Here is a 57,671-nt window from a genome sequence, read left to right on the forward strand (position 1 = left end):
CTTCTTTACCAGCATCCTTAATTAACTTCGTTGCTTTTCTTGCCTCTGTTACCCCTTCTTGTATGGATTTGTGAATGTCTTTGTATGTATCAGGTACTTTTATGTGTTCCATATTGTCTAAAATTTTATCTATCTCGTTTGATGTTTTTAAAACAGCTTTTGCTTTTTCTTTGTCCTTTAAGGATTCTCCTAAGTTTAGTAACAGTTCATCCTTCTTAAATTGGAACTCTACCACTTGCTCACATATGTAGTACGGATACTGTTGTTCAGAAATTACTGTTTTCGTTATTGCTTTACTAGTTTGCTCAGTCTTATGAGTAGAATCTTTATCTCCTACCTCGCATCCGACTAACAGCATAAACGGAACTGCTAACGTTACTAGTTTCTTTGCTCTCATTATGTATTCTCCTTGTAGAAAGTATTGTAAGTAATTAACATATCAAACTATAACATACATTACATTATGGTTCACTTCCATTACGCTTTTAAAATATAAAATACGAATACACCCCATAAGCCGCAAATAAGATTAATAGAATAGAAATGCCGAGTACCGTATATATAATCCATTTTAAATTTGAGTTCATATAATCCTCCCACCTCTCGACAATTCCAGTATATAACAAAAAAGCATTGGATACCCAATGCTTTTTACACTTACGCAAATAAAGAAGTATTCGCATATAAAGCTGGTGAACCACCTGAATGTACGAATAAAATATTGTCTTCCTTATTAAATTTATCTTTTCTAATTAAGTCGATTAATCCCGCTACTGCCTTACCTGTATACACTGGATCAAGTAAAATACCTTCTGTTTTCGCAAGTAACTGAACTGCCTCTACCATTTCCGGCGTTGGTAACGCATAGCCTGGTCCTACATATTCATCAAAGCACGTAACAGCGTCGCGCGAGATAAAGTTTGGAATACCAACATGTGCTGAAGTTTCATCTACAAGTTTTGCTACTTTCTCTTCTTGCTCAGCTTTTCCTCTACTTACGTTAATCCCGATTACAGGAATATGGCTTTGTGTTCCAGAAAAACCAGTAACTAAACCAGCATGCATACCGCCGCTACCACTTACACAAACAACTGAACTGAAATCAATTCCTTGCTCAAATGATTGCGCCATAATTTCTTGCGCACAAGCAACGTATCCCATAGCACCCGTAGGGTTTGATCCACCAACTGGAATTACATATGGTGTATTACCTTTTTCACTTACTTCTTGTGCTACTTTATGCATTTCTTCCATAAGATCTGCTCCGTTCGGTACAACAATGACATTTTCAGCACCTAATAAGTGATATAAGAAATAGTTTCCGTTAAAGTCTCTCTTCTCTTCTGGCTCAAGCCCTTCCTCTAATACAAGGATACATTTCATTTTTTCTTTTACCGCAGCTGCCAGTGTCAGGCGGCAATGATTTGACTGAATACCACCAGCTGTAATTAACGTATCTGCACCATTTTCCTGTGCATCTGCAACTAAAAATTCTAATTTTCTCGTCTTATTGCCACCAGCTGTTAAACCAAGTAAATCATCTCGTTTAAAATAAATAGTCGGGCCACCAAGTGCTTCAGAAAAGTTGTTTAACTTTTCAATTGGTGTATATGATTCTGTATATTTTTTTCTCGGGAATTTAGCTAAATTCATTGTAACGCTCCTTTTGTACTTCTTTCACAATATATGTAACGTTACTATTATTACACGTAAAAATGGTGAAGTCATCTTTCTCGGTTAAAAATGTATTAGAATTTCATTTTGATAAGTAAAACCGTATTAATGATTTTAACTTAATTACGGTACATGAAATTTATATCAACGATTTTTTAAATATATCGTTCATTCCTTTCAATATATCAACGATTTTTCAAATATATCTATCGTAACTTGCAATATATCAACGATTTTCTTAATATATCGATCTATCGACAAAAAACGACAGACAGGCAACCCCTTTCTCATCAACAAAAAAAGAGCCTACACATTCAAATGCAGACTCCCTCCAATCACTTATTTACCGAAAAACGAAGTAACTGTGTTAATCCCGGCTCTAAATTCATTTCACCTTTATGGCGTACGTATACGACTTTATCCCCATCAAATTTCGGAGGGTTTGCTTTACTATACGTATGCCACTCATTCGTTCCTTCTATAGAATACTCCATATATTCAGTTGCACCGACAATTATATTTTCACTATCATCTGCCGTTACATTTGGTGCCATCTGCGCAATTTTTGAATCACTAATTAATAACTTCTTTATATCCTTATCACGTTTGTAATCGTAAGCTGTCACAATTACATCGTTACCATATGCTTTCACTTGTAACCCTTGTTTAAATGAATAGCCATCTGGAGCAGTTTTCTCTCCTCCATTTGGTCCTGCTGACATCCAGCCCGTTTCAATCCCGCCCGTATTTACAACAGTAAATCCTTTTTTATCTCCGCCTGCAATTTTCTTTTTACCAGCCCAGTCCGGTAAGTTTAAATCCCAATGCGTATGACTCGTAAAGAAAACGACCTGCGGATAGTCTTTTAATATATCGTACAATTTATCCACGTTTAAATAATCTTGTAAATATGGTGATTGTCTTGATCCAGATACTGTATCAGGTAAAACGTGATGAGAGAAAATAAAGATTGGTTTATTTTTATCTTTTTGACTATACTCTTCTAAATTTTGTTTTAACCAACCTAATTGCTCATCACTCATATATACTTCATCCCACATTTTTGAATCGTGGTATTTCATATATTTTTCAGTTCCTAAAAATAAAAGTGGATAGCCATCTAATTCTTTTTTATGATATACCTTTTCTTGTCCACTAAATTTCAGATAGCGGTTAAATAAAGTTTCCTCAGTTACACCATTTGGCCATGTACTTTGAGAGAGTTTCCCATCTGCTGTCCATTTACCAGCATAAAACTCATGATTCCCAACAGTAGACCATACATTTTCTGGATGCTTATTTTTATTTAACACACGCTTTACATCATCATATTGTGACTGTTGTCCAGTCGGCGTTATATCCCCATTCATAATAAGCGCTCTAGAAAGTGGCGTTACTTTATTCATATCTTTTAATACGTGATCAAAATCTCCTAAATCACCTTGAATGTCACTAATAACATTAAAAGTTGTAGCTGATTTTCGAACTTGCTCTTTCCCTTCCGCATGTGCTGAAAATGTCGGTAATAATGCCGCCATAACTGCTAACGAAGCAACTGTCTTTTTCATACAAATTCTCCCCCTAATAATAGAATGTACAAACTGACATATTCTGCTTTCTCTTAGGTGCTTGTCCAATTCACATTATAAGGGGAGATTGTAAAGATTAATGGAATAAAAAATTAAGTGTTTTTTAAGAGATTTTGTCTTTTCTACACACTCCACAATTAGCAATTCGCGCCAATCTAGCTTTCTAGTCTTTAACATTACATAAATGTAAATGAATATGATGAATCTCTTAGTTTAATATGTTGTCTTTTTAATCTTTGTTATATAACCGCCACAAAATATGCTATCTTTTCAAGTTCTCTTTCTTTAATAAACGTTACTCCTCTTTTAATTAGCCTTAAAATTGTAAAGTGGCTTAATAATATGTTTAATATCAATTGTTTCTTTTGTATTCTCAATAATTTCATCCATTGGCTTATATACCATTGGTGCTTCATCTAAAGTACTTTCTGCAACAGATGTAGTCCAAACCTCTGTCATTGTATTTTGAAAATCCTCTAAGTTAAGTACTTCTTTCGCCTTCTTGCGACTCATAATACGCCCTGCTCCATGAGGGCCAGAAAAGTTCCAATCTGGATTTCCTTTACCAAATGCAATGATTGAACCATCTCTCATATTGATTGGAATGATTACTCGTTCATCTTTCTGAGCTGAAATAGCACCTTTTCTTAGAATCATATTGTCCATATCGATGTAGTTATGGATTGTAGTGAATTGATCTGTTACTTTCCAATCCATTGTAGTGACGATTTCATCAATCATTGCTTTACGATTTAACTCCGCATATTTTTGTGCAATTTTCATATCATTCATGTAATCTTTAAATCCTTGTCCTTCTAAATAAGCTAATTCTTTACGAATCACCGGTTTCTTAATTTCACGTAAAGCTTCATGTATTTCTTGTTGTCTGCCTTCTTTCGTTAAACGCTCAATAATTTCTTCTTTAATAGATTTAACGTTTATAAGTTGCTCGTAAGCAAAGTTTTGATAATACTCTGCTACTTGTTTCCCTAAATTACGCGAACCACTATGAATAACAATGTATACATTTCCTTCATCATCCTCATTCAGTTCGACAAAATGATTGCCCCCGCCAAGTGTACCAATACTTTTTTGAGCACGTTGCAATGTAAACGGGGCTCTTACACTATCAAAATCAATCATTTTTGAAAATCTATGTTCCTTATCTCGAATACGAAAACCACTTGGGACAAATTTACGTATCGTTTCGTCTAAGTAATCGAAGTTGATTTCCTCTTTTTTCTTATTAATTATAACAACCTCCATGCCACAACCAATATCGTACTTACCTCCCAGTTTCCTGAAAGTGTGGACTATACCTTCTCTACAGTCATCGAGATATGCAGTCTCTACTGTAGGCTCACCGTATTAATTATTCCTCTTCAACTCAAAATGGATGAGGAATAATTCTGTACCTTAGTCTGCTAACATGGTGCAAGTCTCTGAACCATTCGATTATGTCACCATAACCACTGGCTGCTGATTGCCCTCGTCTTTTATCGTTAGGGTTTCCAGTCAATTGAGTGAGTAGTTTAAAGTCTGAGCCGATTAGTTAACCCCGACTAAATTAGGAACAATCTTATCTTGAACTGTCATTGTTGTCCCAATCGTACAACCTGCGCCCGCATGTGTATCTGGCATAATACGGATCTTGCTATCCTTTACGAATTCTTGGTTACAAAGATCAATAATTTGACCTGCTGCCATTTTTTCTACATTCGTAGTATATACTTTCGCTTCATTGTATTTTCCTCGTAATTTCAACATCTTCTATTTCCCCTTTCCTTTAGTTTCTACAAAACATTAATTTATATATATTTATAATTATATTTTCCACCACTACAGCTCATTTCCTTTTTTATAAAAAAAGACACAGAGATTCCTCCCCATGCCTACTAATTTCCTACCTTTTCACCGCATGCACATAATGCACTGTCTCAAAAGCTTTCAAATAATCGTTTCGTCCTTCAAAATATAATTTATTTATGTCTTCTGGCGATAAATGTTCATAAATGAGTAAGCCCGCCTTCTCTAACAGTGCTTCCATTTCGGCATAAGAAAAACATGATTTCATCGGTTCTCCGCCTACCGCAGCCATTTTTACCATATTTTCAACTCGATTGGACAGTCCCTTTTCCGTAAACAAGTTTTCATCGGGATAATCGAAAACGATAGAACTTCCTGCCGGAACCACCTCAAATAAACATTCTATTAAACTAGAAAGTTCCTCTTTCGTTAAATAGTACGTTACACCTAATAGACTAAAGAACGTCTTTTTATTTTCAAATCCTTCATTGCGTAACTGTTCATAGGAAAATCCTTTCGTAAAATCCATTGAAACAAAATGAAGGTTATTTGGAACTTCAATTTCTACTTCTTTTATTCTTTCCTTCTTAAACGCCTGCGTAGAAGGATGATCCACTTCAAATATTTCTATTTTATTCTCTAACTCTCGGTTTCTAAAACTGAACGTATCTAAGCCTGCACCGAGTATGACGTATTGTTTCGCTCCTAATGTAATTTCATGTAGTAATACTCTTTCACAATATGCGGCACGTGCTAAAGGTGTTGGTGATAACTGAACTTGTGTAATCCATTTTAATATTTCTTTTGGATTGTCTTGAAACTGCTCTGCAATTTCTTTATTGAAAAAGTGAATCCCTTGAACCATGTTCGTTTCAATATTGTTACGTTCTTTTTGTGAAATGAAATCTTTAGCTACATAATCATTAAAGATTTTAGGACTATCAAATTCACTATGATACGCCCTTCCGAATGCTGATACTAACGACGTTACACTTGCTTCACCTTGTTTCACGCACATACACTCTCCTTCATTTTCACAACAAAAATAGGGTTCCCCTGGCCAGGAGAACCCTATTATACACCTTATTTTCGTATTGGTAAATTATAGCATAAATAAGTTTTTTTGTCAAGTTTTCAGCCTACTAACGCTCCAATAATTTGTGTAATCTCTAGCAGGAAGATTTCGATCTACACCGAATATTCCAGTTCATAACAATACAAATGGAGGGCGTCATGAAAAGATTAGTCATCATTACAGTTGGAAAAACACACAGTGGAAAAACTACATTTGCAAGAGCATTAGAAAAAGAGTTACCCCACTCTTTCGTTATGGATCAAGATAATCAAGCTGAATTTATTAACACGCATTACGAAAAATTACAGCCGGCTAAAGGCCCTAATACATTTAAGCACGGTCTTTCAAAATTCATTGTTGATTATGCGAAAGAACATTCAAATTTACACCTTATTATTAGTAACTCCAATCGCAGTAAAAATGGAAGGTTATATTTACTAAACGAATTATTTCCACAGAATGAATATGTACGCATACTCGTTCATTTTGACATTCCAGATGATGTACTTTACGAAAGAGTGGCTCGAAGCACGCGAAGTACGAATATTTTTAGAGGTGGATATTCTAGTTTCAAAGAAGTATTTGATCGACAACAAACTGAATCACTTCACGATGATGTGGTAGATCCTATAGAAAATGAGGCTGATTATTTGTTTGTTATTCGCAATAATAAAGATGTAAGCTTTACTATAGAAGAAATTGTTCATCTAGCTAAAGGTTTATCCCCTACCCCAAATAAGAGATTATAAAAATTACATAATCATAGATTATTATGCAAATCCTTCCTCTAAGCGCCTAACATAGTATATAATAATAAGATAATCTACTTCTATATGCTCATTTTTACACAAAACAGTTCATGCATATGAAAGAAAAGAGGTACAAAAATATGAAAACAAAACAAACAATTGCTGCGTCTACACTAGCTTTAGCAATGATTGCTGGCGCGAACTCTGCTCATGCGGAAGTAAATGATGCTACTCCTCAGCAAAGTACGGGAGATCGACTAGCTGAAATTAAGCAACATAAACAAGAGTTAGATGCAAAATTGCAGCAACACAAAGAAAACGTGGATCAAACATTAAATGAACTTAACAAGGTTAAGGAAAATGTTGATACGAAGGTGAATGAACTACATGAACGTAAACAAGTTGCTGATGAAAAAATTAACGAAGTTAAACAGCATAAACAAGAACTAGATGCAAAACTGCAGCAAGACAAACAAATCGCCGAAGATAAAATCGCTGAAATTAAAGAGCATAAAAAACAAGTAGAAGATAAAGTTGCTGAAGTAAAAGAACATAAGCAAAATATCGATAACAAAGTGAATGAGATTAAAGAACATAAACAAACTGTCGATGAAAAAGTGAATGAAATGAAGCAACATAAAGAGAACATTGATCAAAAGGTTAATGAACTTAAGGAAGTTAAAAAACAAGTAGATGAAAAATTAGCTGAGTTAAAGAAAGCGAAACAAACTGCTGAGGACAAACTCGCTGAACTAAAAGAAAACAAGCCGAATACCGGTAACACGTTAGAGGAACTTAAGAAAATTAAAGGCAATTTAGACAGTCTTTCCGCTAACTTAGAATTAGCTAAACAAGATGTAAAAAACAAACTAGCTGTTTTACAAGAAGCTAGACAAGATTTAATTAATAAAATTAACGAAATTAAACAATCGAAACAAACTGTTTCAGATGATTTATCAAAGAAAAAACAAGACTTAGATATTAAAATCAACGACTTTAAGCATACTGAGAAAAAAATTGACGACAAATTAGCTGAGTTACATACAACGAAGCAAAATGTTGATAACAAGATTAATGAAGTATCACAGCCTAAACAAATGCAAGCAGATAATGGTACTAAAAACAATAACGCTAAAGAACTTCCTAACGCTGGTAGCGAGCAATCAAACAATATGGCTCTAGGAATGCTATCTGTATTAGGCGGTGTTTTATTACTTACTCGTAATAAAATTAAAACGTTATTCTCTAAATAAGTCCATAAAAAAAGGAAAACCGCACATACATGTACGGTTTTCCTTTTTTTATATTAACTGTCCATCTCGAAGCGTCAATATACGATCACATACATCAAGCATTCTTTCATCATGTGTAATCATAATTGCTGCTTTTTGGCTCTCTTTCACTTCGCGTTTCATCATTTCAACAACTTCACGTGCGCGTTTTGAGTCTAAGCTTGCCGTTGGCTCATCCGCTAATATTAAATCTGGGTTGTTCATGAACGCACGAGCGATTGCTACCCTTTGTTTTTCCCCGCCAGATAGTTGATTTGGATAATGATTCTTTCTTTCTCCTAATCCAAATGCCGCTAATAAATGATCTGCACGCTTTTCGGATTCTTGTTTACTTTCTTTTTTTAGCTTTGCAATGTAAAGTAACTGTTCTTTCACATTTAAATATGGAACAAGGTTTGCAAACTGGAAAATGAAGCCGATTTTTTTCAAACGAATGTCTGTCATTTCCTTTTCTGATAACTGTGTAATATTTTGCTCACGAATGTAAATATCCCCTTTTGACGGTGATAATAATGCACCCGCGATTGATAATAACGTACTTTTCCCTGATCCAGAAGGACCGACGATTCCGATAAATTCTCCGGCTTTCACATCAAGCGATATCGGATGAAGGGCTGTTACTTCCGTATTCCCTTCTCCGTACACTTTACTTACTTTGTCTAATTTTAATAATGAAGTCATTACATCCCGCCTCCAATTGCTTCTAATGCATCAACTTTTAATACTTGGTATAACGAAATAAGTGTTCCTAAAATACTAATTACGATAAAGATTGCTGCATATTGCGCAATCATCGGTGTTGTTAATAAGAACGGCATACCTGCTGGTAAAATTTGTTCTAACCCTTGTACAAGAACGATACTGATTACCATCGCAACGACTGATAAGAATAACGCCTGCACGACTAAGCTATTTGCTAAATACGAGTTCTTTGTACCGATTGCTTTTAATACACCTAATTGCTGTGTTTTTTGCAGTGTAATAACGTAGTAGAATACACCGATTAGTAATGCAGCGATAACAAGTAAGAACGCAATGATCATCGTTAATGTTCCTTGTTCTTCTTTAAATCCTGGAATACTTTGTAGCACTTCTTTTTTGTCAATTACGTGTGCATTTTTAATCTCTTTATCTGTGTTAAGTGCAATTGCACTATAATCTTTTTGGTTTGGTTGTGAAATAGCACCCCATACGTCTTCATTTACATAAACGACTGGTGTATGGCTAAACATTTGATCTTTCGTAAATCCAACGATTGTAAATTCTTTCTTTGAAACAGGATCAATAATTGTATCTCCAATATCAATTCCTTTTTCTTTAATTGATTCGTCAGCAACCATCTCGTTGTTTGCTGTACCTAATTTCTCCCCTTTTACAATTTTCGGTTCTAAAAATGAATCCCGTTCACTTGAGAAAATAGCGATATCAACCTTTTTCGAACTATCTTTCTTTTCATATGTTGAAACTTTCACACGAAACGGAACGGCTTCTTTCTCGCCTACTTGATTTACTACGTTATCTACATCGTCTTTCTTAATTTGTGAACGAAGTAATTTATTTTCCGCATCATCTGCTAAAACGAACTTATTTGCCTCCATATTTTGAATCGATGAAGCATTATCATATGATAGTCCATTTGCTAATCCTGAAATAACAAGAACTAAAAATGATAATAACACCATAATCAGTCCGATTAATCCGTATCGTAATTTTGATTGTTTCAATTCACGCAGAGCTAAAAACATTTCGCTCGCTCCTTCCTCTTTCTTTCTATGCACTTATCATAAAAAAGAAATATGAACGGAATATGAACAGAAGATTACAGAGGGGAAGATTTAATTTTCAGAAAGTATTGAAAATAACTAAAATCCTTGATACAATTCAGTCAAATAATCTTGACCGAGTAATTCCATTTAAGGAGTTGATCATTTTGAAGCCCATGTTAACACTCACTACTTATAGCCAACTAAAAGCAATAAGCGATCCACTACGTGTCGAAATGATGATGCGTCTATGCGAACGTCCTTATACAGGACAATTACTATCTGAGAAATTCGGCATTCCAAGGGCGAAAATTCATTATCATTTAAAAGAATTAGAAAAGAATGGTTTTATAGAGATTGTTTATACAGAAGAAAAGAATGGCATCATTCAAAAGTTCTATCAATCTGTCGCTAGAGGCTTCACCCCTGCTGCAGACCTATTACCTCATTTAGAAATGTTAAGCGAATCAGGTCGCCAAATCTTTTTACAAATGGCAGAAACAACGAAAAACCATATTCTCGCTGCTCCTGAAGAAGCTTTTATATTACGAAAAGAAAGCGAAGACCCGGCTGAGTGGAATTACGTTTCATCTTGCTGGGAGTTTGATGCTACGCCGGAACAATTTCAAGTGTGGGTAAAAAAGTTTCATGAATTGATGGCTGAATTAAATGATATCGCAAAAGATGCGGATAAAGATCCAAATAGTAAATCTTATTACATTTCTACTACTGCACTACAAATCGACGAACGAGCAATGCAGCGATTTGTGAAAAAAGAAGAAAAATCGTAATACGATTTTTTTTACACTAACGGTCAAATTTATTTTACCGAATAAATTTATTATAAAGGAGTAGATTAAATGGACATATTGAAAAACCGGAATTTCCTCTTATTATTTTTAGGGAGAATTTTTACAAACATAGGAGATAGTTTGTATTATGTAGCCGCGATGTGGCTCGTATATAAGCTAAGTGGTAATCCTTTTTATTCTGGATTGGCTGGTTTTCTTACATTATTACCCTCTGCACTTCAATTTCTTACTGGTCCATTCGTTGATAGATGGTCCATTAAAAACACCCTCGTCATTACACAAGTTCTGCAATGCATTCTTATTTTAATCATTCCTATTACACACTACTTCGATCTATTAACAGTCCAACTACTACTCATCATTATGCCAATCGTAGCCTTTATCGAACAATTCGCCTATCCCGCACAATCGAAAGCTTTACCACTTCTACTGCATAAAACACAATTATTAAAAGGAAACTCACTCTTCTCATTTGCGTATCAAGGTATTGACTTAATTTGTACGACGATTTCTGGCATATTAGTAGCACTACTTGGCGCCATTACTTTATATGTGATCGACTCTTTCACATTCGCGATTACTGCCCTTTTGTTCTTTTCATTGAAAATGCCAAAGCAAACCGAAACGGGCACATCACTTTCAACAAAACAATATTTCTCAGATTTAAAAGAAGGTTTTTCAATTGTCTTCCGTTCCTTAATGGGCGCATTCTTAATCGGTTCAGTTGTTGCTAATTTCTCAATCGGTATGACGATGGCGATACTCCCTTCTTTCGCTGATTCTTTAGGAGGCGTGAAATCATATGGCTTCTTCTTAGCTGCTATATCAGCAGGTAGTCTCATCGGTGCATTATTCAGTTCATGGGTTGGCAAACGTAATGTTGGCCGCACTTCTATTATTAGCTTTGCGACTGGCGCTATCTTTTGGTTTCTCTCTACGATTGTACCGTTTCAATGGCTGTCTATTTTTTTATTCGGCCTAGCTTGGATCCCAATTGGTGCCACGAACATATTATTTGCGACAATTAGTCAAATTGTAATTCCAAATCAATATATCGGACGCATCAATTCAGTCATGCGAAGTATGGGCACAATTGCTATGCCATTCGGTTCTTTAATTGGCGGATACACCGCAAATGTATTTAGTAGACAACTCATTTTTGCGCTCGCTAGCATCGGGATTTTCTTTATCTCTCTCGTATGGCTGCTTCATCCGAAATTACGGGCTTTGCCGAAAGCTGATGAGATTACAGCGGATACTTTTGGGGTTCGGTTTAAGGAAGAGCGTGGGAAAGGTGCGGCTTTATAGCAAACCAAACATAACCCCGTTCTAAATTGGGGACGGGGTTAAAAATATAGTTATTTCATTTTGGATGTAAAATAATTCACTAAAAATATAACAATAAAGTCGTTTGAATATCTAAATTTTATTCAACAATAGCACCAACTTATAACGGCAGTTAACGCTTTGATGGCCAAGCACCCTGCATTTTCCTTAATTGAATAATTTGTCCTGTATGATAAGCATCATGAAGCATGATATCCAGTAATTTCCCCTCTAGTGAATTTTGCTCAAGCTCTCTTTCGGAAATTGCACTTAATGCCTGTCTTAAATTACACTGAGCATTTTCAGAACGTTCAACGACTTTCTTCCATTCCATATCATCATTAGATTGCTTAGTAAGATAAAATGTGTCATTTCCGTCAAGATTATGTGTCCATTCACGGCCTTCCAAGTTTGCAGCAAGCCTCTCTTTGTAATAAATGAGATGATTAACGTTCTCCCAAATGGTATTCGTTTCCTCACCAGATGGTTTCCACATAGCCTGTTCGGCTGTAAGTCCTTCAATAGCATGTTTAAACGGTGCATACCAACTCTCTTTATCGAATGTTGAATCTAGTACGTTTAATAACACGTCAATTCGTTTCAAAGTAATTTCCTCCCTAAATAGTTACAGTTTCAATAAAATCCTTATAACTATGTAGAAATTCTACATTTCCAAACAAACTTCCTCCTGATTTCACTCCACAAACTCGTCCGAGTATGTAATGAAAATGACTCACATTTTTTCACTTTACACGTATACTAGAAACCAAAAAAAAGAGGCCGTTCCGAAACAGCCTCTTTCTTTCCATCTATTTCGGAAGCTCCACCCGAACGGTCGTTCCTTCCCCCTTCGTACTATACACCGAAACGTTTCCATGATGCAGTTCAACAATCTTCTGCACAATCGACAATCCTAAACCGCTACCTTCTACGTTTCTCGTCCTTGCTGTATCTACTTTGTAAAAACGGTCAAAAATACGATCCATTTCTTCTTTTTCCATACCGATTCCGTTGTCTGATATAGAAATAATGACACTAGACTCTAACTCTTCGACGAAAAACTCAATCGTTCCACCATCGTTTGAAAACTTAATGCTATTCGTGAAAATGTTACTCCAAACTTGATGAAGTAAGTTTTCATCACCTTTTATAGTGATATCTGGCACATTAAATTCAACGGCGATATCTTTTTCCCGCCATTTCCACTCAAGCATAAAAATGACGTCTTTAATTTGCTTCTGCAGATTGAATTCTCTTATTTGTAGAACCTTTTCCTCTTTATCTAATGAAGCGAGCGTAAGTAACTGTTTACATAAACTAGACATTCGCTTACTTTCACCCTCAATAATTTGTAAGTAATGATTTCTTTCTTCCTCACTCATCTTTTCTGTTTGCAACGTCTTTGAAAAACCTTGTATGGAAGAAAGTGGCGACTGAAATTCATGTGAAACGTTCGAAACGAATTCTTGTCTCATTTCATCTAGTTCTTTAATACTCTTCGTCATCTTTTGGAAGCTTGTAGATAACGTTCCTATTTCATCTTTTCGTTTTACATCTAATTCAATTTCATATTCCCCACTCGCAATTTTTTGCGTAGCCTTCGTAAATTTACGGATTGGGCGAACGATGTAACCTGCTGCAATCGCTATAAAAATAATACTTAATAGTACGATAAACCCTAATAATACCGCTAGAAAAATTCTCATCTCGCCGAATTGTTGTTGAACGTCAGGGCGAATGAATAAAGCGTACTGTTTATCACCGTGTTGTACTGGGACACCGACGCTATTAATTAATTCATTATCGAAAAAACCTGTAATAAAGAGGCGCGTTGGATAAGTAGAAACACCATTAAATGTCTCCCCCTGCAATACTTTATGAACGGTATCATCACTTATTGTCGTCTTACGAAACGCATTACCGATACGCTTTCCATTCTTTTGATCATCAACAATGTAAATCTCATACCCTAATTTTGCAATAGAATGCAAATACGTCTCTTGATTTTCTTCACTTTGCTTTTCATATAACGATTTAACTTCTTCCGCATACTTTAAAATCTTTTCACTGTTATATGGTTTTAACTTCACTTGATAATATACGTTCGTTAATAAAAAGCCGATAATACTACTAAGTAGCATAATGCCGACCGTCATAAATACAAATCTAGAATATAGTGATTTCATCTTATTTCAACTCCAACTTATACCCGAGGCCGCGCACTGTTGTAATTTGAAAATCATCCGTTCGTTTTGAGAAACGATCTCGCAGCCTTTTCACATGAACATCAACTGTTCGTTCATCTCCTTCAAAATCCATTCCCCATACTAATTCAATTAGCTCTTCTCTTGAAAATGTTCTTCCAGGATAACTAGCAAGTTGTGATAATAACTCAAATTCCTTTAAAGGAAGCAAAATCGTTTGACCGTTACACTTTACTTCTACACCTTTTCGATCAATTGTCGTTCCGTGCAACGTAATAATATCTGCACTCAGCATTTGATAACGTCGTAATAAAGCTTTCATACGGAAAATCACTTCAGCTGGTTCAAATGGTTTTACGATATAATCGTCCGTACCAGAAATGAATCCTTTTTCTTTATCAACTAACTGATCTTTCGCCGTTAATAAAATAACTGGTATATCATGATACTTCCGGATTTCTTCACATAACGTATAGCCATCAACGAACGGCATCATAATGTCTACGATCGCAAGATGAATATTTTCCTTCTCTAAAACGTCTTGCGCTACCTTTCCATCTTCTGCTTCAAAAACTTTAAACCCCTCTTTTTGTAAATGGTAATGCAACAACTCTCTAATATGCTTATCATCATCAGCTAATAAAATATGTATCATCTTCATTAAACCCTCTCTCGTTCATCCTTCTACATCACTACATTAAGAAACAATTGGATTTTTTGCAAGAAAAAGAAAAAGAATCTATTTTGAAAAAAGATTATTCAAAATAGATTCTTACGTTTTAGTATTAAGATTATTTTAATCAAAAACAATTTCTAAGCCTTCGAAATATCAACAAATCCTTCTCCGAACACATCACGAACATCGTGTATAGCGATGAACGCCGCCGGATCCGTAGTTTGAACAATCCGCTTTAGCTTCACTACTTCTTGCTTATTAATAACAACATAAAGAATTTCCTTCGGAGTTTTCGTGTAATAGCCATGCCCTGAATATACAGTAACCCCTCTCCCCATTAAGGTTGTCACCTTCCCGGCAATTTCATCTGGATTATCAGAAATAATCGTAATAGCCTTCTTCGGATTTAACCCTTCAATTACAAATTCCATCACTTTCGTTGCTACATATAGCATAATAATTGTTATCATCAGTTTTTCTGCACCAATGATGAAATAAGATGAAAATGCAACGATTAAATCGAAGAACAGTAGACCGTAGCTAATGCTCCAGCCTAAATATTTATGTGTCATCCTTGCTAAGATCGTAGTACCTGCAGTTGTTCCGCCAACGCGAATGATAAGACCAATACCACACCCGATAAATATTCCTCCGAAAATGGCATTTACAAGCATTTCATCCGAAGCAATCGTCCAGCCTTCTGTTAAATGAAGAAATAGCGAGTTAGTCACTACAGCGATAATCGTATAAATTGTTGTGATTTTATTTAAAAATTTATAACCGACTATTAACAAAATCGCATTTAAAATTAAGTTAACTAAACCTGGTGACCATTCAAATAAATAGTACGTAATAATCGTGATACCTGTTACCCCACCCTCACCAAACTCGTTCGGGATAACAAATAAATTAACACCTAAAGCAAAAAGAAATGCACCAATAATAATAAAAATAATGTCTGTCGTTCTTTTTTTCATACAGTACCTCACTTCTTATGTAAATATTTATTCTGTCATAAACTCTCACCATTATATCGTGGAATATTCAAATCGAACAGTGGTTTGTTTTTTATTTTAATATAGGATGATAAATCAACTTTATCCTATATCCACTTGTAATTAAGAAAGTAAAATAACTGTATTTATTATGTACTACAACTAAAGTTTTGATTTCACATGCAATTCATGCTAAAAATGAATAGGAACACGTACTCGCATTAACTTCGAGTACAAAACAAATAGGCGAAGCTATAGAATAGGCTTCGCATCAAACGTGTGCTCACAGAGATTTATATTCATAAATCTCTGATTTTTTCACTTATCTTTCTCCATATACTCTTTAATTTTTCGTTCTTCCCATTCTTTTCCGAATATCCCAAATGGAAAAGTTGTTAAACCGTGTATAACGATACCAATCCCCCAACCTCCAAGTGGATATAAAAACCATAATTTACTTGAATCAGAGCTTATATTTATGAAAAAAAGCATTAAGTTAACTAATATATAGACCGTTAAATGAATGTAAAACGCTTTTAAATTCTCCACTCTTTTTTTAGCTCGTAAATAATTCTCATCTCGCTCCATATATAAACACCTCTTTCATTATTGTATTTTTTAACTCGCTCTGATTTAAACATCATATTCTAGTCGGATATCCCTTATTCTCAAAAAATACAAAGCAAAAAAGTATCCAGCAAATGGTCATACACATCACCATTTGCTGGATACTACATGATACATTTGTTATTTACAGGATTTTAATTAAGACCAAATCCATACACCATCATTATTTTCAGCGTTCGTCTTTACTTCATGAACTTTTTCAATATGGTCAACTGTGTTCCAGTTAATAGAACTTCCGCCCCACCCTACATACTTCATATCAATTTTCACTTTCTCACCCGCATTAAATACTTGTCCCTTTGTTAAGAAAACATCAATAATAGCTTTCTTCCCATTTAGCGATGGATACTCAACTACAACATATTTAGTAGCACCGTCTCCCTCATCTTCCATCGTTCCTACTTTTGATACTTCTCCAATTACATAATTAGGTGAGCCATCTTCTTTCATGTGCATACCTAACTTGTTTGTTGTATTTTCAACTGCAGTTGCAACCATATATTCTGTAAAATTACGCATCATAGATCCAGTAGCTTTTACTTCATCTCCTACTTTCACATTTGAAAGTGAATCAATATACACACTAACCGGTTCCTCATATTGCTTAGATTTTACAACAATTACACCGTTATCTACTTCTACTACTCGTCCTTCTAACGTCGAGAAATTCGATTCAATAGAAGCTGCACTCGCTTTTGTTACTTCTAGTCCTGGTAAATTTGTTCCTGATAATGCTGCGATCCCTAAAGCACCTGCTAAAATTAATTTTTTCATACCCATTATGAAACATCTCCATTCACGATGATTTTATTTTTTTGATTGGTATCGACCAACCTGTAATCATTATAGTTACAGGTAGTAAAAATAACAACCGTTTTCCTCATGCAATGTTGCATACTTTGATTTTCAAATATAAATCGGTTATTCCTATATTCAACACTAAGACTGAATTCTTGAATCCCAGCAGGTAAACGGATTGATGATGAAGAAACTAATGTCATACATCATGTTTTTCAATGATACAGTTTGTATAATCGTAGTCCATTACATTATGTAGGAGCGGAGTTAACATGTTAAAAAAACAAAGAGATTACAGCCAGGAGATACCGTGGCGACAGTAAATCCTTCGTGGGGAGGAGCAGGTGATTCTGAAATAAGATAACGATATGACAGGACTCAAATAAATAAAAACACTCCTATAAGATATGACTGTGAATTGGTACTTTTCAAATGATATGAAGATTACTTATCTAATGATAAAGGGGGATTTACGTGTATGGACGTAACATTTACAGTAAGTAAATGGGATGAAAAACTAATTGATGATACTAGAAAAGATTTCCCTATTAATATTGCCCATGTTGAATATGATATTGATGGAGAATTAAAAGGAAAAGCTTTTGTTGAATACTTATTATATTATCTAGACTCAAATATAAATGATGGTCACTTGGCTACGGCTAAAATTTCTGGATTTTTACACTTTGAAGGAATTTATAAGGGGCAACAAGGGACATTCACAGCTATAGAGCAAGGAATATTTGATAAAGGAAATTTAGATTCCCCAGGAACAATTATTAAAGCTACCGGTAACTTAGAAAATCTGAGAGGGTCCTATAATTATCAGTTTACAGGTCAAACTAGTAAACTAATTTTAGAATTTGAACGTTAGCAAAATACCTTATAATTTAGTGGAAAGGACATTTCTTGTAATACTAGGAATGTCCTTTTTGTCAACGAGCTTATTCAAGTTAAAAATGAACAGAGTATATTATCAATATACAGCAATGCATATCATTTTCGTTATGGTGGAATTAAAAACCTAAGCCCGAGTGACATGGCCCCCACCTATTCATTACTTTTCCTACTAACTAAAGAATAATCCCAGAAAAACTCCCCTTCATAACTTCCTTTTCAAGTTGATTCCTACATATAAACATCGCAGTAATATTTGTACGATTTTTTTCATCGGGTTCAAATTGTTCAATGGTTAAGTCACAACGAATTGTGTCACCACTAAACACAGGACGTAAAAATTCAAAATCCATCTTGCGAGCTAGTACGTTATAATCACCGCCAATTTTTGTAGGTAGTGTTGATGTTAAAAGCCCTTGTACAACAAATCTCCCCTGCTCATCTGGTGTAACATGATGAACACCTTCATCTTTCGATACTTCCGTAAATAACGCAACATCTTCTTTTGTAAACGTTCGTTCAAAGGTGATTTTTTCGCCTACTTGTAATTTCATCCCATGCCCCTCCTCAAAAACTCTTTTAAAATAAGAAAAACCGAAACTCAAATCATTTCGGTTTTTCAAAACTATAGAAGTCAATATTTACTTTAAAGAATGAACAAACAACCCACTACGCAGTTTCGGTTCAAACCACGTTGATTTCGGCGGCATGACTTCTCCGGCATCTGCGATTGCTAATAAATCTTCCATAGATGTCGGATATAATGCGAATGCTGCTTTGTATTCGCCGCTGTTCACAAGGCGTTCTAGTTCTTCTAATCCGCGGATTCCTCCGACAAAATCGATACGTGAATCAGAACGCGGATCATGTATTTCAAGTACTTGGCTTAATAAATGATCTTGCAGGATAGATACATCTAAACCTCTAACAAGATCATTCGCATCAAATGTTTCTTCTTTCACAGTAAGCTTATACCACTTCTCATTTACATACATTCCAAATGTTTTTGGTTCATTTGGTTTATACGGAGAAACAGGTGCTTCTTCTACATAGAAGTATTGCTTGATTTGTTTTAAAAACTGTTCTTCTGATAAACCGTTTAAATCTTTCACAACTCGGTTATAGTCCCAAATCGATAATTCATCATGAGGGAATAGAACCGATAAGAAGAAATTAAATTCCTCTTCTTCTGTGTAATTTGGATATTGTTCTCTTCTCATAAGTCCTACTTTTGCAGCTGATGCAGAACGGTGATGCCCATCTGCAATATAAAGATTAGGAATATCTTCAAATGCGTTTACTAAAGTCGTAATTACATCTTCATCTGCAATCTTCCACGCAACATGCTTAACACCGTCTTCTGCTGTAAATGTATAAATTGGCGCATGCTCTTCTTTCCAGCTTCTAATTAAATGCTTTACTTCATCTTTTGTACGGTAAGTTAAAAATATCGGACCTGTATTTGCGTCACACACATCTACGTGGCGAATACGATCTAGTTCTTTTTCATGACGTGTTCTTTCATGTTTTTTAATTGTATCATCTTCATACTCATCAATAGATGTACAAACGACAAGGCCTGACTGCGTTCTTCCTTGCATCGTCAGTTCATAAATATATAGCGCTGGCTCTTCATCTTGTATGAACACTTCTTCTCGTATAAATTGCTTTAAATTGTCGCCCGCTTTTTCATACACGCGATCATCATACGGTGACAATTCAGGATCTAAATCAATTTCTGCTTTATCAACATGCAAGAAAGAATATGGATTCCCTTTTACAACTTCCCTTGCCTCTTCACTATTTAATACGTCATACGGTAAAGCTGCCACTTGTGCCGCTTTTTCCTCTACTGGACGAATGGCCCGAAACGGTCGTATTTTTGCCACATTCCTCTCTCCTTTACACAATCATTCGAACGGCTACAACACCTGTAATTTTGCTTATATTTTCTACAATATTCTCTTTTATTATATCATCAATTCCGTTATCGATATCAATCATTGTGTATGCCCAAGAATGTTTACTACGATTAATCATATCAGCAATATTAATATGATGTTCCGCTAAGCATCCTGTAATTTGCCCTACCATATTCGGGACGTTTTGATGCATAATTGTAATTCGTTTCTTTCCGATATACGGCAATTCTACGTTTGGATAATTTACTGAGTTACGAATATTTCCTGTCTCTAAATATTCACGTAATTGACGCGCCGCCATTACTGCACAATTTTCTTCCGATTCAGACGTTGATGCACCAAGGTGAGGCGTCGCTGTTACATTTTTCATCTTTATTACATTCTCATTCGGGAAATCCGTTACGTAATGTGTAATAATATCTTCTTCTAATGCTTTTTGAAGAACCTTTTCATCTACAAGTTCTCCTCTAGAGAAATTAAATAGACGCATCCCTCTTTTCATCTTCTCTACAGCGTGTTCCCCAATGATCCCCTTCGTTTGATTCGTAAGAGGAATATGCAGTGTAATATAATCACACGTTGCAAAAATTTCATCAAGACTAAATGCTCTTTGCACATGTGTAGAAAGACGCCAAGCTGTTTCAACTGAAATATAAGGATCATATCCGATAACATCCATGCCTAACGCTAACGCATCGTTCGCAACTAAAGCACCGATTGCGCCAAGTCCGATAACACCTAGACGTTTCCCTGCAATTTCTGATCCAACAAATTGTTTTTTTCCTGATTCAACAAGCTGTGGTACTTCTTCACCCTCTAAGTTTTTCGTCCAACTTACACCATTAATAATGTTGCGTGAAGACATAATAAGACTGGCAATAATGAGTTCCTTTACTGCATTAGCATTTGCCCCCGGCGTGTTAAATACTACAATTCCTTTTTCTGTACATCGCTCGACAGGAATATTATTTACACCAGCGCCAGCTCTTGCAATCGCCTTTAAGTCTTTTGAAAACTCTTCTTGATGTAAAGAGTAGCTACGAAGCAAAATTCCATCTGGATGATTGATTCTATCTCCTACTTCATAACGTTCTTCAGTAAAAACTTGCAAACCTTTTTCTGCAATTTGATTTAACGTTTGAACACGAAACATATCCCCATCTCCCTATCTATTCTCAAGCTCAAATTCCTTCATATAATCTACTAATCGTTTTACGCCGTGTGCTGGCATCGCATTGTAAATACTGGCACGCATACCGCCAACTGAGCGATGTCCTTTTAACGTAACAAGGCCGCGTTCCTTCGCTTTTTGTAAAAACTCATTGTTAAGTTCTTCTGACGGTGTTGTAAATGGAATGTTCATAAGTGATCGATACGCAGGATCAACTGGTGAAGTAAACAATTTAGATTCATCTAAAAAATGATAAATAAGTGAAGATTTCATTCTATTTTGTTCTTCAATCGCAGATACTCCGCCTTGCTCTTTCAACCACTCTAGTACAAGTTTTGTTACGTAAATACTAAAGGATGGCGGTGTATTATATAAGGAGTTATTTTTACTGTAAGTTTCATAATTTAACATTGTCGGACAAGAGCGATCTGCTCCCCCAATTAAATCTCTTTTTATAATAGCAATCGTTAAGCCCGCAGGTCCTAAATTCTTTTGCGCCCCCGCGTATATAAGACCAAACTTCGAAACATCATATTGTTCTGACAAAATATTTGAAGACATATCCGCAACGAGCGGCACTCTTTCTATATGTGGAATATCCACATATTTTGTCCCCTCAATTGTATTATTCGTTGTAATATGTACATAATCTAGTTTTTCATCGCTTAGTAAACCGTCCAGTTTAGGAATCGTAGTAAACTTCTCTTGCTCGGAAGAAGCAATTACTTGTACTTCCCCAACTTTTTCGGCTTCTTGCAGTGCCTTTTTAGACCATGAGCCAGTTAGTACGTATCCAGCTTTTTTATACGTATTCATTAAGTTCAGTGGTATCATAGAAAATTGTAATGACGCACCGCCTTGTAAAAATAAAACTTCATACTCATCAGGGATGCTCATTAATTCACGAAGTAAGTTACTCGCTTCCTCTATAATACTTTGAAAATAAGAAGATCGATGACTCATTTCCATAATAGACATGCCTGTCCCGTTATAATTTACAAGCTCCTTTTGCACTTTCTCTAAAACTGGCAAAGGGAGTATTGATGGTCCTGCTGAAAAATTATAGACTCTCTCCATTACCCTCATAACCTCCCTATTTCTCATTTTTATTAATTTTTAAACTTTCTGAATTATAACCCAAAATATAATACGTGGTCAATTTGTTTTCTATTATTACGGCGCAAGACGCAATGGAATCGCTTGCATGTGCAAACTATTTTTATAAACATACAAAAAAGTGTTAAGTACATAATCGTACTTAACACTCTAGTAATAAAGTATAATTGCTAATTGTCCGTGAAGAACCGATCAAAAATTTGATAAATAGCAGAAAGACCAATGAGCCAATAAATAGTGTCCACAAGCGCCGGCATAGAACCAAACCATTTCTCAACTACATTGTAATCTAACGCTACAAACAACCAATTCAAACCGCCGAGAATCACCAAAATTACTGTAAGGTAAGACAAAAATTTCATTATGATTGCCCCCTAGGTGATAAGATGGTGAAAGGCCTTTCACTAGAAATATATGTAGTAAACTTCAAAACTTACCTATTTTATAAAAATTATTTTCGGTACCAGCCGTTAATAACTGCCTCCGCTTCTTTACTATGTATTTGATACGGATGTGTACTATCATTAGAGCCAATAAACCAAATTGAAAAACCTTTAAAATATGGTTTCGGTTCTAATACATCGCGGTAAGCACGCCATCCATTTAATTGTACATCTTTCGAAAACACATTAGAAACATCTGGATTCCACGGATTTTGCAGTCCAAGTTCACGCGCTGGAACGTTAAATCCACCAAAATAAACGGGCTTTCCTGTTGCATTATGTAATTGTTCCAATTGCTGAACAACATTTTGTCCACGGTTATATACTGTCGTCGCAAATAAACCTTGCTTCACTTCTTCATATGACGGATTCCTTTTTCCAGAAACTTCAAACCAACTATCGATACTAACAATATCTACCTTCTTTAAATACGGACGGTTTATTTTCTCTATAAACTTCGCTTCATAAGAAGGATCCCAGCTTGCTGTTAACCACCAGTTCATTTGATACAAAACATTTCCTTTATACTGATTACGAACAAAATCAATTGTATCGCTCCAGTATCCTTCTGCATACTCCATATTCACGAAATTAGAAGCAATCTTTAGTCCATACACATTGTATTTACTTGTAATGGAATTAAAAATATCTTGCAGAATAACCGTCTTCCAATTCCAGAAGAAATCATTAATGTTACTTGGGTTCCATTCTGTCTCTCCAACATTCCCCTGCTGAATATATGGGAACGGTTCCACTATAACTTGAATATTACGCTTTAATAATTCTTGAATTAAAATAATAGCTTGTTGCTTTTGCGCTTGATTAATTACCATATTAGTAGAAGTCACATTTGGGATATCTACTTGAATCGGTACATTTACTGTATTTAAATTTAAGCGCTCCACATCCGCTAATACTTTCGCTACATTTCCAACTTCCCATACTGTTACGTTTCCTGATTTGATTTTTCCAGATTGAACAGTATTTACATCTGCCTGTACATTTCCTTGAAAACAAAAAGAAAACAACATAATAAACACTCCTAAAAAACTTATTAAACTCTTATTTTTCTTCACAACTTTCCCCCTATAATTTTTTCCTTTCTTGATTATTTTATACAACGTTTCACATTTATTCCAGAAAAAAATGAAGTGCCGTTCAACTATATTCATATAAATCTTCTAAAAATAGTAGGAAAAATAAAAAAGGAGCAGATTTCCGCTCCTTTTTATCCTTTTACGATTGAAATTATTGAATCCCTTCTGGTAACTTAATTGAATCAAACTTTTCATATGAATCAATCTTTATACTCACAACTGCATCCAATTTTTCCTTATCTGTACTAGCTTTTTTATCTGAGTTACTTTCACTCACTTTTATAGTTGTTCGCATCTCTTCAAATTTATAATCTTTTGTTATTATATATTCAATATTAAACGCATCCATATTAAATCCTTCCGTTAATTTTTTCATATCTCCATTAATTTTTTGTAACGTATCTACCGCTTCTTTTCCCTTTAAATCAAGTGTAAGTTTATATGTGTCTCCATCTTTCTTTGCTTTCATTTTCTTAGCCAAAGCTTCCGGTAAATCTAACTCATTAAGTAAATTTTTACTGACCATTACATCATTTACATTAAATTGATCATTAGGTATCGTAACTAACTCTCCTGTATCAGGGTTTTTCACTTGAGCAGCGACCTTTCCATCTACTTCATACGTTACAATATCTGTACCACTTATTTTCATTTCAGCTCTAGAATTCTTCAGTTTCGGCTCCATTTGTATTTTCATTTTAATTTCTTCTGATTGGCCGCTCCCCTTCATTGACATAAGAGATGTCAATGTAAGATATTCCTCTTGTTTTAATCCGTCAGCTGCTTTTTTAAAAATATCTTTCGCTACTAACTCTTTTTCTTTTTTTACAGATACTGTTTTAGGTCCACTTGTTTTTTCACTGCTACAACCAGTTGTTAAACCTACTATTAGCGCCAAACTAGATATTACAACCATTTTCTTCATACTGATTCTCCCCATTTCCCACTTAAAAATATTTTCATCCCATGTATAGTAAATCAACTGAAATAAATATATATACAATAATTATTTAACCTCTAAACGAAACCAGTTATTCAATCCGTATACTAATGTAACTAAAGCTCCTATCATACCAAAAACAACAATATTTATACCAATTGACGAACCAAATAAAACAGCCATCATTGACACCATCAGTAATAGCATAGCAATACTATTTATCTTAATTTCTACTACATCGCCATCCTTTACTTTCTTTTCTTTACTTCCAAAAAAGAATTGTTTTACTTTAATATTCGCTTCATCTAATTCAAAAGGAAGCGTATATTCTTCGTTATTCTCAAGTTTCATTACTACTTCGTTATCTACCTTTACAGCAACTCTTGCTGCTCCTCCCATTACCCCTGTTGCTCTTATTACTTTAATACTCATGCTAAATCTCCTCTCCCCCTATGACTTCTCCATGTCATTCATTTTTGTAATTCTTCTCTTATGAAATCCTTGAATGTAAAACAAAAAATGTATTTGTATGACATCGAAATCTTTTACGCTATACACCCATTTCTCGTTAAACAAAATATTCCAACAGAAATTATAACAAGTTCCTGCAAATTTTTTTGTCAAATTTTGTCGCGTTTACAAAAAAAGAGACTCTTACATATAGTAAAAGTCTTTTCTATCATTACCGTGGCTGTAACGTTAACATTTTCCCTTCTATTCCCGCTGTATTCAGTGTAGTCGTATGATAAATCATCTATTTGATCATGATACCAATCCCTTCTAAAAGGATAAAAATCCTCTTCCCCCTAATTCGCTTCTATTATGAAAGAACCTTTTGAAACATTGAAAAACCCCCTTCATTTTCCTACCAATGAAGGGGGTTTTTCTTATCGTTCGCTACGCCAACTTTCATTATGCCCAAGATTTGAATCTGTCGCTACTTGCACATCATATAACATTTCACTAAAGAAGCGTTTATCTACTTCTTTTGGTACAATGCGTCTTTCATCATCAATCTCATCGTATTCATATGAACCACGATTCACTGTACCTGCTTTATAAAATTGAATGTCAAATACACATACATCTTCTTCATCTTCATAACCAATCGGCGCTCCGCTAAATGACAATTGCACGCCTAATCCGGTACGAGTATCTTCTTTGTAAAATGTATAATACACACCGCCATCTTGAACAGACCCACGGATCCATCCAAGCTTCGTCATCTTACCGAATAACGAACGACCATTTAGTAAAATACCGCCAAATCTCTCAATAGCACTCTCATCATTCTCTTCTACTACAAACACTGGACGCTCAATTTGTAGGAACGGCTGAACAATTCCCGCACTTTCTAATTGCTCTTTCCATAATTCCTTCTCCGCCCCAGACAATTCTAACGGATGAACGAAACCAATAACAGTGCCAGATGAAAGTTCATAACTCTTCCCGTCAATTGTACAGAACACGCCACCTTCTGCATAACGGAATGCCTTCAGCAACTTCCCTTCCTTATACTCACCCCAAATGAGTGAAATAGAAAATTGCTTCATAATTGGATTATCCATAAATACAGACTTCCATGCATTATGTGACCAATAACGCTTTAATGAAAGTGCCGTTTCCAATCGTTGTTTTTGCATGGAAAGAGTATTTCGGAGTTCCTTCTTTAAAGAGGCTAATTCTTTTTTAGCCTCTTCATCCTTTTCTACATCATCTTTTGCATTCGGCTTTGGAAGTGACTTCATACGTTTTCCTTCTTCTGTCTCTAATTCAATTTTTGACTCTGTAGTTAAAATGGCAGTAAAACTTCGATTCCCGAAATCAATTATTTTTTCACCATGTATAGTAAAGCCAAGGTCCGGCACCAATTGATCTTCCAGCTCTTCCTCTGTTATACCACGTGTTTTCGCAGCAAGACTTAGCGCTTCTTTTGCTGCATTACGTACTTGCTTATGTTTATATTTAAATGCTATTGCATGAATAGACATAAGTGCAAGCTTAGATGAAGACAAACCTAAAGCACGAACGGCATCCGCTGCTATCTTTCCTCTCATTTGAAGCACCCATTCATCAATTTGCTTTATAAGTATGTCGACCATTTTGTCGTCACTATACATTCCGTATAGCGAAAGAATTCCACGTTTCTTCACATCTGCGTCTTGAGAAATCCATATTTGATATATTGTTTGCACATATTCTTTTAAGTCCTCTTCATTTAAAGCTCTACCAATTACTTCTGCTGTTTCTTTCTTCTCAATAACAGCATCTGAAATATACTGTTGTAAATAGGCTAACGGAATTGCAGCATCAGCAATTTCATCAGAGTCACGTAAACGGATTTGTGGCTCATCCCCAATCAATTGCAGAAGTGAATTTCTTGTTTGTTCAGTTAAAATACGTGCACATAGTTCTTCTATCTTTTCTTCCTCCGTTTGAAATAAAAACGAGAATTTTCCTGCGAAAGATTCATTTTTACTTTCTTGCAAAGCTTCCTGTACAAGTTTCGTATATTTTTCAAGCTTATACTCTATAAGTATTTTCATCACATTTTCACGAACAATTTTCTTTTTATTATGAAGTTCAACTGCTACATCTGCTGCAGCTTCTACATCTTTTGAAAGCAGTTTAACTACAGACTCACGCATTTTTTTAGATGAATCTCCTAAGCTTTTAATTAAAATTGGACGCATTTTAATCATGTTATCCTTTGCTAACTCTTCTAAAATATATGCTTTGGCCACAGCAGAATACTCATCAAATCGTTCAATGATGTACGCTTGTTCTTTTACAATTACACAAACAAGCGCTTCCTTCGCCTTATTTCGCTCTTCACTGTAGCATGCAGCTTCTTCAACTGCATAAGCGATAAGCTTTTCCTTACTTAATCCATACGAAAGCAGATCTTCTAATACTTGTTTCGGTTCTACTCCTCTGACAGAACATTCGTAAAGAAGTTCGTATAAATTAACACTATCTTCATCTCCAAACTGTAGTGTAAGTACAGCTTCCCTCTTCGCTATATCATCTATATCCCAAAGAAGCGCAACCTCTAACACCGGCATACCCCAATACATACTTCTATATTTCGGATTTTTAAGTATTTGCTCCATATCCTCAAGTGACAATTTCCCTAGTAAATAATCACGATATGTATCCCGCACTGTAGACAATTTTATTTGCAAAGCAGCAACAAAAAATTCTTCTCGCATTTTCCCTATATTTAGCTCATATCCTTTTTCAGCTAACGTGCGTGCGATGATGAGATAATTCATTTTACTTACATATTGCAAAGTACGTTGAATAAATTCAGGATCTTCCTCCAACATAAAGCATAGCAATTCATATTCATACGTCTTACAAAAATCCTCACTATTTAAATCATGTTGCCTTAGACGATGCGCAAAAAATCTTTCCTTAGAAATCCAAAACTGTGTACAAAAACTTTGAATTTCTTCATATGTTTCTCTATTTACACTACCAGTTTTTTTGTAGTTTTGAGACTGACCGAGAGTGTGACACATATAACGTGTTGCATAGTTTATAAAACCCCAAACATTTTTCTTCGCCAATATTTCAATATATCGCCTCGCAACATTCGAATATTTATGAACACAAAATAATAGCCGCCAAATATGTTCCGGTAAATTCCCACCTATAAATACTTCACTATCATCTTTACCTTTTAAATACCGTTTAACTGCTTCAACCTTTTCCTTTTCCCCTAGCAGTTTCAATATAAATTCTGTATGTTCTTCTAACCTCTCATTCAATAAAGAACTATATGTACGAAACTTTTCATAATCTACATCAAACATTACAAGAAGTAATGTTACTTGCTGGTTAGTTGGTAAAGTATGTAATTGTCCCTCTATATAGTTCGGATTCTCTCTTGTTAACTCTCTAAGAAAAACATCTGCTTCATTCACATAACTTGAAATACTGGATAAATATTTACATGCGATTGCTACAAGTTTGTCCAAAGGAAGTGCACTTTTTTCTAAATAAATCTTCATTTTAGAAAAACTGACATGCGCAAAACGGACTACAAGAACATTTAATAATTGCTCCTCGAGTATATGGTAAAATAATCGAAAAAAATCCGGATCTTGTTTATGCACTTTCCTAAAATCGTTTATAAATCGCTCCGCAAAATCGCTTCTTTTTTGATCACGAATTGTCGTTAGTTGAATATCTTTTAAAATCTCTTCTTCTTTTGTCTGTAAATATCGTTGTGATAATTGTTTCTGTTCTTCTGTCATATTAATATATTGAAACAACTCAGATGTACTAGTAGTCAAACTTTGTACCCCCCGCATCTTTTTATCTATTATAAAAATACCCTTATTTAATGGTAGTATAGCATAAATCTCACAAAAACGAACATACATTCTATGTTAAGTTAATGTAAATTAAAATACACTACTCAAAATACATTTCCTTCTCTCTAAACTTCCCATTACGCACTTCTCCCCACTAAAATCCTTTAATTTTTCACTACACCAATTCCTCAAAATCCCCTTCACATAAGCTAACGTTTTCTTATTATTTTCAAACGCAATTTTAAGTACCTCTAACACTTTCTCTCCAGAAAGTCTTTGTATCCAATTCTTCAATTCCTTCACAATATATGGGGATAAACTACTAATATTTTGTTCATAAAACTTATAAACTTCACTATTTGGAACGTCCTCTTCTATGGTTTCCACCTCTATCTCTTCCGCTTCTTCTTTCTCTTCAATAACTACTTGTGAACTACTATTATCCTCTTCTTTTGGCATACCAAAATGCTGCAGTACTAATGGAATCTTGTATTCTTCTTCAAGGCATTTACGTAAAAATATATGTATGAACTCATTACTTTTTACAGTCTTTAACTCACGTAATACGCACTTCTCCACATTCGTATTTGAAATAGGATTATAGTATAACCAGTTTATTATGAATACCTCTTTCGTTTCCGTATCATATAAAATCTTTCCATACTCAACAAACCTGTTTAGCAACTTCTCAACAGTCTCCATACTATAACCTGTTTCAAGCTCTGCCACACGCTTCGGTAATATGTAAATACCACATTGCTTCGTTTTCGTACCAGTTAACAAATATATGTAAAAATAACGCTCCTCTGGCGTTAAATCTAATATGAATTCATCTTGCCAAAAGTTCACCTGCACATTACGGTATACCGCCATATGTTTCCCTCCACTCTTTGCTAGTAAATAGGAAAATTTTAATCCTTCATTATAAAGATAGGCATGCGGGAATGGTTTTGGCATTCGAATTACAATTTTTTTACTACTACAACGCCGGTTTCATTTTTTCGCGCTTGTTTTGTTCTTGTTTTTGTTTTTGTTTTTGTTTTTTCTTAGTGATTTATTACTTGGTAGGGGCTTATAAGGGGCTTGGAAGGGCATTCTACATTCAATCTATGAAATACAATTTGTTCTTCCTACTAAATAGGAGCTATTCCAAATTATTATTTTGGATAGCTCCTTTCAAATTCTTCTTATTTTTTACTTCTACCAATGTCAGCTTCTACATACCATTTATTCTGCTATTTGCGGGCAGTAAAACTCTCATTTCAAAATTCGGTGAATAAACTGCTCGATTGCAGTGCGAGTGGCCCTCACTGATTAAAGTTTCATTTTATTTTTGCATTGAATCTAACATCTTCACAATAAAGGCAGCTGCCTGACCACGAGTTGCTGTGCCTCGAGGATCAAACTCATTATTTCCAATACCATTAACTACCTTTAGACTGTATAATCGTTGAACCGATTCTTTGTATGTTATTAAATGCTTATCTGTAAATGGTAATGCTACTAACTCACCTGTAATTCCTTTATATCGTAATGCTTTGTCAATCATAATAGATACTTCTTCACGAGTAATTGGTGAGTTAGGATCAAAAATCCCTTCACCACGACCATTAATAATTCCTGCACTTGCACAACGTTTAATACCGTCATGAAGTGATGGATGTGCCTCATTAATATCTACAAATGACTTATTTCCCTCTGGTAGTTTAAGAGCATTCGAGATTAATTTCGCAAACTCCGCTCTCGTTACATTTCGATATGGCGCAAATACACCATTACCTTCGCCTTGCATAATACCTAGACTGTTTAATTTACGAATATGCCCTTCAAACCAGCCACCTGTAATATCATCTTTTGGTTTTTGTACTTCTTCCTTAGGCTTTTGTACTTCTTCCTTTGGTACATTGTAGTTAATTTTAATCCAGCTTGGGTCATAGAAAATCCATTCTCCATTACCTACTTTATACCAACCATTTTTAACCGCTAATACTTTGTAACGATCTCCGTTTGAAGCTTTACGTACAACACGATGTTCAATACCCGCATCACTACGTACATTGATACCACTACCATTTACCACTAGTTCCATGCTAGGTTCAGCTGGATTATTTTCATTTGGATTAAATGAGTCATTTTTATCTTGTAAAGGCGTATCAATCTGCGCATTTATATTTGCATACCACTGAATTCCTTGTACGAAACCAGCCCAATTACCACGTGAAATTAAAATGTCAGGACATTTTTTCCCGCTCCATTGTTGATGCTTGTAAATATGATCTGCACCAATTCCTTCTTTGTTCATTAAATAACCTGCAAGTCGTTTTGCATTTTCTAACGCTTTATTGTAATCACCGTCTTGGTTAACCGCGATCTCAATACCGATAGACTCCCTGTTTCCTGATCCATCTCCATCTCCTGCATGCCAACCATTTTCGTTTGTTGGTAAGTGTTGATAAATTTGTTTATCGTCTACAGTAAAATGCCATGAAGCTGTTCGGAAAGTGCCTTCCGTTGCTTGCTTGTATAAATATTTCGCGTGATTTTCAGCATTAGCACCAGCGGCTGTATTTGCGGTCTCATGAATTGTAATGTAACGTGCTTTCATCGGATTTGCAGGACGAATATCAGGATTTCCTGCTGGAACAATCCACTCCACAAATGGAACTCCTGCAAGTGTTCCATATTTCTTCGTACTCTGTGCACTATATTGAATACCTCTTGGCTTTGCAACAGGTTTCATTTGACGATCAGATCCATCATTTCGACCATCTACAGATTCAAATGCCTTTTCAATGTTTGAAATAGCTTCCTTTTCTGCTACTTGTCCCTTCTTAGCATCTTGCATTTTGTTTAATTCTTCTGTTTCATCATGTTTATGCTTATATTCTTCTAAAAGCATTTTTTCATTTTCAGATACTTCTGCTTCGTTAATTTGTACATGATTAGGAACTTCCAACTTGAAATTAGAATAATTTAATCCGCTCGTTCCGTGTTCTCCTTGGGCAATATTAAGTTGATCAGTTTGAGAGTTATTTATCTCTTCTGCTGATGCTGATAAAGGTACGCTCCCTAAAATCACTAGACTTGTTGATAGTGCGATTACTTGTTGTTTGATTGTCTTATTCATTATTATAATAAATACATACACACTCCCACCGTGTATGTATCTCAACCTCCCTTTATTGTCACATTAATTTTTAAAAATATAAATCTACTATGTACTTCTATTATATTTTCTTTTTATTTATATATTTTAATTATTTTATCTTATACCCATTAAGAAAATATTTATATGTCATCCCTACAGATGAATTTCATCTAACATACTTTTTATAAAATTCGTCAACAAACATTATTTTACAACTAATTACAAATACCGTCAAAATAATCAATTTAAACTTAGACAAATAACCGGCATACAATTTCATAATAAGAGATCCTATACTATCGAAATACATCTATTACAAATTCCCTTTAACGTTTTCAACAATCTCATTTATCGTATTCCGATCAAACTTATCACTAATTTCATATGACTCACGATCTCCTACGAATTGCACGCCTACGATATCATTGCGATCCTTACCGTATTGCACTTCAATAATAGATCCACGCTCTATTTGCTTCCAAATGAGACCTGCTTCATCTTTATTATCTAAAATAATGCAGTCTTCAATATTTTCGTCAATCCCAATTAACTTATTATCATCCATATATCCAATCTCGTATTGTTGCCGTTCTTTCGCTTTGCCACTTACTAATATACCTTTGCTACCATATGAGTAATCCATATAGTCCTTTTTCTCCGTTTGTACCGCTTTCGGCTTTTGTGCTTCAGTTTTTTCAGCAGCCCCACAACCTGTAATAAGACTGATTGGGATAACCACTATTAATACTAATCTAGTAAATTTTTTTATCATTTGTAACCAACCTCATATATTTAATGCAAAACTCCATTTATTACTCTATTAAAGAATAACATGATACTAAGTAAACAGAACGAAAGATAACATATTATTTACATACTCGCACTTTAATGAAGGACCAGGCCATTTAAACCTAGTCCTACATAACTTTAACTTTGCTTCACATACTTAATTGTATTAAATGACGTCTCATTAAATAATCGCAAGTTTTCCCCATCATAATCTTGAACTTTATATGCTATTTTCTTTTTTTGAATTGTATCTTCTACACCGTCTACTAAACGTTTATTGAGATGTAAATAGATTGTAAAAGCTTCCTTATCATATTCCCAAGTTCCTTCAATATAATTCTTTTTATTTGGATACTCACCTTTACCATACGTTTCAAAAGTCTTATCACCTTTTAAAATGAGTGACATATTGAAACCGTCTGTTCCTTGGAATCCCCAATTACCGATTAATTCCGTACCATCCTTCACATTCTTCATAACGTTATCTGTATTAATTCCAGCTTTCTTATCTAACTCTTTCAAATCTTTCATTGATACTGTACCGTCACCGATTTTAATATCCCCTTCAAGATCTTTGAATGCCTTAAGCCAGTAAATATCTCCTTCTTTCACTAGCTTTTCAGATTTCTCTATTAACTCTTTATCAGTCTTATCACCTTTTTCTCTTTTTTCTTTTCTGGTGAATACTTCATTTATTAAAGAAAAAGACTCTCTAAAATAACTAATTGCTTTTTCAAAATCTTTTTGTTGGTTTACATACTCTGTAGGGGGATCTATTGACTCAAATTTATCTAACACTTTATTTAATTCTTTCACACTATCTACTATATCTGATTTCTTTTTCTTACCGTCAAAAACCTCTCTTGTAATATTGTTATGCTCCGCAAACAACTTATCAAACTCTACTCCTAATTTATACACTTTATTAGGATAGTCTTCCTTTGAAACTTTTTCTTTCTTACTATTAGACTTCGATTCTTTTACTTTAGACTCTTCCGTTTTCTCCTGTTTAGAAGTGTTCGTTTTCTCAGAAACTCCACAACCAAATAACAACATGACCGGAACTGCTACCCCTAGTAGTTTCTTTGCATTCATGACTGATTTCTCCTTCTACTTGAATAGATTACTCTTACTATACCCATCCTCTTTTTTTATCTTGTAATTAAAGTTACAATCGCAATAACTCCTAAAATTGGTCCCCAATATTCCATTTTTATAAAAAATAGCGAGTGTTTTTTGTTAAACATAACTTTTTCACCAGTTTCGGTATCTATATAAACTTTCCCATCTGGCTTATTAATATATTTACCTAAATACCAAGACATAACCCCTGATATAATAAACATTACCGCCATTGGCCAACTATGGTCTTGAAAATATGTAGCGTCCCCCGTTATAGATCCAAAGATAGCCTTACCCAAAAGAGTATTAATAATTACAATAATTGCGACTAAAAAACCCCAACCAGACCAAATAATCATCTATTTCTCCTCCTAAAGCGTACAACTTTGTACTTTATGTTAATTTGAACTGCAAACGAAAATGTTTAAAAAACCGAATATTCAGACGTTAATAATTATATTTAGCTTACATTCGATTCTAACTTTAATGTCCTAAATGCAAATGAACCAGATATAATTTGTAAAATTGTCGGAATAAGTAAAAAGAATAATGACATAAATAACATAACTATAGGAATCACAATCATACAAACTCCATAAACTTTATTATTAACCTTGTTTACTAAACACGATAAAATGAACAATCCTATTTGAACCGTTAAAATAATAGAGTAATAAGCTAAAAGTTCGTAATCAACACCTTCCATAATATTAAACGCTACAACTATTAATATTATGGAAATAATAATTCCCAAAATGCCACCAATTAAACCTAATACGAATTCAGGTGTTCTTTTCAATTCAATCCCCCTTTTATGAACCACTAACAACTTGTATATTTTTCCCATTCACCATCATACCAAATATTCACTGGAAAAACTATACAAATGTATTTTTTATTCTACTATACTTTGCTTCTAACTATAGATAGCTTGTAGCAGTCACAAAATCAAAAGCTTCAAAATTACTAACCGAATTGTCATACTGAAAATTATAAATTAATATGATAGAATTGTAGGATTTCTTTAATTTAACTACTTCGTTAATTCGAGATAATATTTTATCATCATATGAACATCCCGTTAATAACATAGAAATGTCATCACTCGCTTCTTCTAACACTTCCTTTTCAATAAAATCCTCATCTACATCAATCATATCAATATTAAAATCAACAAAAAAACTCGCTGGTATAGCATCTCCTTCTTCATCATATGTAACATCGATATATGCATCTAACTGATCTTGCGTTTTCATATTACCTAACCATATTGAAACCATTCCATGTACTTCCATTGTAGTTCTCCTTTATTTTTTATCTTGCAGAACCAATTTTATAACTTACCGACTACTTTAAAACACATAATTTTTATAAAAAACATTTCTTCTTTCCATTTAGTTAAATGGGGTTATTCGGAAATTCATTATCATACTTATTAATTAACGCTTTATCATTTTCATTAATTGGTACTTCACCTAAGTATTTATGTTTCCAAATAATCATTTGATCACTAAAACTATATTCTGTTTCGAGCCAATTGGTATAATCGAAATGCATGTTAAATTCCCCACTATGTTCCAGAGACATTGTAAAAGAGTACCAAAGCTCTTGCTGATTATCTTTAAAAACATCTCTTAATTCCTTACTCAATTTATATAAAGAATCTTCTTTCCTTTCAAACTCCTCTTCATTAACTTCGTATTTAAAAGGAATTTCTACACTATACTTATAATTTTCTTTATTTCTGAAGTTGTTATAGAAAAAGTAAGTTCCCCCTCCAGCTTCTGATATTTGTGCATAAAAATAAAATTTCTCCCATTCTTCTGGAATCATGGCATGAACCGTTTCCGTTATCTCTCTATATAATCGATTCAATTTTATTTCCAATTGAATACCTCCTATTTAATTTTCATCATTCACTTTTTCTATATTATACCACCCTTTTAATTAGCTCTTTATTTCATCTAAAATTCAAACCAAGTTTCGATACTTTTAGAAAGTAGACATACCTCTTGAATACAATTAGTATTAACATAAGAAATACGAAAAGCTTAAAAAGGCTTTCACATGAAGAAAGGAAGTTGCACAACTATGGATTTTAAAACAGTTATGCAAGAACTTGAGGCTCTAGGTAAGGAACGAACGAAAAAAATATACATATCTAACGGTGCGCATGAGCCAGTATTCGGAGTAGCTACAGGTGCTATGAAACCAATCGCTAAAAAAATAAAATTAAATCAAGAGTTAGCTGAAGAGCTTTATGCCACAGGTAACTACGATGCTATGTACTTTGCAGGTATTATTGCCGATCCAAAAGCTATGAGTGAGTCTGATTTTGATTGCTGGATAGACGGGGCATATTTTTATATGCTATCTGATTATGTAGTGGCAGTAACTTTATCGGAGTCAAATATTGCACAAGATGTTGCTGATAAATGGATTGCAAGTGGGGACGAGCTTAAAATGTCTGCCGGATGGAGTTGCTACTGTTGGCTTTTAGGAAATCGCAAAGACAATGAGTTTTCCGAAAGTAAAATTTCCGATATGCTTGAAATGGTGAAAGATACAATTCATCATTCTCCAGAACGAACAAAATCCGCTATGAATAATTTCCTAAACACCGTGGCAATTTCATATGTACCACTACACGAAAAAGCAGTCGAGATTGCAAAAGAAGTTGGTATAGTTGAAGTCAAACGTGATAATAAAAAAAGCAGTTTGTTAAATGCTTCTGAAAGTATTCAGAAAGAACTTGATAGAGGAAGACTTGGTTTTAAGCGTAAGTATGTAAGGTGTCAATGTAGGAGAGATTGACACCTTTTTTGTGGACATTACTAGACTAACGGAGCTGCAAGTTAAAGGGAACCAATTATTCATCTCCCACTATACATCTCAAACTTCTTCTTTCAATTTATATACCCTATCTCTTTTCTCATCATCTTTGATAAAAATAAGTTTTCCTTCTGTAACAAAACCTTCTAATAGTAAACATACTTGTCCATATGCTTTAGGCTTATTCGTAGTGAATCTTTCATCGGGTATTTTACCAGATCGTATTAATCGTTCACATAGCTCAAGCGCACTTATTTCTTCAGAATCAATTAATTCTAAAATATCTTTTTGTAATGGTGATAAAGGGGCTGGTACCTTACATACCTCAGCTACCTCCACCTTTTCTTTTTCTTCTTCAAATAAATCTTCAAATGAAATTTGATTCATTACACCTGTTCCTTTCTAACAATTGATTTATATAACATGAATTGAATTCTATAGGTACGAAAACTTTAAATATTAGTCATTGTTATGTAGTGCTTACCTCGTTACATGAATTTCAAACTCATGTACATCATTTCATATAGTATATTTTGATTATACCAAATATACGTTCTGTCTTCTATTGTAGAATTTTTATAACAGAAATGAAAGTAATAGTGAACATTTTTCTTCTCTTTAGTTGTATAGAAAACTATGTAAAAAGTTTACATAATAAAATTATAGTGATCTGTTAAATTTCTACGCAAAAAAGCACTTGTTGCCTCAAGTAGAGAATCAAGTGCTTTAAGTTCATTTTTTAAAATAGCATAAATTTGTAAGTTTTGTAGTAACAGTATGACACCTTTTATATGTGGTAACAACTACTACATTAAAACTTACGAGTTTGTACGAGTTCGTTAGTTTAATATACATTCCATGTGTTTATATTCATCGCCATGTAAAATGTCATCTCGCCTAAGCTCGTACTTCGTTTTCTATTCTATCATTGCACACAGTACTCCATGATGGTACAACCATCATGGAGTATGTATTTTCAAACAACCTATTATTTTTTCTATCCACTTCACATAAACTTTGTTTTTCATTGATTTATATATGTGTTAATGTGTTTCGTTATCATATTCGCTTGTAGAATATAAATTAAGTAGTAAGTCTAAGTCATTTGAACGAATCCTATATCTCTATTTACCTAGTAATAAAATATCTACTTATTCTATTATTGTACTGGCCCCATAAAACTAGTAATAATAAGAATATGTTCCTTTAATTTGACCTTTTTTAAGTTCTCTACTTTTTTTGCTCCACCTAAACCTAATAGAGGTGTATAACCAAAACACTCCTCGTAATCTAACTCATTATATTGTTTAAGCGCTTCAGGATAAGGTTGCCAAGATAAATCTTCATCTCTAAATTCTAAATCAGTAATATTTTGAAAGAAAAATTCAAATGTAAACATAATGGTCTTTACTATACCATACCTGTAATTAAGTAATCTAACATATCCATCTGACCAAATAACCAAGTCTCCCATACCCGTAGCAAACAATACTATTGAATCCTTATATCTTTGACTACTCTCCTCCAAAATCTCTTTAAATTCCTCTGGATTTACACTTTTAAAATACCCTTGCATAAATGTACCAAATCCATAATTACTCCATAAATTTATTATTTCATTAGGTACTACATGTTTATACTTTTCAATGATTTCACTCGGAACTTTATTATGCAACTTAAAATCTTTTAAATATTGTTCCATCTAAACTCCTCCTCTAATGTGTTAATTTTACATTCAAATAAGTACTTTTTAGTTGTTCTGGTGTCATGTTTTTGGCTAATTCCTTAATTTGTTCATCAACAATATCAATTCTATACCGCCATTGACTACCTATAGAAGAATTAATCCTTTTATCTCCCATACCTCCTATTATTTCTACCTTTCCACCTGCTATCTGGTCAGGGTTGTGAAGTGCAGCTTGAGTATCTAGCCATTCCTTGGCTTTTTTCTTGGCATTTGATAACGTTAATCCTTCTCTTTGTAGTTCATTTACCTTTTGTACATAAGCTTCTTCTCTAGCAGCTTGTTGAGCAGCATTCCCTTCAATAGCTCGCCCCTGTGCTATGTATCTTTCACGATTTTTTTAAATACTCATCCACTGTAAGCTCATTCATACCTTTTTCTTGGTCTTTTAATTGTCTCGCAAACTCTTCTGAATCATGTTTTACATTTCTATTAAAGTTCACTTCAATTTCTTTTATTTTAGGTACATCATTTAAATGCTTACCATTACCCGTACCCTTAGCAAGTTGATAAGCGTCATCCTTAGCTACCGTACTTGCCTTTGAAAACTTTCCAACTACTTCTCCAACAGTTGAAGATTCTATATAAGGAAGCTTCATTCCTATTCCAGTATCCACCGTCCTAACTGCTACTGGAATAGGAGTATTTTTCATAGCATCTAATGCATTTTTTTAAGTCTTATTTTCCTTAAGCGATTGTACCACATTATTTCTACGCTAAAACGCAAAAAAGCACTTGTTGCCTTTAATTGACAATCAAGCGCTTTAAGTTCATATGTTTTTAAATAGCATAAATTTGTAAGTTTTGTAGTAAAAGTATGACACCTTTTGTATGTCATGACAACTACTATGTTAAAACTTACGAGTTTGTACGAGTTCGTTAATTTAATATCCATTCCATGTCTTTATATTCGTCGCACAATAAAATGTCTTCTCGCCTAAGCTCGTACTTCATTTTCTATTCTATCATTGCACATAATACTCTATGATGGTACAACCATCATGAGGTCTTTACTTTTTAACAGCCTATTCTTTTTCGTTCTCATGCCTTACCTGGCTGCGTATACAATTTTAGTACCACATGCTTTATCACTCTAGTATATAACCTATAAATCCAGCAATAAATACTTAGACAGTTACTGTAGCTAATCGTGTTAGTTTCCTTCACTAAATCACAAACTATTCATCCCATTCCTCATATACAACTGACCCCATATGAATTAAATTTCCACTTATAAATTTAACTTCATCTATATCTCCATCGTACTCAAAATCATATAATCTAATAACAGAATCATAGATTTCTGGCAATTCTTCCCCGTAATGTTCCACAAATTGTGATAAAATTTCCGTTTCGTAAGAGGAACCACTTAAAAGGGTAGTCAACGATGTAGTGGAGTCCTCTATCAAGGTGCTCTCTAATAAATCTTGGTTATAATCAATAAAATCGAGATTAAAGTCTCTCATGAATTTAGATTGAGTTCTATCCCCAACTTCATCAAACTTAATCTCAACATATTCTTTTAGGCTTTGCTTAGTTCTAAAATTACCTATCCATAAAGACATTACGCCTGGATTTTCCATAATGAATCCCCCTATATACAAATTATAGTAACATCAATTATCTTAAGCCTTCAGGTAATGAATTTATTCCATCTTCCAATCTATAATGTGCTCAATTTTTTAATCTTCTTTTAAATGTACTATAATCTAGAGAACTATCAATAATTTTTAACAACTCATTATTTGCTGTAGTAGAACCTATATCACCATGTTTACTTATTGGATTAACAAAATGAACTTTTTTCACCCTTAATAAAACGATTAAATGGACAAAAAAATCCACAGTGTAAAAGTTTATCACTGTGGATTCTTACATTTATTTTTCTTGGTAATGCACCATATCATAAGGGTAGTACGAAGTATCTTTCAAATTTGAGTCATCTAATTTTAAAATTTTTACGATTGCTCCACTTTCAAAACTCCAGTAACCACTATAAATGTCATTTTTATTTTTATTTTCATGTGCATCGTACCCTGTTTCCGAATAAGTTCTCAAGAAACTTTCACTATAATAATTGGCTTTGAATTATCTCGACCGCTTTCTAGTTTAACATGCCCATGACTTGCTTTAGCCATTTCACTTTATTCTTTAAAAATCTTTCTCCTTCGCTCATAGAATCTAGTGAAATAGCACATACTATCTTAATTCTAATTTAAGTTGCTGTTTTAACAACTTCAATAATATCATGAAAATCTCGTGATAATTCTTCATTTCTACCATCTTTATACATGAAATATCCTTCCAATCCTCTATGAATAATAGCAAACATAGTAGGATGGAAATTTTTATCTGTGGAATTAATAAGAAACTGGCTAAATTGAACAGCAGACTCTAAAGAATAATTTAGTTTTTCGTTTAAAATCTGAATCATAGCACCTTGTATGTCAACAGGTTTAATATTTTTTTCGTGTCCTAATCCATTAAACATTCCAAAAAGGTATGCACCTAAGATTTGCTTTTCTTGTTCATCATTGATGTCTATTTTAAAAACCTTATATATGGTAGTATTTATAATATTCATACATTCATTAAGGAAATCTTTATTTTCTTCCAAAAAACTTCACTCCTTATCATATAACTTTTATATTTCCTTTAGGATATTCTCCAGTCCACCCACATGGAATATAACCATTTATATATACTTCGTATAAACAATTATAAAATTCAGACTCGCATACTAAAGAATAACTTTTATATAGTGCGATATTCATTATATCAAATAAAATTTGACTTTTCATGTTTTCTAAAAGTTGTCCTTCACTAATCAGAACAGACAATTTTTCATCAACAACGGGAATAATTTCCTTTTTTATATCCATCGCTAAATTATTCCAATTTTTATTATACATTTCTTTATAATTCTTTGATAAATGTGAAGTAACATCTCCTATTTTATCTAAACAAAGGTTCTCCCACTTTAATTGATTAATACTTTTACTAGCCAATTTTAAAGTTGGTACTATCTCAAAATCAACTTCTAATTTTCTAGTGTGTGATAAAAAATCAATTCTACATAAAGACTGCACGACTTCATTTTCTAATCTCACTTTATTTCCTCCATCAAGGTTTTGGTTTTGGTAAATTAATTCTCCCCGGTATTCTAGGCACGAAATCATCAGCCAAAAGACCAGCATTTATTTGTTGCTTGATCGCTTCTGAAACTGCTTTGTTTACTTGTGCTTCTGATAACCCTGCATTAATTAAAGAATCTCTCAATGCATTGTTATAGTCTGTTAAATTAGGCTTAAGCCCTGCTAGATCTCCATTTTTCCTGTAAATATTCCAAAAATCTTCTAAACTTTTATGAGCATTGTAATGGGGGCTATCTATATCTTTAAATATATTTCCTTCCAATTTTACAGAAAGTCCGTCATTTCTTGGAATATAGTCTCTAAAAGCAGCATCTTGATTCAAATGATGTGCTTGACCTGAAATTTCTTTATTTTTCCTCAGATTTTTGTATGAATCAATTAAGATATCATCGAATTCATTAGCCCCACTGGCTCCCTTACCAATATTATCCGTACTCTTACTAGCAAGAGAAGCCTCTACACCCTTAATCTTATCATCTATAATCTTATTACTTTCTGTATGATGCTTATTCACCCAGCTTTGGAGATCTGTACCACCTTGTTTAGATATTAGTAAGCCATTTCCGTCAACTTCAAAACTTGCCGATTTGGCTGTCCTATCATCTATGCTTTTGGCTATTTTTTCGCCAAATTGATACATCTTTTCATTTCCGGATTTCTCCATTTTAAGGCTCGCTAGTTTCAAACGGTCAAGCATAATAGCTTTATTATCACGCAATGATTGTACCACATTTCCACCCAAATTTGGATTAAAACCAGGCATTCCTTCTTTGAATTTTAATAATTTCGCTAAATCCGCTAATTCACTCGTGCCTTTGAATGCTTTTACTCCTTTTCCTACTGCTCCAACAACTGGGATTGCATCTAATCCGCCAAAAATGATGTTTCCTACCCGCTCTTCTTGGCTCAATTTCCTATGTGTTCCCCAGTCTTCTCCGTCGATACCGCTTTTTATTTGTACACCTCCGTATACTACTGCGGCAGCGGCCCCGAGTGGTGGACAAAGGATTGTTGTGATGATGATTCCTACTCCTATTCCTATGTCTCGCACCATTTCTAGTTTTTTCTGTTCATCTTCTATCGATTTGTATTCAAATCCTCGTGTGGATGGGACTACTTTCTTATATTCTTCATAATTTAGTTTTGCATCTGGATTTTGTTTTTTTAGTTCTTTGTATTCCCCTCTCAGTACGTTATCAAATGCAGGTGAATCTCTAAAAATATCTTCTACTGTTATTTTATCTTTCTTCTTCTGTATTGTTTGTGGTACACTTCCGTAGCCTGCATGCGCACCTGGTAATACTGTCGTTGTTGTAGAGCCAATTCGGTTATTTGTTTCAAAACTGAGAATAGATGTATCTCTCATTTTTTGAGCAAATTTATCCATTTCTACTAAAAAAGGTTTATCTATATGTTCAGAGACTAATCGCCCTGCTTCTCCGCAATATTTTTGTAATGTCGAATAGCTATCAAGTAATTCCCCGATTTTTTGCGATTGATCTTTAGGATTAAAATGTATACTACCATCCGAGTCTAAATCTCGTATTCTTCCATCAATTCTTTTTAATGATTCATTTGCTTCCCGTAATTTTATGAGTGCATCTTTTGTAATTCGATTCATACCATCCCCCATGTTTTGCCATGGTTCAGGTCTATATTTCACATCCATCTCGTTTTCATCCCCCCAGCCGTATGGTGATTTCTACAACTTACTTAATATTTCACGTAATTTTTCGTCCTTTTCAAGCATTTCTACACATACATTTCCTACAACTGTCGCTGACCTAGAATAGTGTTCAGCCAATTCTAGTGTTTTGTGTAATATATCAGGATATTTTTCAATTACTCTCATCGCTTCACCTTTTTGATAAAAATCACAGCTTAATAAACTCTCAACATTCGTTCCAATGACGTCTACATGGATTTTATATATATTTTCTAACTTCATTACTATATCAAGTAGTTCTTGAAAATTAACTAATACTTCTTCTCCACCACCAGAACCACTATCTCCCATTGATACTTGCATTATTGAATACCTCCTAACGAGAATTGTCTCGGGTCAATTAACTTTTTATATGGCATTTTTAACACGTCATACAATTTCTTATTAACCGCATAGAGGCTCACCCAGTCATATCGATTACGATCTACATCTATTTGAACGAAATCTTCTCCTTCAGTAAAATATAAGAAACATTCCCATTTTCCTCCTCTATTACTTCGAGGCCTCGTATACGTTTCTATCGCTATAACGTCTTTATTTGATAAATCTTTTTCCTCAAATATTTGTTGTTCTGCCTCTGTCATTCTCTTTGAGAAAAATGTATCTTCTATTTCCCTCGGTTCTCTCAATAAGAAAGGAATGCGTGTTAATAATGAAAAATATACGTCCGGTTTTGGTATGTAGTCGATCTCGTATTTTTTATTTGGTTCTATTTCTGTTAATACAGCCACTCGGTCTTTATCCTCTTTTAAAAAGCCAATTAATACATTATTCATTCTCGTGTATTCATGACAATTTTCATATTCCTTTAATAGTTCAATTATTTGAAAAGCTGCAGGGGTAATTCCATTTTCACTTGTAAGTAGGCCTTTTTCTTTTAAACTCGTAGTTGCTTTCGTGACACATTCTGCATCAAGTAAAATAATTGCGTCACGGTTTGGCAATCCAAATATATCGGTAACCCCAGCTGCACCTGCGAGAACATATAATTCAGCAGGTGCAAAACTCATTTCTTTCCCCATTCTTTTATCCCTCGTTTCTCCATCACAGTTGTTTTATCGCCCTTACTTCCGATTTATCTCCGTACGTTTGAATGCTTTTATCTAACTCTTTCAAAGCTTTCGTATGTCCTTCAAATGCCTCTACCATTTCTGAATTATATTGAATGATCAAATCAAGATAACTTAAAAATGCATCTCTCGTTTTTCCATTCCATTTCGCACCTGTGACATATGCTTTTAAGTCTTTCGCTTGGTTTAAAGAATCCTTCATACCATTTTCAATGTTTTGTGCGTAAGAAATGGCACTTGCAGTGTTACTTCCTATAATTTCAACCTCTTTACCACTCATGTTGGTTCCCTCCATTCTTTGTATGCTTAATGGATAAGTTTTTCAAATTCCTTTTTCTTTTCTTCAAAAGCCTTGGTCGCTGCAGCATATGCTGACGCTTTCTCCGATTCTGCTTTCGCTTTATATTCCAAATACTTTGCATAAGCTGTACTTTTTGCAGATCCAACATCGCTTAATGCACTTTTAAAATAGGATACTAATGTATGTAATTCTTCATCCTTTTCATGACGTTTTTGTTCAAATTCAACTGCCGGAATTTTATTAGCTTCTAAACCATTACTTTTACTCTCATAATCTCTCTTCGCTGATTCAGCATCTTGAATGAATTGCTTTAACTCTCTTTCTTTATCTTTTAAATAATCATGTAAATCATCATACCGATCTCGTTTCCTCGCACTTTCTGTAAAACCAGACGCATTTAAAAAAGCATTGTACAATTCATCTAACATCTTTCTCCCCCTTTAGCACAATAACTATGTAGTTAAATTCGTATATTTAAACATGAATATTCATTACATTAAGAATTAACAAATAATTATTTTTACATATTGCTATTTTATCAAAGGGATTTTAACATTTCCATATTTTATGAATGGCTTTCGCATTTTTCTTCAATAAAGTGAAACTTTAATCAATATGACTATGTATTTATGTGCAGAAATAATAAAAAACACTGCCAGGCGCAGTGTTTTTTATTACTACCTTTTATCCAATTCATTCGTATTAAATCCTTGCTTGAGAGTAAGACCAGTTCTTTCTTATTTCATCAACAACTATTTCTGGATAATCCCAATGAAGCGTACGAGTAGGCTCCCGGACTCGTTTTACTATTCCTTAGGCTGTTTTATTTCTATATTCATTCCAATATTTTGGCTCAGTCGCTCTTAAAAGAACAATAGAAAAAGGATCTGATATGAATATCAGATCCTTAACTTTAATTTCTTAATACATACATCTTTTTACACGATAACTGGTTCATACGTGCTCAAATTATCATACTCAGTTTTTACAATACTAGGCGGAAGGTTAACACATCCTCAGATTCACCTTTTCTTGTAGCAGTGCATAATGTTTAATAAAATTAAAGCATATTTTTACTTACCAGACTTAATTTTTTCGTTATATTCTTCTAAAGTTAACCCTTTTTCTTTTAGATAAACAGCAACTTCTTTCCCTACATAACGATAGTGCCATGGCTCATACTTAATGCCAGTAATATTCTCTTTATCTTTTGGATAGCGGAGAGTAAATCCATATTCTGCAGCGTTCTTATCTAACCATTTGAATGCATCGGTAGTTTCAAATTTTGCATTTAAATCTTCTACAGTATTCTGCCATTCAACTGAAATAATGTCTAACGCTAATCCAGTATGATGTTCACTTGCACCAGGATACTGAAGATATTCCAATGCCTTAGCACTAGCCTCTTTATCCGACAAGCCTTGAGATTTATAGCTTTTAACTGAAGCATCATAATAAGTTTGTTGTAATTTTATAGCTCGATAACCTGATCTTAAATAAAGATTGATTCCCTCTTTTTTTGCAGCTGCTACCATATCCTGATAGGAAGTTGCAATTCTACTATCTATTTTCATATTTGGCTTCGCATTTTGGGTGATACTTGTTAATTCAATTCCTAGTTCCTTTGATAACATATGCTCTCTATTTACAAGGATAATTCTCCAATCATTAACATCAGAGATAGGTAAAACATCTTTTTTCTTCGCATGTATTTCATTTTTATTTTTATCGTTATGATTAGTAGTTGCCTGAGATGTTTGCTTTCCACTACAAGCAGCAAGACTCCATCCCATTGCTAATACCAATGCTAAAATTATAAATTTTTTAATTGTATCTCATTCCCTTTTTGTTTATTAGTCTTTATACCAATTTCCCAACACGTCTCTAGGAATCTCCTTGAAATCCTTCAAAGAAACGGGACCGACAAATTTTTTAATTCCATGTTTTTTAGAATTTTCATCCGAATAATCTTTTAAAAATTGAATTTTAAATTGTTTCTTACCATCGGCATAGTCGGTTACTGTCGGTACGATTGCCGCTTGTCGTATACCAAAAGTTTTATCTTCATACTTAACAAATTGTACATAAGATAATCCTCCAACTAATGTTTCTAATTTTTCTTGCGCAGAAATAAGATTTCCAAGAGAATAATAGATTAGCGTTTCATGTCCATCTTTATTTTGTTTCCACTCAATTGGTTGAATTACATGTGGATGATTTCCAATTACTACATCTACACCTAAATCTGTTAAATATTGAGCAACTTCTTTTTGTTGCTTTGAAGGTGTTGAGGTATATTCTACTCCCCAATGCACCATAACAATCACCATATCAGAGCTACTCTTTGCCTTTTCCACATCATTTTGTATCGCTTTTTTATCAATTAAATTTAAAGCCCAAGACTTATCAGCTGGAATTTTAATTCCATTCGTACCATATGTATAATTTAGTAACGCAAAACGAATACCATTTTTTGTAATCGTTTTTATTTCATTACGCTCGTTTTTACTCTCATTAATACCTACCGGGATAACATCCGGATATTTCTTCCAGTATTCTCTTGTATTCGCAACACCTTTAATACCCATATCCATAGCGTGATTTGTCGCTTGCGTCACTATATTGAATCCAGTGTCCACTAAAGATTGGCCTACTTCTTCAGGTGTATTGAAAGTCGGATATCCCTGTACTTTTAAATTATTTCCGGCAATCGGAGTCTCCTGGTTCACTATAGCAAGATCACTTGATTTAACAGCTTTTTTGATATTTTCATAAATATAATTATAATCATATGAACCGTCTTTTTGTTTGCCATCTTTAATTACTGCGTCATGATATAAATTATCACCCGTAGCTATTAAATTCACAACCGATTGTACTTTTTTATCTTCCGTAAAATTAGGAGACTGTTGGATAGGACTTTTCTCTACCCAATTCGGTGCTTTTAATGATGTATCTATATTGGATTCAGCCGGTGGTAATGAAGCTTTAGACGTCTTAACATCTGTATTACCACAAGCGGTTAAAAGCACTAAAAAAATAAGACATACTAAAAAAAACTTTTTACTTCTCTGTAAAGTATCTAACATGTGATCCTCTTTTCTGTTTTATTCCTTATAACCAGTTCTAACAAATCATTCTTTAAAACAACGTATTTTGGTTTTACCCTTAATTATGGAAGGACACTCTGTTACACCTGCTTCGGAATATACTAATAATTGTTTTCCGCTTTCTAGCAATCTATCGATTCCATCAGAAGTGATAGGTTACTAGAAAAAGATGATCCATCAGGATGTCGACTAGTTTGATATACCTATTCCAATTGCAATAACTCGTTTAATATTTAAACAAGATAGGAGAATCGTTCATATAGCCTCTTCTCTCGCTTTATGTTTAAAGTGCCTCCAAAAAAGGGATCGTTGCTGTACCCCTTTACATAGTGCGAAATTTTTGTAACTAATTTCTTTCATTCAAGCGACAAACATTATACCGATAACAATAAGTAAGACCCAAGAACTTATTTTACCAATATACGAAAAAAGTAGCAATCTTTTGTCCCATATAAAGAAGCCCATTAGGAGAAATGAACGAGAGATTCATTCTATTCAATTCCTGCATTGATTAATAAAAAAACAAGCCACCCAACTATTGGATGGCTCTATACTATAAAGAGAATTTGTTATTGGATTACTTCAATTTCCCTTCAAAAACAATCTTCCTACCGCACGGTTCAACTACTGTTTTGCCGTCTTTTTTTACTTCATGAAAGATTGGCTCTTCCATACGACGAGACGGAGCGTAGCCTTCTTGTTCCATACGTGCTAAGCAGTCTGTAATTGTTTCATTTTCAAGTACTTCAAATTTCTTTTTATTAGGTTGTTTTGTCATGCCCTAACCTACTTTCTATTTTTCTTGATGCAAATTGATTTTTCATGTAGACCATATATAACATTGCGAGAATTCCCATTATAATCATAACCGCAATAAAAAAGCTTGTATACTGTATTTTTTCTATAAATACGCCGCCTAATACAGGTCCCATAATACTTCCTAAACTAAAAGCGATTCCGGATAATATATTACCTGCCGGTAGTAAATGTCTCGGTAATAAATCAGTCATAAATCCAAGCCCTAAAGAGAAGCACGATCCAATAACCATACCCGCTAAAAGCATGCAGGCAAAGATGATCCAGTAATATTGATCAAATACGGCGGCAAGTAGAAAAATGCCCGTACTTATGCTAAACGTCCACGTTAATATACGGGCCCTTCCGTATTTATCACTCAATATACCGAGCGGAATTTGTGTAATAATACCCCCAACTGCAAATGCTGGTAATAAGAAGGATACATCTGAAACAGACCACCCTTTACGAAGTGCGTATACTGGTAAGTTACTGTTTAGCATTGCTTCAAGTACGCCATATGCAAGTGGTCCTAGCAGTGCAATCCATCCTAATCCAACAACTTGTTTATAACGAGAAAATGATGATTCACTCTTCGCTTCTCTTTCATCTTGCGCTGGGAATGCATTTTTTGTTGGAAGTAGTAAAAGCCAACCTATTAGACAAAGTATAGTAGATATAATAAATGGCGTTGCAAGACCGTACTGCACAGTGCTTGCTAAATACGGGCCAACGGCAAAACCAATTCCGAAGAATACACCGTATATCGATACTTGTCTCCCTATTTTACTTGGGTCTGATGTTGTCGTGATCCACGTTTGTGTTCCGACATGAAGCATATGATCTCCGACTCCAACTAGAAATCTAAGGATAAACCATACCCAAAACGAAAATGTTTGTGTAAAAAAGAATAATGAAATAATAACGAGAAACCCACCTATAACAATAATCGGCTTCATTCCAAACCTTTGCATCGGTTTTTCAAGAAACGGCGAAATGACTAATATCCCAATGTACAATGCCGTCGCATGAATACCATTAATACTTGAACTAACCCCTTCTTGTTCAAAAATCATTGCAATGGCAGGTAAGAGCATTCCTTGTGATAAACCCGAGATTGCTACAATCCCAACCATAATCCAAAAAGTAAAACGCATTGACATCCCTTTCCCTCTCCTTCTCACGCTTCCACTTTTCATTATAAACTGTTTCTGCAAATGCGTGTACGAATATTCGCAATAAAAAACAAGCTAAAAGAATGAATCTTTTAGCTTGTTACCTTATCCTTCCCAAACTTGTGCTTTCACATTGTTATGAAATTGCTTAAAGTATGGATGTTTATAAAAAGCAGTTTCATATAAGTATTGCTGTGCGTTAGCGATTGGTGGCTGCGGATATTGCATTTGTAAAGGAACTACAGCTGGCGAAACTTGCATATACAGCGGTTTTATCATCATTTTTGTATATGCGTAATGATTATATGGCGAATAAGCGATGAAAAATGGTTGATGCATTGATAATCTCCCCTTTAACATACAAATGTTATAGTATATGCAATACTGTTCATTTCGGGGATTATTTCTGTTCTAACCAATTCTCTACATGTTTTATAAATACATCTAAACAATCAATAAACGGCGAGTGTCCGCAATCTTCTAATACCTTCAACTCTGCATTTGGCAAATGTTTCGCTAATTCCTCACCGACTACTTGCGGAACGACATAATCTCTATCGCCTTGTATGACGAGTGTTGGCGCTTTAATACGATGAATTTGTTTACTTCCCTCTACAACCCCATTATGTTCATCTGAAATATTAAATGTAATGAGCGCATAATTCACATCTACGAAATTACGTTGCGTTAACATATCATCTAAATACTTTTCATAACGGTCCGGTTCAGGTTGATTATGTGTATATATTAATAGATTCCATACTGTACGGTAATATAGTTTGTTCATATTTTTTATCGCGTCTAATACTGGAGCAATTTGTACTGGATCTTGCGCAATTTCTTCTTTCGTCTTTACTAAACTTGATACAATTGGCTGCCCATTCGTATCTTTTTTAAAGATTGGGTAACCTTTCATTCCTACTGATTCTACTAAAATTAACTTTTCTACAAATGTTGGGTGATTCGCTGTAAATTGCATCGCAACGCCACCGCCCATTGACCAGCCCATTAATGAGAATTTCTCTAGTTTTAACTCGTCGATAAATAATTTTACATCGTCTGCAAAGTCTTGTAATGAATCTATCGATTGATTATACGTTGATTGTCCAAACCCTCTTAAATCAAGAGCGTAAATATGGTATTGATCTTGCAACTTTTCAATAACTAAATCCCAATGTTGTGACGATGTCATGTTCCCGTGAATGAGTACAAGAATATCTGTATTTCGCCTTCCAACTTCCTGATATGCAATCGTTTCTCCGTTCGATAGTGAAACAAACTCCATTGTTGCAGGCTTAATCATCACAAGTTCCCCCACTCTATTTAATAGAAAGAAAATTCTTTACTTAATTAAAGAATAGCACGCAGAATGTACGTTCGCAACATAAAAGCTATAAGAATTTTTTACATAAATCAACATGTCTATTACTAGACAATTATTATAAAAAAGTATATAGTTAGCTAGGTAACTAATTTGAAAGGATCAAAATACATGGACGAAAAACAACATTTTTTTCACATCGTCAGCCAGACTTCTCGAAAGTTTACGAAGAAATTTAATGAACGTGTATCTCCAACAGGGTTATTTAGTGCGCAATGGGCTGTTATTTTCCGCATTAATCAAACTGGTTCTTGTACGCAAACAGAATTGTGCCAGTATTTAAATGTTGAATCACCAACGATGACTCGTACGTTAACACGTATGGAAACGATGGGATGGATTATTCGTACAGAAGGTAAAGATCGCCGTGAGAAGCTCATTTCTTTATCCGAAACAGCGATAAAGATGATTCCAATATGGCAAGAAGAAGTTGATACTTTCGAAGAAAAAACGCTAGAAGGTATTAACGAAGATGATTTACATCAAGCATTTCAAGTGTTACAACAAATTATTAAAAATTTAGATTAAATTGGAGGGATGACGATGCAAAGTGAGAAACTTTGGACGAAGGATTTCCTCGGAACTTGTTTTAGTAGTCTATTTCTCTTCTTAACATTTTACATGCTTATGACTACTCTGCCTGTCTATGTAATAGACGGCCTAAAAGGAAAACCTGAGGAAATTGGTTTAGTTGCAACTGTGTTTCTTATTTCTTCTGTTTTATGTAGACCATTCACAGGAAAATGGCTCGATGATTTAGGAAGAAAGAAAATATTATTTATTTCACTTTCATTATTTTTAGCCGCTACTGTTATGTATTTCGGTGCGCAAAGTTTATTCTTATTACTTGCCCTTCGCTTCTTACACGGTATTGGGTTCGGGATGGCAACGACAGCTACTGGTACGATCGTAACTGATGTTGCGCCAGCTCATCGACGAGGCGAAGCACTTGCATATTTCGGCGTATTTATGAGTCTGCCGATGGTAATTGGTCCTTTTTTAGGTTTAACAATTATTTCTCATTTTTCGTTTACTGTGTTATTTATCGTTTGTTCCGTATTTTCATTACTTGCATTTTTATTAGGACTACTTGTAGATATTCCACACGAAGCACCTGTTAGCAAACAAAAACGTGAAAAAATGAAATGGAAAGACTTAATCGAACCATCTTCTATTCCAATTGCACTTACAGGATTTGTTTTAGCCTTTTCTTATAGTGGTATTTTATCCTTTATTCCTATTTATGCGAAAGAACTCGGTTTAAGTGAAATTGCAAGTTACTTCTTTATTTTATACGCACTTGTTGTTGTCATTTCTCGTCCATTTACAGGAAAGATTTTTGATCGCTTCGGTGAAAATGTACTCGTTTACCCTGCTATCATTATTTTCACAATCGGAATGTTCATATTAAGCCAAGCACAAACTTCATTTTGGTTCCTTGGCGCAGGTATGCTAATCGGTTTAGGTTACGGAACATTAATTCCGAGTTTCCAAACGATTGCGATTTCTGCCGCTCCAAACCATAGACGTGGTTCTGCGACAGCTACGTATTTCTCATTCTTTGATAGTGGTATTGGCTTTGGTTCTTTCATTTTAGGTATTGTCGCAGCGAAATCCAGTTATCATAATATGTATTTTATCGCAGCTATTATCGTTGCGTTCACTTTACTTTTATATTATGGATTACACGGACGAAAACAAAAATTCAAGAAACAACCTACAGACGGAAAAATTTCCGCTTAACGTTAATAAGGAAAGTAAACTTCCCCGTTTACTTTCCTTATTTTGTATTTCTTTCAAGACGAGCGTATACTTATAGTAGAAATAAAAAGGAGGGCCATATATGAAACTAAAAAAATCTCCCCTACTCTTACTTATACTAACATTCATATTTGTAATTACAGGGCTTGGGTTTACTTACTTCAAACAAAATAAAACGACCCCATCAAAACATAATGTGACAAAAGAAAACTGGTTAAATGACCCTTACTTACGTTGGTCATATACCCATATGAAAGAATTCACTTTAGTTAATAACGTAAAAAACAATCCTGACCAAATTGCTCACTTCCCTTCCGCGTTGCAAAACTTAGACGATTTTGCTGTGGAGCGTAGATTCGGAAATACAACTCCTCTAAAAAAACTTTTAGACGATAACAAAACAGATGCTTTTGTCGTTGTACATAATGGACAACTTGTTTACGAACGATATTTCAATGGGTATAAACAGAATGAACCTCATGGTATGGCATCATTAGCAAAAGTCTTTACCGGGGCAATTATACAATCTCTCGCTGAAGAAAAACGTATTGACTTAGAAAAAACAGCTGACACTTACATAAAAGAATTAAAAAACACACCGTTCGGTAATGCCACACTTCAGCAATTAATGGACATGCAAGTGTCAGCAGAATACCCGACCCACGGGTATGAGCAGCCTGGGCTAGAAAATCAAGATGCACAATTATATTTAGCTAGCAATATTTTACCCCGCGGCAAAAACTACGACGGTCCGATGAAAATTTATGATATGTTACGAGAAGCCGAAGAAACTGCACCGCCTGGTTCTTCCTTTTCTTACAATAACGGATCAACAGAAACGCTCGCTTGGATTATTAGAACTATTACTGGTAAATCACTAGCTGAAAATGTAAGTGAACGAATTTGGTCTCAAATTGGTATGGAAGAAAACGCGTATTACGTTACAGATGAAACAAAAGTAGAACAAGCTAGTGCTGGATTAAATGCAACTGCTAGAGATATGGCGAGATTCGGGCAATTACTATTAAACAACGGGGAATATAATGGAAAACAAATTCTCCCTTCTTCTATTACTGAAGATATAAAAAATGTCCAAGAAGGTGAACTTGCAATTGGCCCTGGAGCTTCCATTTCTTATCATAATCAATGGTGGATTCCGCACAATGAACAAGGTGCTTTTGAAGTGTTAGGTAGTTACGGACAAACACTTTACATCGATCCGAAAGCAAATATGGTAATCGTTCATTTCTCTTCTAACGCAACGCCAAGTAATGAAATACATTCGGTTTATTCAAATATGTATATTGATATTGCACATTATTTAGAAAAGCTTCCACAGTAGTGGAAGCTTTTTCTTATTTCGGTGTTTTATTTGAATCCATTATATTATTCCAGGTTTAAAAGCATTCGTAAATCTACTATCCTCATCATAGTTATTCATAATTAAACTTTTTATTAACAATCCAATAAAAAGTTACGAAGAGTGTCAATAAAATCCAAATAATCGTTAGTAACACATTGGCTATTGTGTTTGAATTTACTAATCACGTAATGAATGTTTCCATCATAAAAGAGTTTGATTATTTTTGTGACCTCTCGTCCATTAAAGCGCTCATTTGCTACAGTTTAATTTTCATTATGCTGTTTTGCCGAGTCCAATGCTTTTTTTAGTTCGTCCGGTTTTTGAGTACCTATTACAACTGAATTATATATCAACTTTAACTCTATGCCTTTCTTTCCATTCATGTTATAGACTTTTTCACCCTTAAAATTAAAACGAATTCCCCATCCTCCAAATCTTTTTAACGGACTGTAAGTAATACTTTCATAGTGACGTATATCTTTGAGGAGATACTCCCTATATTGAAAATGAAAAGGTACAAAACGAACATAAAGACCTTTTCCACGAACCTCAATGATTAGCTTCAATACCCCAAGCATTAATATAGGAGAAGCAATCCCAAAAACTAACCACAAGACAATTAATGCACCATTAGAAGCTGGTTTATCTCCAAACGGAATATCAAAGATAATTTGTTGAATAAATCCATACCACATCAGTATGGCGATCCCTAATATGAGTATCCATATCCAAATTTGTTGTGGCCGCTGAACCTCACGAAAGATAACTTGTTCTTGTTGTTTCATTAGCAATTCCACCTCCTAAATGGCTTATTTATTTGATTTCAACACATTTTATTCAACAATCTGGACTGATTGCTAAACAACAAAAAAATTGTACAAAAATTCCGTTCTGGGGTTGGTATAAGATTTTAACTTGATAGGCATGGAGATACTACCATTACTTCAACAATTCGAGTATTCAAAATTTAAATTAAATCTGAATTAACTAAAGCCGACAGCAATTGGATAATATTCATACTCTGACTGGCTGTCGGCTTTAATTTTAAAGTTTAATTAAAAAAATTTTTCTTATTATTTTTGATATAGTTAACGACAATTACAAAATAAGTAACAGCTATGAGATTAATTATACTTAATATTAGACCTGATGGATTGGACCAAGGAAGTACAAAAAGCCAAAATACTACCAAAATCGAACTCATTACATATAACCATTTGAATTGATCTGTCATTTTTAATTCCCCCCTTTTCCCTTCTTTGATGATTTTATCTTTCAAGAAATCATCTCCTTTAATTAATTCGTCAATGCTAATATTGAATAAATCACTTAATGTAATAAGTGTTTCAATATTCGGATAGCCTTTTTCAAGCTCCCATTTAGAAATTGATTGTCTGCTTATGTTTAATTTAAGAGCTAGTTCTTCTTGTGATAAGTTATGCTTTAAACGTTCTTCTTTTAGCTTTTTATAAAATTCCATGATTTTCAACTCCTATAATTTTATTTTTACTATAGATTATAAAAATTCATAAGAATAGAGAAGTAGAATGATGTAACCTAAGAGTAGCAAATGTTTGAAACCGGTGGTTGCATTATACTTCGATGCAAATGAAATAACATTTTTATATATAAGGACAACCATTGTAAATTTCAGAATTTTCTATATATTTAAAGGTTATCTCCCAAACAACCTCGAATAATTGTACTACATATACATAAGGAGGGTGATCTATTTTGTTTCGTTCCTTTACAAATGGTTGCGTCGCCTTAGTGCAACGCTTCTTGCCAGAACCGTTTATTTTATCATGTTTACTAACTGTTTTTGTTATCTTCTTTGGTATGTTTGCGACTCACCAAACCCCTGTAGAAATGATTAATCACTGGGGTAATGGAATTTGGGGACTCCTCGCCTTTTCTATGCAAATGGCACTTGTACTCGTGACTGGATCTGCTTTAGCAAATGCTCCTCTTATTAAAAAGGGATTAACGAAAGCTGCCAGACTACCAAAAACGAATGGACAAGGCATTATTGCCATTTCAATTGTAAGTTTACTTGGTGCATACATAAACTGGGGCTTTGGAATTGTTGTATCTGTTTTATACGCAAAAGAAGTGGCAAGGCAGCTGGACGGATTAGATTATAGACTAGCAATCGCCTCTTCTTACTCTGGGTTTCTCATTTGGCATGCCGGTCTTTCTGCCTCTATCCCTCTTACGTTAGCAACAGGCGGTGAAACGTTAATTAAAACGACTGCTGGAAGTATTAAAGAGGCGATTCCAATAACAGAAACGTTATTCTCACCATACGCTCTCGTTCCAGTTATTATTTTTCTCGTTACGATGCCTCTCATTAATAAAGCGATGCATCCAGATGAAAAACATACGATTACAGTAGATCCTAGCGTGTTCCATGAAGAAGCTGCTGCTCAAGAAGTAGAAAAAAATACGTTCGCTGAAAAGATGGAAAATAGCATTATTATTACACTTTGCGTTGGATTGTTAGGTCTCATTTATATTTTCAATTACTTTTATACGAAAGGTTTTAACCTTACTCTCGATATCGTGATTTTTATGTTATTAATTGCAGGTCTTATTTTCCACCGTACTCCGATTCAGTATATTCGCGCTTTTTCAGACTCTACGAAAAGTGCTTCTGGCATTTTACTTCAATTTCCGTTTTACGCAGGAATTATGGGCATGATGATTGGAGCAAATAGTGAAGGACTTTCACTTGGAGGAGCTATTTCTAATTTCTTTATTAGCATTTCAAATGAAACGACTTTTCCGCTCTTTACATTTTTAAGTGCTGGCATTGTTAACATTTTCGTTCCATCTGGCGGCGGTCAATGGGCTGTGCAAGCACCAATTATGATTCCAGCTGGCGCTGAACTTGGTGTACCTGCTG

Annotated in this window: 59 protein-coding genes and 2 pseudogenes (2 of these 61 running past the window's edge); 10 read left to right on the plus strand and 51 right to left on the minus strand. The window is 34.3% G+C overall.

Annotation, left to right across the window (positions count from 1 at the left end; all coding sequences use genetic code 11):
* From N2V80_RS15955 to N2V80_RS15980, 6 genes are all read right to left on the minus strand, one after another.
* Window positions 1-397, minus strand: the 5' portion of a protein-coding gene (locus tag N2V80_RS15955) for a hypothetical protein (protein ID WP_001201801.1). 158 nt of this gene lie to the left of the window's left edge; the window shows 397 of its 555 coding nt (coding positions 1-397); the start codon lies at window positions 395-397; its stop codon lies beyond the left edge, outside the window.
* A gap of 260 nt (window positions 398-657) precedes the next feature.
* A complete protein-coding gene (locus tag N2V80_RS15960) occupies window positions 658-1,653 on the minus strand; it encodes a D-cysteine desulfhydrase (protein WP_001046619.1) in 996 nt (331 codons plus the stop codon).
* 356 nt (window positions 1,654-2,009) lie between these two features.
* Entirely contained in the window at window positions 2,010-3,242 is a 1,233-nt protein-coding gene (locus N2V80_RS15965) for a DUF4073 domain-containing protein (protein WP_061654910.1), read from the minus strand.
* A 327-nt stretch (window positions 3,243-3,569) separates the two neighbouring features.
* The gene (locus tag N2V80_RS15970) at window positions 3,570-4,529 is read right to left on the minus strand and encodes an RNA-splicing ligase RtcB (protein WP_016111591.1); all 960 of its coding nucleotides are present in this window, start codon (window positions 4,527-4,529) and stop codon (window positions 3,570-3,572) included.
* A 282-nt stretch (window positions 4,530-4,811) separates the two neighbouring features.
* Window positions 4,812-5,030, minus strand: coding sequence for an RtcB family protein (locus N2V80_RS15975; protein WP_061654911.1), 219 nt, complete (start codon window positions 5,028-5,030; stop codon window positions 4,812-4,814).
* 136 nt (window positions 5,031-5,166) lie between these two features.
* Window positions 5,167-6,087: an SAM-dependent methyltransferase gene (locus N2V80_RS15980; RefSeq protein WP_080450872.1), complete on the minus strand. Its 921-nt coding sequence runs from the start codon at window positions 6,085-6,087 to the stop codon at window positions 5,167-5,169.
* A 215-nt stretch (window positions 6,088-6,302) separates the two neighbouring features.
* Between N2V80_RS15980 and N2V80_RS15985 the strand changes: the two genes are divergently transcribed.
* Together N2V80_RS15985 and N2V80_RS15990 are read left to right on the plus strand one after the other, a co-directional pair.
* Window positions 6,303-6,893: an ATP-binding protein gene (locus N2V80_RS15985; protein WP_000826988.1), complete on the plus strand. Its 591-nt coding sequence runs from the start codon at window positions 6,303-6,305 to the stop codon at window positions 6,891-6,893.
* 140 nt (window positions 6,894-7,033) lie between these two features.
* Window positions 7,034-8,146 carry an LPXTG cell wall anchor domain-containing protein gene (locus N2V80_RS15990; protein WP_061654913.1) on the plus strand — a complete coding sequence of 371 codons (1,113 nt, stop codon included), beginning with the start codon at window positions 7,034-7,036 and terminating at the stop codon, window positions 8,144-8,146.
* Between the two features lie 48 nt (window positions 8,147-8,194).
* Here N2V80_RS15990 and N2V80_RS15995 read toward each other — a convergent pair whose 3' ends face one another.
* Both N2V80_RS15995 and N2V80_RS16000 read right to left on the minus strand, forming a co-directional pair.
* The gene (locus tag N2V80_RS15995; RefSeq protein WP_000202597.1) at window positions 8,195-8,866 is read right to left on the minus strand and encodes an ABC transporter ATP-binding protein; all 672 of its coding nucleotides are present in this window, start codon (window positions 8,864-8,866) and stop codon (window positions 8,195-8,197) included.
* Window positions 8,866-9,930: an ABC transporter permease gene (locus N2V80_RS16000; protein ID WP_061654914.1), complete on the minus strand. Its 1,065-nt coding sequence runs from the start codon at window positions 9,928-9,930 to the stop codon at window positions 8,866-8,868. The genes N2V80_RS15995 and N2V80_RS16000 overlap by 1 nt, the downstream gene beginning before the upstream one ends.
* 185 nt (window positions 9,931-10,115) lie before the next feature.
* Here N2V80_RS16000 and N2V80_RS16005 point away from each other — a divergent pair, with 185 nt between their 5' ends.
* Together N2V80_RS16005 and N2V80_RS16010 are read left to right on the plus strand one after the other, a co-directional pair.
* Window positions 10,116-10,739, plus strand: coding sequence for an ArsR/SmtB family transcription factor (locus tag N2V80_RS16005; protein ID WP_000803871.1), 624 nt, complete (start codon window positions 10,116-10,118; stop codon window positions 10,737-10,739).
* 69 nt (window positions 10,740-10,808) lie between these two features.
* Window positions 10,809-12,068 carry an MFS transporter gene (locus N2V80_RS16010; protein WP_061654915.1) on the plus strand — a complete coding sequence of 420 codons (1,260 nt, stop codon included), beginning with the start codon at window positions 10,809-10,811 and terminating at the stop codon, window positions 12,066-12,068.
* 151 nt (window positions 12,069-12,219) lie between these two features.
* Here N2V80_RS16010 and N2V80_RS16015 read toward each other — a convergent pair whose 3' ends face one another.
* The 6 genes from N2V80_RS16015 to N2V80_RS16040 form a co-directional block, all read right to left on the minus strand.
* Window positions 12,220-12,690 carry a DinB family protein gene (locus N2V80_RS16015; protein ID WP_000821015.1) on the minus strand — a complete coding sequence of 157 codons (471 nt, stop codon included), beginning with the start codon at window positions 12,688-12,690 and terminating at the stop codon, window positions 12,220-12,222.
* A 205-nt stretch (window positions 12,691-12,895) separates the two neighbouring features.
* Entirely contained in the window at window positions 12,896-14,272 is a 1,377-nt protein-coding gene (locus tag N2V80_RS16020; RefSeq protein ID WP_000839528.1) for a sensor histidine kinase, read from the minus strand.
* A 1-nt stretch (window position 14,273) separates the two neighbouring features.
* Window positions 14,274-14,951, minus strand: coding sequence for a response regulator transcription factor (locus N2V80_RS16025; RefSeq protein ID WP_000781961.1), 678 nt, complete (start codon window positions 14,949-14,951; stop codon window positions 14,274-14,276).
* Between the two features lie 152 nt (window positions 14,952-15,103).
* Window positions 15,104-15,943: a YitT family protein gene (locus N2V80_RS16030; RefSeq protein WP_000747492.1), complete on the minus strand. Its 840-nt coding sequence runs from the start codon at window positions 15,941-15,943 to the stop codon at window positions 15,104-15,106.
* A gap of 336 nt (window positions 15,944-16,279) precedes the next feature.
* Window positions 16,280-16,549, minus strand: coding sequence for a 2TM domain-containing protein (locus N2V80_RS16035; RefSeq protein ID WP_000438994.1), 270 nt, complete (start codon window positions 16,547-16,549; stop codon window positions 16,280-16,282).
* Window positions 16,550-16,726: 177 nt separating this feature from the next.
* The gene (locus tag N2V80_RS16040) at window positions 16,727-17,368 is read right to left on the minus strand and encodes an ATP F0F1 synthase subunit alpha (protein WP_061654916.1); all 642 of its coding nucleotides are present in this window, start codon (window positions 17,366-17,368) and stop codon (window positions 16,727-16,729) included.
* A gap of 496 nt (window positions 17,369-17,864) precedes the next feature.
* On the opposite strand from N2V80_RS16040, the gene N2V80_RS16045 reads away from it, so the two are divergent.
* Window positions 17,865-18,260: a DUF3224 domain-containing protein gene (locus tag N2V80_RS16045; RefSeq protein WP_000383503.1), complete on the plus strand. Its 396-nt coding sequence runs from the start codon at window positions 17,865-17,867 to the stop codon at window positions 18,258-18,260.
* A 199-nt stretch (window positions 18,261-18,459) separates the two neighbouring features.
* Here N2V80_RS16045 and N2V80_RS16050 read toward each other — a convergent pair whose 3' ends face one another.
* The 17 genes from N2V80_RS16050 to N2V80_RS16130 form a co-directional block, all read right to left on the minus strand.
* Complete coding sequence (locus tag N2V80_RS16050) at window positions 18,460-18,837, minus strand: hypothetical protein (RefSeq protein WP_000776359.1); 378 nt, start codon at window positions 18,835-18,837, stop codon at window positions 18,460-18,462.
* Window positions 18,838-18,924: 87 nt separating this feature from the next.
* The gene (locus N2V80_RS16055) at window positions 18,925-20,172 is read right to left on the minus strand and encodes a DUF1015 domain-containing protein (protein ID WP_061654917.1); all 1,248 of its coding nucleotides are present in this window, start codon (window positions 20,170-20,172) and stop codon (window positions 18,925-18,927) included.
* Window positions 20,173-20,185: 13 nt separating this feature from the next.
* Window positions 20,186-21,358, minus strand: coding sequence for a 3-phosphoglycerate dehydrogenase family protein (locus N2V80_RS16060; protein ID WP_000490228.1), 1,173 nt, complete (start codon window positions 21,356-21,358; stop codon window positions 20,186-20,188).
* A 12-nt stretch (window positions 21,359-21,370) separates the two neighbouring features.
* Window positions 21,371-22,453: a 3-phosphoserine/phosphohydroxythreonine transaminase gene (gene serC, locus N2V80_RS16065; protein ID WP_000442941.1), complete on the minus strand. Its 1,083-nt coding sequence runs from the start codon at window positions 22,451-22,453 to the stop codon at window positions 21,371-21,373.
* A 209-nt stretch (window positions 22,454-22,662) separates the two neighbouring features.
* Window positions 22,663-22,854: a DUF378 domain-containing protein gene (locus N2V80_RS16070; protein ID WP_000670803.1), complete on the minus strand. Its 192-nt coding sequence runs from the start codon at window positions 22,852-22,854 to the stop codon at window positions 22,663-22,665.
* 89 nt (window positions 22,855-22,943) lie between these two features.
* A complete protein-coding gene (locus tag N2V80_RS16075) occupies window positions 22,944-24,011 on the minus strand; it encodes a glycoside hydrolase family 113 (protein WP_000739763.1) in 1,068 nt (355 codons plus the stop codon).
* 172 nt (window positions 24,012-24,183) lie between these two features.
* The gene (locus tag N2V80_RS16080) at window positions 24,184-24,957 is read right to left on the minus strand and encodes a DUF6612 family protein (RefSeq protein WP_000738989.1); all 774 of its coding nucleotides are present in this window, start codon (window positions 24,955-24,957) and stop codon (window positions 24,184-24,186) included.
* Between the two features lie 81 nt (window positions 24,958-25,038).
* Window positions 25,039-25,404 (minus strand): hypothetical protein, encoded by a 366-nt coding sequence (locus N2V80_RS16085; RefSeq protein ID WP_000025025.1) that lies wholly within the window; start codon window positions 25,402-25,404, stop codon window positions 25,039-25,041.
* Window positions 25,405-25,859: 455 nt separating this feature from the next.
* A complete protein-coding gene (locus tag N2V80_RS16090; RefSeq protein ID WP_061654918.1) occupies window positions 25,860-29,273 on the minus strand; it encodes a DUF4132 domain-containing protein in 3,414 nt (1,137 codons plus the stop codon).
* 111 nt (window positions 29,274-29,384) lie between these two features.
* Entirely contained in the window at window positions 29,385-30,167 is a 783-nt protein-coding gene (locus tag N2V80_RS16095) for a DnaD domain-containing protein (RefSeq protein ID WP_016111580.1), read from the minus strand.
* Between the two features lie 454 nt (window positions 30,168-30,621).
* Window positions 30,622-32,421: an S-layer homology domain-containing protein gene (locus N2V80_RS16100; RefSeq protein WP_033695108.1), complete on the minus strand. Its 1,800-nt coding sequence runs from the start codon at window positions 32,419-32,421 to the stop codon at window positions 30,622-30,624.
* A gap of 334 nt (window positions 32,422-32,755) precedes the next feature.
* The gene (locus N2V80_RS16105) at window positions 32,756-33,214 is read right to left on the minus strand and encodes a hypothetical protein (RefSeq protein ID WP_000591634.1); all 459 of its coding nucleotides are present in this window, start codon (window positions 33,212-33,214) and stop codon (window positions 32,756-32,758) included.
* 155 nt (window positions 33,215-33,369) lie between these two features.
* On the minus strand, window positions 33,370-34,326 hold the full coding sequence (locus N2V80_RS16110) for a DUF3994 domain-containing protein (RefSeq protein WP_000992212.1): 957 nt from the start codon (window positions 34,324-34,326) through the stop codon (window positions 33,370-33,372).
* Between the two features lie 56 nt (window positions 34,327-34,382).
* A complete protein-coding gene (locus N2V80_RS16115) occupies window positions 34,383-34,712 on the minus strand; it encodes a hypothetical protein (RefSeq protein ID WP_000587855.1) in 330 nt (109 codons plus the stop codon).
* A gap of 101 nt (window positions 34,713-34,813) precedes the next feature.
* A complete protein-coding gene (locus N2V80_RS16120) occupies window positions 34,814-35,152 on the minus strand; it encodes a DUF4064 domain-containing protein (RefSeq protein ID WP_000831724.1) in 339 nt (112 codons plus the stop codon).
* A gap of 121 nt (window positions 35,153-35,273) precedes the next feature.
* Window positions 35,274-35,648 carry an immunity 22 family protein gene (locus N2V80_RS16125; protein ID WP_000451798.1) on the minus strand — a complete coding sequence of 125 codons (375 nt, stop codon included), beginning with the start codon at window positions 35,646-35,648 and terminating at the stop codon, window positions 35,274-35,276.
* A 103-nt stretch (window positions 35,649-35,751) separates the two neighbouring features.
* Window positions 35,752-36,240, minus strand: coding sequence for an antitoxin YezG family protein (locus tag N2V80_RS16130; protein WP_061654919.1), 489 nt, complete (start codon window positions 36,238-36,240; stop codon window positions 35,752-35,754).
* A 204-nt stretch (window positions 36,241-36,444) separates the two neighbouring features.
* On the opposite strand from N2V80_RS16130, the gene N2V80_RS16135 reads away from it, so the two are divergent.
* Entirely contained in the window at window positions 36,445-37,167 is a 723-nt protein-coding gene (locus N2V80_RS16135; protein ID WP_061654920.1) for a DNA alkylation repair protein, read from the plus strand.
* A 78-nt stretch (window positions 37,168-37,245) separates the two neighbouring features.
* On the opposite strand, the gene N2V80_RS16140 is transcribed toward N2V80_RS16135, so the two are convergent.
* The 18 genes and pseudogenes from N2V80_RS16140 to phaZ form a co-directional block, all read right to left on the minus strand.
* On the minus strand, window positions 37,246-37,572 hold the full coding sequence (locus N2V80_RS16140) for a DUF3895 domain-containing protein (RefSeq protein ID WP_001071909.1): 327 nt from the start codon (window positions 37,570-37,572) through the stop codon (window positions 37,246-37,248).
* A gap of 772 nt (window positions 37,573-38,344) precedes the next feature.
* Window positions 38,345-38,887: a T6SS immunity protein Tdi1 domain-containing protein gene (locus N2V80_RS16145; RefSeq protein WP_000438859.1), complete on the minus strand. Its 543-nt coding sequence runs from the start codon at window positions 38,885-38,887 to the stop codon at window positions 38,345-38,347.
* Window positions 38,888-38,900: 13 nt separating this feature from the next.
* Window positions 38,901-39,636 (minus strand): annotated as a pseudogene (locus N2V80_RS16150) (polymorphic toxin type 15 domain-containing protein); the annotation flags it as partial.
* Window positions 39,637-40,107: 471 nt separating this feature from the next.
* Window positions 40,108-40,512: an immunity 22 family protein gene (locus tag N2V80_RS16155; RefSeq protein ID WP_000431157.1), complete on the minus strand. Its 405-nt coding sequence runs from the start codon at window positions 40,510-40,512 to the stop codon at window positions 40,108-40,110.
* A 295-nt stretch (window positions 40,513-40,807) separates the two neighbouring features.
* A pseudogene (locus tag N2V80_RS16160) lies at window positions 40,808-41,014 on the minus strand (PoNe immunity protein domain-containing protein); the annotation flags it as partial.
* A gap of 130 nt (window positions 41,015-41,144) precedes the next feature.
* Window positions 41,145-41,546, minus strand: coding sequence for an Imm48 family immunity protein (imm48, locus tag N2V80_RS16165; RefSeq protein ID WP_000392122.1), 402 nt, complete (start codon window positions 41,544-41,546; stop codon window positions 41,145-41,147).
* Between the two features lie 16 nt (window positions 41,547-41,562).
* Window positions 41,563-42,039 carry a hypothetical protein gene (locus N2V80_RS16170; protein WP_001235346.1) on the minus strand — a complete coding sequence of 159 codons (477 nt, stop codon included), beginning with the start codon at window positions 42,037-42,039 and terminating at the stop codon, window positions 41,563-41,565.
* A gap of 13 nt (window positions 42,040-42,052) precedes the next feature.
* Window positions 42,053-43,753 (minus strand): hypothetical protein, encoded by a 1,701-nt coding sequence (locus N2V80_RS16175; protein ID WP_061654923.1) that lies wholly within the window; start codon window positions 43,751-43,753, stop codon window positions 42,053-42,055.
* Between the two features lie 33 nt (window positions 43,754-43,786).
* The gene (locus N2V80_RS16180) at window positions 43,787-44,113 is read right to left on the minus strand and encodes a hypothetical protein (protein ID WP_061654924.1); all 327 of its coding nucleotides are present in this window, start codon (window positions 44,111-44,113) and stop codon (window positions 43,787-43,789) included.
* Window positions 44,113-44,832: a DUF5081 family protein gene (locus tag N2V80_RS16185; protein WP_061654925.1), complete on the minus strand. Its 720-nt coding sequence runs from the start codon at window positions 44,830-44,832 to the stop codon at window positions 44,113-44,115. The genes N2V80_RS16180 and N2V80_RS16185 overlap by 1 nt, the downstream gene beginning before the upstream one ends.
* Window positions 44,833-44,854: 22 nt before the next feature.
* Window positions 44,855-45,160, minus strand: coding sequence for a WXG100 family type VII secretion target (locus tag N2V80_RS16190; RefSeq protein ID WP_000014535.1), 306 nt, complete (start codon window positions 45,158-45,160; stop codon window positions 44,855-44,857).
* 26 nt (window positions 45,161-45,186) lie between these two features.
* Window positions 45,187-45,609, minus strand: a complete 423-nt coding sequence (locus N2V80_RS16195) for a hypothetical protein (RefSeq protein ID WP_000883455.1) — start codon at window positions 45,607-45,609, stop codon at window positions 45,187-45,189.
* Between the two features lie 645 nt (window positions 45,610-46,254).
* Window positions 46,255-46,986 (minus strand): M15 family metallopeptidase, encoded by a 732-nt coding sequence (locus N2V80_RS16200; protein ID WP_080450875.1) that lies wholly within the window; start codon window positions 46,984-46,986, stop codon window positions 46,255-46,257.
* A gap of 48 nt (window positions 46,987-47,034) precedes the next feature.
* Complete coding sequence (locus tag N2V80_RS16205) at window positions 47,035-48,270, minus strand: CapA family protein (protein WP_000887606.1); 1,236 nt, start codon at window positions 48,268-48,270, stop codon at window positions 47,035-47,037.
* Window positions 48,271-48,868: 598 nt separating this feature from the next.
* Window positions 48,869-49,069, minus strand: coding sequence for an NETI motif-containing protein (locus N2V80_RS16210; protein WP_000166303.1), 201 nt, complete (start codon window positions 49,067-49,069; stop codon window positions 48,869-48,871).
* On the minus strand, window positions 49,053-50,249 hold the full coding sequence (locus N2V80_RS16215) for an MFS transporter (protein WP_061654926.1): 1,197 nt from the start codon (window positions 50,247-50,249) through the stop codon (window positions 49,053-49,055). The genes N2V80_RS16210 and N2V80_RS16215 overlap by 17 nt, the downstream gene beginning before the upstream one ends.
* Window positions 50,250-50,366: 117 nt before the next feature.
* Window positions 50,367-50,600 carry a hypothetical protein gene (locus tag N2V80_RS16220; RefSeq protein WP_000554159.1) on the minus strand — a complete coding sequence of 78 codons (234 nt, stop codon included), beginning with the start codon at window positions 50,598-50,600 and terminating at the stop codon, window positions 50,367-50,369.
* A gap of 61 nt (window positions 50,601-50,661) precedes the next feature.
* A complete protein-coding gene (phaZ, locus tag N2V80_RS16225) occupies window positions 50,662-51,564 on the minus strand; it encodes an intracellular short-chain-length polyhydroxyalkanoate depolymerase (RefSeq protein WP_000594878.1) in 903 nt (300 codons plus the stop codon).
* Window positions 51,565-51,753: 189 nt separating this feature from the next.
* On the opposite strand from phaZ, the gene N2V80_RS16230 reads away from it, so the two are divergent.
* The 3 genes from N2V80_RS16230 to N2V80_RS16240 all read left to right on the plus strand — a co-directional run bounded on the left by N2V80_RS16230 (window position 51,754) and on the right by N2V80_RS16240 (window position 54,745).
* Window positions 51,754-52,170 (plus strand): MarR family winged helix-turn-helix transcriptional regulator, encoded by a 417-nt coding sequence (locus N2V80_RS16230; RefSeq protein WP_000343675.1) that lies wholly within the window; start codon window positions 51,754-51,756, stop codon window positions 52,168-52,170.
* A 15-nt stretch (window positions 52,171-52,185) separates the two neighbouring features.
* Complete coding sequence (locus N2V80_RS16235) at window positions 52,186-53,385, plus strand: MFS transporter (protein WP_001190318.1); 1,200 nt, start codon at window positions 52,186-52,188, stop codon at window positions 53,383-53,385.
* Window positions 53,386-53,485: 100 nt separating this feature from the next.
* Window positions 53,486-54,745, plus strand: coding sequence for a serine hydrolase domain-containing protein (locus tag N2V80_RS16240; protein WP_000768751.1), 1,260 nt, complete (start codon window positions 53,486-53,488; stop codon window positions 54,743-54,745).
* A 284-nt stretch (window positions 54,746-55,029) separates the two neighbouring features.
* On the opposite strand, the gene N2V80_RS16245 is transcribed toward N2V80_RS16240, so the two are convergent.
* Window positions 55,030-55,551, minus strand: a complete 522-nt coding sequence (locus N2V80_RS16245) for a DUF6141 family protein (RefSeq protein ID WP_061654927.1) — start codon at window positions 55,549-55,551, stop codon at window positions 55,030-55,032.
* A 266-nt stretch (window positions 55,552-55,817) separates the two neighbouring features.
* Window positions 55,818-56,246, minus strand: a complete 429-nt coding sequence (locus N2V80_RS16250; protein WP_053512606.1) for a helix-turn-helix domain-containing protein — start codon at window positions 56,244-56,246, stop codon at window positions 55,818-55,820.
* Window positions 56,247-56,500: 254 nt separating this feature from the next.
* Here N2V80_RS16250 and N2V80_RS16255 point away from each other — a divergent pair, with 254 nt between their 5' ends.
* Window positions 56,501-57,671, plus strand: partial view of a short-chain fatty acid transporter gene (locus N2V80_RS16255; RefSeq protein ID WP_000490013.1) — the 5' portion only. Its footprint extends 176 nt past the window's final position; 1,171 of the gene's 1,347 nt are visible here — the first part of the coding sequence; it begins with the start codon at window positions 56,501-56,503; its stop codon lies off the right edge, out of view.

Source organism: Bacillus sp. FSL W8-0640, from assembly GCF_038007725.1.
Lineage (GTDB): Bacteria > Bacillota > Bacilli > Bacillales > Bacillaceae_G > Bacillus_A > Bacillus_A cereus.

Coding starts and splice junctions, on each gene's coding strand:
- N2V80_RS16105 (WP_000591634.1), bottom strand. CDS start 33,214: ATGATAAAAAAATTTACTAGATTAGTATTAATAGTGGTTATCCCAATC.
- N2V80_RS16145 (WP_000438859.1), bottom strand. CDS start 38,887: ATGGAACAATATTTAAAAGATTTTAAGTTGCATAATAAAGTTCCGAGT.
- N2V80_RS16125 (WP_000451798.1), bottom strand. CDS start 35,648: ATGGAAGTACATGGAATGGTTTCAATATGGTTAGGTAATATGAAAACG.
- N2V80_RS16175 (WP_061654923.1), bottom strand. CDS start 43,753: ATGGATGTGAAATATAGACCTGAACCATGGCAAAACATGGGGGATGGT.
- N2V80_RS16140 (WP_001071909.1), bottom strand. CDS start 37,572: ATGAATCAAATTTCATTTGAAGATTTATTTGAAGAAGAAAAAGAAAAG.
- N2V80_RS16155 (WP_000431157.1), bottom strand. CDS start 40,512: ATGGAAAATCCAGGCGTAATGTCTTTATGGATAGGTAATTTTAGAACT.
- N2V80_RS16070 (WP_000670803.1), bottom strand. CDS start 22,854: ATGAAATTTTTGTCTTACCTTACAGTAATTTTGGTGATTCTCGGCGGT.
- N2V80_RS16180 (WP_061654924.1), bottom strand. CDS start 44,113: ATGCAAGTATCAATGGGAGATAGTGGTTCTGGTGGTGGAGAAGAAGTA.
- N2V80_RS16190 (WP_000014535.1), bottom strand. CDS start 45,160: ATGAGTGGTAAAGAGGTTGAAATTATAGGAAGTAACACTGCAAGTGCC.
- N2V80_RS16030 (WP_000747492.1), bottom strand. CDS start 15,943: ATGAAAAAAAGAACGACAGACATTATTTTTATTATTATTGGTGCATTT.
- N2V80_RS15970 (WP_016111591.1), bottom strand. CDS start 4,529: ATGGAGGTTGTTATAATTAATAAGAAAAAAGAGGAAATCAACTTCGAT.
- N2V80_RS16020 (WP_000839528.1), bottom strand. CDS start 14,272: ATGAAATCACTATATTCTAGATTTGTATTTATGACGGTCGGCATTATG.
- N2V80_RS15995 (WP_000202597.1), bottom strand. CDS start 8,866: ATGACTTCATTATTAAAATTAGACAAAGTAAGTAAAGTGTACGGAGAA.
- N2V80_RS16045 (WP_000383503.1), top strand. CDS start 17,865: ATGGACGTAACATTTACAGTAAGTAAATGGGATGAAAAACTAATTGAT.
- N2V80_RS16035 (WP_000438994.1), bottom strand. CDS start 16,549: ATGGAGCGAGATGAGAATTATTTACGAGCTAAAAAAAGAGTGGAGAAT.
- N2V80_RS15985 (WP_000826988.1), top strand. CDS start 6,303: ATGAAAAGATTAGTCATCATTACAGTTGGAAAAACACACAGTGGAAAA.
- N2V80_RS16000 (WP_061654914.1), bottom strand. CDS start 9,930: ATGTTTTTAGCTCTGCGTGAATTGAAACAATCAAAATTACGATACGGA.
- N2V80_RS16195 (WP_000883455.1), bottom strand. CDS start 45,609: ATGTTAGATGAATTGTACAATGCTTTTTTAAATGCGTCTGGTTTTACA.
- N2V80_RS16060 (WP_000490228.1), bottom strand. CDS start 21,358: ATGTTTCGTGTTCAAACGTTAAATCAAATTGCAGAAAAAGGTTTGCAA.
- N2V80_RS16080 (WP_000738989.1), bottom strand. CDS start 24,957: ATGAAGAAAATGGTTGTAATATCTAGTTTGGCGCTAATAGTAGGTTTA.
- N2V80_RS16235 (WP_001190318.1), top strand. CDS start 52,186: ATGCAAAGTGAGAAACTTTGGACGAAGGATTTCCTCGGAACTTGTTTT.
- N2V80_RS16050 (WP_000776359.1), bottom strand. CDS start 18,837: ATGAAATTACAAGTAGGCGAAAAAATCACCTTTGAACGAACGTTTACA.
- N2V80_RS16245 (WP_061654927.1), bottom strand. CDS start 55,551: ATGAAACAACAAGAACAAGTTATCTTTCGTGAGGTTCAGCGGCCACAA.
- N2V80_RS16100 (WP_033695108.1), bottom strand. CDS start 32,421: ATGAATAAGACAATCAAACAACAAGTAATCGCACTATCAACAAGTCTA.
- N2V80_RS16250 (WP_053512606.1), bottom strand. CDS start 56,246: ATGGAATTTTATAAAAAGCTAAAAGAAGAACGTTTAAAGCATAACTTA.
- N2V80_RS16040 (WP_061654916.1), bottom strand. CDS start 17,368: ATGGGTATGAAAAAATTAATTTTAGCAGGTGCTTTAGGGATCGCAGCA.
- N2V80_RS16135 (WP_061654920.1), top strand. CDS start 36,445: ATGGATTTTAAAACAGTTATGCAAGAACTTGAGGCTCTAGGTAAGGAA.
- serC (WP_000442941.1), bottom strand. CDS start 22,453: ATGGAGAGAGTCTATAATTTTTCAGCAGGACCATCAATACTCCCTTTG.
- N2V80_RS16095 (WP_016111580.1), bottom strand. CDS start 30,167: ATGGCGGTATACCGTAATGTGCAGGTGAACTTTTGGCAAGATGAATTC.
- N2V80_RS16210 (WP_000166303.1), bottom strand. CDS start 49,069: ATGACAAAACAACCTAATAAAAAGAAATTTGAAGTACTTGAAAATGAA.
- N2V80_RS15960 (WP_001046619.1), bottom strand. CDS start 1,653: ATGAATTTAGCTAAATTCCCGAGAAAAAAATATACAGAATCATATACA.
- N2V80_RS16085 (WP_000025025.1), bottom strand. CDS start 25,404: ATGAGTATTAAAGTAATAAGAGCAACAGGGGTAATGGGAGGAGCAGCA.
- phaZ (WP_000594878.1), bottom strand. CDS start 51,564: ATGATTAAGCCTGCAACAATGGAGTTTGTTTCACTATCGAACGGAGAA.
- N2V80_RS16110 (WP_000992212.1), bottom strand. CDS start 34,326: ATGAATGCAAAGAAACTACTAGGGGTAGCAGTTCCGGTCATGTTGTTA.
- N2V80_RS16240 (WP_000768751.1), top strand. CDS start 53,486: ATGAAACTAAAAAAATCTCCCCTACTCTTACTTATACTAACATTCATA.
- N2V80_RS15965 (WP_061654910.1), bottom strand. CDS start 3,242: ATGAAAAAGACAGTTGCTTCGTTAGCAGTTATGGCGGCATTATTACCG.
- N2V80_RS15990 (WP_061654913.1), top strand. CDS start 7,034: ATGAAAACAAAACAAACAATTGCTGCGTCTACACTAGCTTTAGCAATG.
- N2V80_RS16220 (WP_000554159.1), bottom strand. CDS start 50,600: ATGCATCAACCATTTTTCATCGCTTATTCGCCATATAATCATTACGCA.
- N2V80_RS15975 (WP_061654911.1), bottom strand. CDS start 5,030: ATGTTGAAATTACGAGGAAAATACAATGAAGCGAAAGTATATACTACG.
- N2V80_RS16215 (WP_061654926.1), bottom strand. CDS start 50,249: ATGTCAATGCGTTTTACTTTTTGGATTATGGTTGGGATTGTAGCAATC.
- N2V80_RS16115 (WP_000587855.1), bottom strand. CDS start 34,712: ATGATTATTTGGTCTGGTTGGGGTTTTTTAGTCGCAATTATTGTAATT.
- N2V80_RS16185 (WP_061654925.1), bottom strand. CDS start 44,832: ATGGGGAAAGAAATGAGTTTTGCACCTGCTGAATTATATGTTCTCGCA.
- N2V80_RS16205 (WP_000887606.1), bottom strand. CDS start 48,270: ATGTTAGATACTTTACAGAGAAGTAAAAAGTTTTTTTTAGTATGTCTT.
- N2V80_RS16010 (WP_061654915.1), top strand. CDS start 10,809: ATGGACATATTGAAAAACCGGAATTTCCTCTTATTATTTTTAGGGAGA.
- N2V80_RS16025 (WP_000781961.1), bottom strand. CDS start 14,951: ATGAAGATGATACATATTTTATTAGCTGATGATGATAAGCATATTAGA.
- N2V80_RS16230 (WP_000343675.1), top strand. CDS start 51,754: ATGGACGAAAAACAACATTTTTTTCACATCGTCAGCCAGACTTCTCGA.
- N2V80_RS15980 (WP_080450872.1), bottom strand. CDS start 6,087: ATGTGCGTGAAACAAGGTGAAGCAAGTGTAACGTCGTTAGTATCAGCA.